This window comes from Planctomycetaceae bacterium, assembly GCA_041398825.1.
Classification (GTDB): domain Bacteria; phylum Planctomycetota; class Planctomycetia; order Planctomycetales; family Planctomycetaceae; genus F1-80-MAGs062.
The window spans coordinates 403699-461369 of the sequence record JAWKTX010000001.1 but is presented as its reverse complement, the minus strand read 5'-3'; the positions used below and the strand labels follow the sequence as shown (position 1 = coordinate 461369).

Below are 57671 nucleotides of genomic sequence, written 5' to 3'. Positions count from 1 at the left end.
TCTTCCTGCGAAGCAATTCTTGCGACAGATGTCAGTGATGATAGTCAACTGTCTGTTTTCGACAGTCTTGGCGAAATGAAAGCCATCAGTGTCATCTGTGCACCGATTCATTCGGCAACGCGGACCTATGGCCTGGTGCACCTGTATTCCACGAATCCTGATAACCCTCTGGATAAACATGACCTGGAATTCACGCTCGCTGTTGCGAATCAACTGGCTGTTGCACTGGAACAACTTAAAGAAAGAGACTCACTGCAGTCCGGCCTCGCTCAGGCAAGAAACGAAAATCGCTCACTCCGGGAACAGCTCTCCAGCGAATACCAGCTCGTAGGCGAAACGCCCTCGATGAAGGAAATGAAGGATCGAATCACGCTCATCGCTGAAACAGACGCGAGTGTTCTGATTCGGGGCGAGAGTGGCTGCGGAAAAGAGCTGATCGCGCGCAGCATTCACAATATGAGCCCACGGCGAGACGGTCCATTCGTGTGCCTCAACTGCGCAGCGCTGAATGAGAGCCTGCTGGAGAGCGAATTGTTTGGCCACGAAAAAGGCGCCTTCACTGGCGCTACGGATCGAAAAGTGGGCCGATTCGAGCAAGCCGACAAGGGCACGCTGTTTCTGGATGAAGTCGGCGAAATGAGCCCGGCCATTCAGGCGAAATTCCTGCGTGTGCTGGAAGGGCACCCCTTTGAACGAATTGGGGGGCGCAAACCAATACAAGTGGATGTCAGACTTCTGGCCGCTACCAACAGAGACCTCGAAGAAGCCGTCGAGGATGGCGACTTCCGAAAAGACCTCTATTTCCGACTGCATGTTGCTGAGATTATTGCTCCGCCGCTGCGTGAACGAAAAGATGATATCGTTCTGCTGGCAAACACTTTTTTGGCCAGGTTTGTTCAAAAGACAGGACGAGTCATAACGGGATTCACTGATGAAGCGACAGAACTGCTTCGCGAATACAATTGGCCGGGGAATGTTCGGGAACTGCAAAACACCATCGAACGTACGGTAATCCTTTGTCGAAACGAAGTTGTGAAGGCGTCTGACGTTCAACTTTCGACGTTGTCCAGTCGATTCTCGGTAACCGAACCGGGAACTCAGCGCGATGGAGAGTATCGCGAACTTTCGCTCGCAGATATTGAGCAGCAGCACATCCTGGCGACACTGGACCACACCGAATGGAACAAATCGCGCGCAGCACAGATTCTTGGCATAGAGCGATCCACACTGGACCGAAAGCTCAAGCGTTACCACGTATCGCGTAAGACAAGCTGATGGTCTGAATTGGATCCGATTCCCGGAGAATGGCTTTCGGGAAAGTCGCTTCAAATCCAGGTTCCGACTGGCGGCCAGGTCACTTCTCTCGTTGTCATGATCGAACCGCATTGAGGCATCCGGATCACTGGAATTGATTTTACGTTTTGTGAAATTTTGTTGACATTTCACACCCTGAGTTCAACAATCGTGACTCGCAGGGACGCGTTCAATATTCAGTCAAACTGGGCCTTCAAAACAATCTCCCGATAACAGGCAACCTCGCGAATTTGCGATGTCTGGCGGCGAGCAGGATGGTAGCAGGACTGATGTTTCCAGGGACGGAAACGACGGAGCGGAATTAACTGTTGTCGCAACTGGTTGCAGCCCATTGGAGCCCCTGAATGTCGTCGTATTTTCTCGATGCAGACTCTGGTCTTGAGTCACTGGTAGACATCGAAGGCTATGAATTTCTCAGCGATCTGGACGCTGGCTTCGAAGAAGAACTGAAAGCACTGGGAGTTGATCCGTCAGCTCCTACTGCCGCGAAGCCCGGGTCAGAAGAAAAAGTCATGATGCTTGCGGCGAGATACGCCGCCGGATTGCCTCTCTGGCACCAGGACGATTGCTACGATCACGGCCCGGGAAGTGTCGGAAACCTGATTGTCGAAGACGAACTCGCTGAAGAGAGTGCCGAAGTGGAAAGCTTCGATATCGCCTGATACAGATGTCCGGACACTCGCCTGAACCATCATGCCGCAGGATCAACCCTGCGGCTTTTTTTGTCCGTACCTCCCAACACGTCCTGAGATTTGCAGTTTGCTGCGGCTTCTGCAGAATTCAGGCGAACGCCACACTCTGCTTTTCCGTCACACAGAACGCCCAACGAAAAACGTCCCATTAAGTCGCACCTCGCATGAATCATCAGAATCCCGTGAGCATCAACAATTTCGGTTCCCTACCAGCCGAATTCAGGACTTCAGGTTCAACCGCCGGCATCAAGGCGAGTGGGAAGAGTGACCTGGCACTCTTTGTTTCAGATCGCCCGGCTGCGGCAGCCGGTGTGTTTACTCAGAACCGGGTTTGCGGGGCACCGGTCACGGTATCACGTTCCCGGGTCCCCGCCCCGAACGTTCGAGCTGTGATCATAAACTCCGGAAATTCAAACGCAGCGACAGGTTTGCCAGGCATCGAGAATGCTAAACGAATGACCGCTGAAGTCGCGGGATGCCTGGGCTGTTCGGAAGAGCAGGTGCTGGTCTGTTCGACCGGCGTCATTGGCGTACCTCTGCCGATGGAGGTGATCCTTGATGGCATCCCGAATGGAATCAGGAGCCTGGAATGCAGTGACGAAGCGTTCAAAGCCGCCGCCACCGCGATGATGACCACAGACACTTTTGCCAAACTTGTGTCCGTCGACATGGAGATCGACGGTGTTTCAGTGCGGGTTTCAGGAGCCGCAAAAGGCGCGGCCATGATCGCCCCCAATATGGCAACGATGCTCTCCGTCCTGATGACCGATGCCGCTTTGAGTCAGGAGCAATGTGACTGTATCCTGAGATCTGCCGTCGATCAGACATTTAACTGCATCAGCGTCGATGGGCATACCAGCACCAGCGACACAGTACTGCTGATGGCCAATGGCGCAAGTGGCGCGACCATCACGAATAAATCCCTGGACGCAATTGAATCCGCAGTCGTCAGTGTCTGCCAGAAACTGGCGACAGATATTATCCGCGACGCCGAGGGAGCCGACCATTTTGTGACAATTGATGTCTGTGGGCTTGAATCCCGAGACGACGCGTACCGGATGGCCAAAGAGATTGCAGACAGCCCACTGGTCAAGACGGCCATTGTCGGTGCAGATCCGAACTGGGGCCGTATTGTGTCAGCGGCCGGATATGCGGGTGTGCCAATCGAAACTGAATACCTGTCCCTGAAGATCAATGGAGTGACAGTTTACGAGGCTGGAACGCCGGTCCCGTTCGATGAAACACAGGTTTCCGACGGGCTTCGCAACAATCGTGACGTTCACCTTGAACTTCGCGTGGCTGGTGGCCCACGATCCGGTTCGGCATGCGTGCGTTTCTGGACGTCCGATCTGACGGCGGAATACGTCCGCCTGAATTCAGAATACACCACGTGACGCTATGAATTTTGGCAAACTGACAGAAGCGCCTTTTAGATCAGGTTCTAACGCGTAAACTACCGCCGGAGTCCTCTTCATCTATTTCTGTTGGTATTCGAAACAGCATCGTTGCGGGTTATGGCCAAGAAGGCAGCATCGTCGAAAAAGAAAACTCTTTCGGGCAGCGATGCCACTGAGCAACGAACACAGCAGATCGGCCAGGAACTGTTCGATCGTTTGAATTACCGGTCACCGTCGATCTTTCATGGTCGCTGGTGGGAAGATCGCCTGATGTCGTGGGCGATGGGCGATGAAGCGGTCAAAGTGCAGATGTTCCGGTTTGTCGACGTGCTTCCGATGCTGAAGGACCACGTTTCAATCGCCCGTCACCTTGACGAGTACTTCGAGGACGTAAAACAGAATCTGCCCTGGGCGGCCCGCCTTGGCCTGCAGGTGTCAACGTCGAATTCCATCCTCAGTCGGGCGCTCGCGTACAATGCCCGCTCGAATGCATCAAGGATGGCTCGCAGATTCATTGCCGGCAGCAGTGTCGACGAAGTCATCCAGTCCGTTGCTCGTATCCGGAAATCCGGTTATGCATTCACACTGGATCTGCTCGGCGAGGCCGTTATCAGTGAAGACGAAGCTGACCGTTATCAACAGTCTTACTTCGACCTGATTTCCGGCATGGCGACTCAGGTGAATGAATGGCCGGAAGATGTTGCACTGGACTGGGACCACGAACGAGCAATTCCGCGAATCAACGTCAGTCTGAAACTGTCAGCCCTCGACAGTCAGTTCAGCCCGATCGACGCCAGCGGAACTTTTGAACGCGTCGCTGGCCGCCTTCGCCCGTTGCTGCAACTGGCTCGCGAAAAGAATGCTTACGTGCATGTGGACATGGAGCAGAATGACTACCGTCCACTCACATTGGAAATATTCCAGCGAGTCCTGATGGAGCCGGAGTTTCGCGACTGGGCCGACTGTGGCATCGTCATCCAGGCCTACCTGTCTGATGCGGAATCCGATTTGAACTCGATGCTGGCATGGGCGAAGAACCGCGGCACACCCGTGACCATTCGACTTGTTAAGGGTGCCTACTGGGACTACGAAAACATCGTTTCGGAGTACCGCGGCTGGAGCACGCCGGTGTTTCGCCGGAAGTGGCAGTCGGACGACAATTTCGAACGCCTTTCACGTATCCTGATGGAAAACTATCAGTACCTGAGACCGGCTCTTGCAAGCCATAACCTCCGAAGCCTTGCCCACGGACTCGCCCTTGCAGAGGAGCTGAGGATTCCGGACAGAGCTATCGAAATTCAAATGCTGTACGGGATGAGCGATGAACAGGCTCAACTGTTTCTGGAACGCAATCAGCGCGTCCGAATTTACACGCCATTCGGTGAATTGATTCCGGGAATGGCGTACCTGGTACGTCGGCTGCTCGAGAACACATCAAACGATTCATTCCTTCGACAAAGTTTTACTGAACACCAGTCAGTCGAGAAGTTGCTCATGAAGCCATCCATGCACGCTGCCAGCGAACCGCCGATTCAGGACGAAAAGCCTGCTGGCTTCCGCAACGAACCACTCACCGATTTTTCAAAGGCGTCCAGTCGGGAAGCCATGCAGCAGGCGATCTCAGCTGTACGGGAAGAATTCGGGCAGGAGTATCCTCTGGTCATCGATGGCAAGTCGTGCGATAGTCGCGCGACACTGGTTTCGCGGAATCCATCGAAGACATCGGAGATTCTGGGACGCGTGGCGTCCGCGAGCCCGGAACAGGCCATCGATGCCATCGATGCCGCTCGACGCGCGTGGCCGCAATGGGCGGCAACCGATGTCGAAACACGTGCTGAATATCTTGAACTTATCGCTGCTGAAATGCGCGAACGCCGATTCGAACTCTGCGCCTGGATCATTCTGGAATGCGGAAAACCCTGGGCCGAAGCGGATGCCGATGTCGCCGAAGCCATCGATTTCTGCATGTACTATGCGCTGGAAATGCGGCGACTTGGTGTGCCACGCCAATGTGATTTTATGGGCGAGGAAAACAGCTATACGTATCGATCGCGTGGCGTATGCGTGGTGATCGCTCCGTGGAACTTTCCTCTCGCTATTCTGACAGGGATGACCGCAGCTGCGATGGTCGCTGGCAACACCGTGATCATGAAGCCCGCGGAGCAGTCGTCCATTGTCGCAGCAAAGCTGATGGAACTTGTCAGAAATGCGCACATCCCCGATGGAGTCATCAACTATCTGCCCGGAATTGGAGAAGACATCGGGCCAACACTGGTCAGCAGCCCGGATGTCGATCTGATCGCATTCACCGGATCTCAGTCTGTTGGACTGGAGATCAATCGAGCGGCGGCCGACACCGACGATCGGCAACCGGGCGTGCGACGAGTCATCGCGGAAATGGGTGGCAAGAATGCAATCATCATCGATGACGACGCTGACCTGGACGAAGCCGTCCTGGGTGTCGTTCGCAGCGCCTTCGGTTACGCAGGCCAGAAATGTTCTGCATGTTCAAGAGCCATTGTGCTCGACAGCATCTACGAACAATTCGTGGAACGGTTAACATCCGCGACACAAAGCCTGCATGTTGGAATCGCTGAAGATCCAGCCACCAAAGTCGGACCGGTCATTGACGAAGACGCCCGTGAACGAATTCAGCAACTCGTCCGGAAAGCCGACCCGGAAGTTGATGGCACGCTGGCGCTCGCTGTCGACGTAGAATCACTCGCAAAGCAGGGCACGTTTGTAGGGCCTCACATTTTCATCAATGTGGAGCCAACCTCAACACTGGCTCAGAATGAAATCTTTGGGCCCGTGCTGGCGGTAATTCGGGCAAAGAATCTGGATCAGGCATTCGATATTGCAAACGGCACCCGATTTGCGCTGACGGGAGGCGTCTACAGTCGCAGCCCGGTCACACTGCGCCGAGCAAGGAACGAATTTGAAGTTGGCAATCTTTACCTGAATCGTGATATCACCGGGGCGATGGTGAATCGACACCCATTTGGCGGCTATCGCATGTCGGGCATTGGCAGCAAAGCGGGTGGGCCGGACTATCTGTTGCAGTTTCTGGTGCCCGTAAATATCACCGAGAACACAATGCGGCGCGGGTTTGCACCCGCCGTAGATGATTCCAAATAAGTCGGCAGTTTCCCAGGACCAACCTTGAAAAAAGGAAGCGTGCGGTGATTCACCACACGCTTCCCATGCTGGTCGCGAATTCAAAGCATCAGGCGATTTAGCTTCCCTGACGCACCGATATCTTTGCAGGCTGCTTTTCGGCAGCTCTGGGCAGCCGAACGGTAAGCACACCGTCTTTGATCTCAGCATCGATCTGATCTCGATTCACGGCTTCACGAAGTCGCAGGGTTCGCTTGAACTCGGAGACATTCCGATCGCCGAAGACTTCGGTGTAACCTTCCGGCACACTCATCTCGCGTTTGCCTTCGATCGTGAGGATATCGTCATGCAGCGTGATTTCGATATCCTCAACTTTGACCCCGGGAACGTCCAGCACAACCAGGAATTCTGAAGGGCTTTCGTATCCCGACATCCCTGCATCGCTGCGACGATTGCTTCCGACAGCTCGCTCAAAATCCCGCCGAATTGAATTCAATGCCTCGGCGGCCGGCAACAGATTCGAGTTCCAGTGCATGGCGAATTTCCTCTTTCGTACAGTCAACGGGACATTATCGCTGATCGTGCCCAGTGCACGATTGCTTGCTTTTCGACGAAACGACAGAAGCAAGGCACGTGCCAAACAAGAACAATTCGCCATAAACAATTACTAAATAGAGACTTACAACACAGACTGCCAAAACAAAGCGTCAAAGACACGCCGAGGAAACCGCCAATTTGGCACCAACACTAAGGCAAACTGCCAGACAAATTGGTGCCTCCGGTGCTGCCGAGCGGAATCGCAACATCTGCCGTTTACCAGAAATCCAGCCTGACAGTAGATTCCGTTCCCGTCATCGCCCCTGTGAAATCGGATAGCGCCATGCTGTACAGAATTCTGACCCTGTGGACCCGGAACACCAACTTCCTGGCTTTTCAGGCTCCCGATCTGCCTTCCCCCGAAGCTCAGTCATCTGATGCAACTCAAGCGTCTTTTACCGACACGCTCCTTTTCGAAATCCAGCAATACCTGACGGTCGACACGCTGATTAGCCGCGCCAAAGTTTATGGCCCGAAAATTCTGGCTGCGATGGCTGTGTTCATCCTGGGGCGGATGGCTGCCCGATTCGTCACCAGCATGATTGTCCGGGGAGCCTCACGTGCGAGGATGGATGAAACGCTGAGCCGTTTCGGGGGAAATGTTGCTTACATCATTCTGTTAACAGCCGTCTGCATCGCCTCGCTCGGCTGCCTTGGGATAGACACATCATCGTTAACAGCAGTGCTGGCCGCCGCCGGATTTGCTGTTGGGATGGCACTTCAGGGATCACTGTCGAACTTCGCTTCCGGCGTGCTGCTGGTCTTCTTCAAACCATTTCGTGTGGGCGACACGGTCGAAGTGAATGGAATACGCGGCAGAGTCGTGGACATTCAAATCTTCAGCACGATGATGCTGACACCTGACAATGTCAGAATCTTTGTCCCCAACAGTTCAGTCACCAGTGGCACCATTCAGAATTTTTCTGCCGAGCCACGACGCCGAATCGATCTGGTCATCGGTTGCAGCTACAACGACGACATCAAAGCGGTGAAAACGCTGCTTCAATCCGTTGTGACCTCGGACCCACGAATCCTGAAAGACCCCGCGCCGGTTGTGGCAGTCGCGGAACTGTCGGATAGTTCGGTCAATTTTGTCGTTCGCCCCTGGGTCACCGGAAAAGAATACTGGGACGTCAGATTTTCTCTTATCGAGGCCATCAAGATCGGATTTGACGAGCAGGGTTTCACGATTCCGTTTCCGTCACGTGATATTTTCGTACACCAGTCATCCTCATTTGAGCAGGAAAACGTCTCGCCGGCAGCCATTAAGATTGCCGCCTAGCCTGCCACAGAATGCCTCTTCCGATCCCACGCACCACAGCAGTGACGCGACCAGACATTGGTCTTGAGGTGAATCATCGTTTTCTGCAATCCTACGACACCCTTCGTTGGGCTACTCTGGCTCAACCATCTCTCAATCCACGATCCTTTCCCATCACTCAACTGATGTGGCAAGCATCGATCGACGTCAGAGTCTGATCATGCGTCTGCAACTTCAAGACTGCCAGAACAACCAGACCGCAGAAAAACCACGCCGATTCCTTTGCAGGAGTTTGGGCGGGCTGTTCCTGACGATGTGCGTATGCGCTGTGATCGAGATTCGCTTACCCCTTTCCCATGCACAGGACCTGAGTGTTCCCGGGGCAGATGCTTCGCAGACCGTCATCGACATTCGAATTCGCGGGAACGAGACCATCCCTGAATCCGTCATCCTGCAGAAGATTCAGATTCAGCCGCGGCGGGTGTTTACGGAACGCATGCTGCTTGAAGACCATCGGTCTCTGATGGGTACCCGCTGGTTCTTCAGTGTTTCAGTCGACTTCGAGGACACCCCGGAAGGCAAGGTGCTCTTCTTTACCGTCCATGAACGTCCGATCGTGCAGAGCGTCACATTCATCGGCAATGATCACGTCAAGACAAAGATGCTGGAAGCCTGGACCGGGCTCAAGTCCGGTAGTCCGTTTGACCATGTTGCGAATGCCGACGCCGTTAGTCGAATCGAACAGGAATACAAAGAAAAAGGCTACTACTTTGTGAAGGTCGTCCTGGAGAAGGGCGCGAATCCGAGCGACCGGCAAGTTGTGTTTCGAATCAATGAAGGCCCGAAAGTTCGGGTACAGCATCGTACATTTGAAGGCAATCGATTCTGGGGGGCCGGTGACCTTCGCAAGAATCTGGCTTCCAAGGAGGCCCTGTTGGGATTCTTCGGGGGATTCTATCACCCGGAGACTCTGCCACAGGATGTCGAAGCACTCAAGCAGTTCTATCACAACGTCGGTTTCTTTGATGTGGAGGTGGATGTTCAGCCCCGCTTCTCCCCCGACAAGTCCGACGTCAACCTGCACTTCACTATCAAAGAAGGCACTCGCTACCGGATCCGCAGTATCCGATACCAGGGCAATCAGGTCATTCCAACGCAGCAACTTCAGCAGGATACGCAACTTCGCGAAGGACAGGACTTCAACTCTGTTCCGATGGCCAAAGACGTCCGAAAAATGCTGAAGCAGTACGGTGAACTCGGACATTATTTCGCATCGGTTGTGCCCTCGCCCCATTTCACCGAAACGACCGGCATCGTGGATATCGTGTACGAGATCGACGAAGACCGCCCACGGTATATCCGAAATATCGATGTTGCCTATGACGGTGACTATCCTCACACGAAGCAAACTGTTGTCTGGGATCGAATGCAGGTATTTCCAGGTGATCTGGCGAATCCTGATTTGATCCGCCGAAGCCGATCGAGGCTCGGCGGCAGCGGATTATTCGAACCCAACATCATGTTTGATGTCGTCCCGGTTGAACCGGAAAACAGCTCTTTTGCTTCGCGCTCTCGAACCTATCGGGCACAGAGCCCGGACGAGTACGACACGGAAGCGTGGACCAACGAGTTCGCGGAATTCACCCGGCAGGCGGCTCGTTTATCAACAATTGGTTCCTACCCATGGTTACCCGAGGAATCTGCAGATTCATCAAAAGGCACCAGCCCGGAAAGCAATCAGCAACCGACAAAGTCTAAGTTGAATAACGCGATTGACAGCAAGCCAATTCCTCCATCCATCTCGCCAACGGCTGCCAACGAAGCTCCACGTCAATGGAGTTACGCGACGGTAAGCTCTTCTGCGATTGACCAAAGAACCATGGGAGGACACAGCCGTCTTTTTGCGAGCAATCCCGCTGCATCAAAGGAGATCACAAAACCATCAGCAGATTCCAGCGCATGGGACAGTCACGGGACTGCAATCAATCAGTCTGCTTCAAAGCCCCCTGTCGAATCGTTAGTGACGGGCTTTCGATCGGTTCACCCCGGTGACGTTTTTCAGGCGGAATCATCCGAATTCCTGACGTCCAATCTGCCGAATACCAACAGTCCTATTATTCGAGCACAAAGCCCGGATGCCGGTTATGGTTCACCTTATTACGATCCCGCTCCCGGCCCCCGGGATTCAGTCCTGGAAGGTAGTCCCTATCGCAACCAGTTTCAGGCGATGCCACCCGGCTGGGTCGACATCAACGTGCGTGCGACCGAAGGACGCACAGGGCGACTGATGTTCGGAGCCGGCGTGAACAGTGACGCGGGACTTGTCGGCTCCTTCGTCTGGGACGAGAGCAATTTTGACTTGTTTCGTCCACCTCAGACCTTTGCCGACATCATTGAAGGTCGTGCATGGCGAGGTGGCGGCCAAAGATTCCGACTCGAAGCTGCACCGGGTAATCAGGTCAGCCGCTATACACTGAGCTGGACGGATCCGTATTTCATGTACAGCGACTACAGCCTGACGCTCAGTGGGTTCTACTTCAATCGCTTCTATCCCGACTGGCAGGAAGACCGACTCGGAGGCCGGATCGGTCTTGGTCGACAGCTGACACCAGAATGGTCGGTGAACGCGGCCCTGCGTCTGGAAGATGTTGAGCTGAAGCACCCCGCTTCACCGACTCCGGCAGTGGTTGCGAAGGAAATCGGTCACAATTTCCTCTCCACAATTCGAACATCCGTGACGCATGATACTCGCGACATGTCCATCATGCCCGGGGAAGGGCATTATGGTGATCTCGCATGGGAGCAGGCCTTTAACGACTACAATTACTCTCGGGTTGAGGGTGAGTTTCGGCAGTACTATACGCTGCATAGTCGACCAGACGGATCCGGGCGACATGTATTGACTCTCGCTGGCTTGCTGGGCTGGAGCGACCGCGATACGCCTGTCTTCGAACGCTACTTTGCGGGTGGATTTCAGTCCTTCCGCGGATTCTCCTATCGTGGAGTGACTCCTCGTTCCAATGGAGTTGCAACCGGGGGAACATTCCAGATGCTGGGCACGGTGGAATACAGAATTCCAGTCACCGCAGATGACATGATCAACTTCGCGGCTTTCACCGACTTCGGTTCGGTCGAAGAAGAAGTCACACTGAACAACTTCCGTGCAAGTGCGGGCGTTGGGCTTCGCGTTGTTGTGCCAGCGATGGGTCCTGTCCCGCTGGCATTCGACTTCGCATTTCCGATCGCGTCTCAGGACTACGACGACCAGAGAATCTTCAGCTTCTATGTCGGTGTCAATCGTTAGAAGGTGGACGCAAGAGGCTCGGTCGCTTCCCAACGATTGCTGATGGCAGACGACCCTTTGGCGGCGCTCCATCCCGTCACTTACGGCCTGGTTTCGCGAAGAGCTGTAAACACATCTGCTGGCAAACGCCGCGTTCGCAGAGTACCCTTCAACCATAGTTCAATTCAGGAATGGCTGGTTTGACGGGTACGCTGGTTCGACGGATACAAGGGCATGATAGTTGAAGGTCTGCTGACCACAGTCGATTCTGCTGGAAAAATCAACGTGGCACCTATGGGGCCCATCGTCAGCGATGACTTTCAGAAATTGCTGCTGCGCCCGTTTCAGCCATCGACATCCTTCACAAACCTGAGTGAGACTCGAGTCGGCGTTTTTCATGTTGTTGATCGGGTTGATATCATCGCTCGGGCAGCCATTGGTCAATTGACGAACCTGCCGCCGGTGGTAGCGGCCAATACCGTCACCGGCTACGTACTGCAGGATTGTTGTCGATGGTTTGAACTCGAAGTCGACTCGGTGGATGCAACTGAAGCCCGGTCACTGATACCTTCGACGGTGGTATTCACCGGTGAACGCAGACCCTTTTTCGGATTCAACCGAGCTCGCCACGCTGTCCTGGAAGCTGCAATCATCGCAACGCGAATCCACCTGCTCGACTGGACCACCATCAACCAGGCCTTCGAATTTCTGGCGCCAGCAGTATCCAAAACGGGTGGCCCAATCGAAAAAGATTCTTTCGAGATGTTGCGAGAATATGTTCAGACCCGCCGGGATGCCTCTTCATGAAGTCCGCTTGCGATGACAAAGGAATCCTGCCAGCGGGGCCATTCAGTGCCACGATCCAAACCGGAGCCCGGATGCATTTTGGGCTAATCTGCGGAACAAGAGAAAGTGGATGGCGTTTTGGTGGAATCGGCCTGATGCTTAGTCAGCCGGGTTGGCACATTCGCGCATCCATATCTGCAACCAATGGTCATCAAATCGAATCCAGCGGAATCGACGATGCCATCATTCGCCGTGTCAGGCAGGCATGGACGTCCATTTGCGATCTGGTTTCACCACTTCCGGATGCACAGAGGTTTCTATCGAACATCCGGCTCCAGATTCTCGAATCGCCACCTCTGCATTGCGGCTTTGGAGCCGGCACGCAGCTCACTTTGGGTATTGCAGGAGTGGTGGAATTGTTGTGGAAGGTATGCTCGTCTCCGAACGAATTTCTCTGGCGGGAGGAAATGGATTCGAAGACCTCAGCCGGCCGATACAGCACGGCGCGGAGATTCGGTCGGGCAGAGCGGTCGGTCGTTGGAACGGAAGGGTTTGAAAACGGCGGATTCATCGTGGACTACGGATGTAACGACAGTCCATTGAATCAAGGGGATCATACGCAGCAGACCGTTTCCCCTCGGAACCTGAAGCGACTCCGGATTCCTGATGAATGGAGGTTTGTGATTGCGAGGCCAGAGCAGGGCAGAGGAATCTCAGGTGAAAAGGAGCAGGCCTTTTTTCGACAACGTCAAACAATGTCCGTTCAGGAAGTTCGTCGCCTCTCTGAAATCATTGAGCAGCGGATTGTCCCTTCCATTGAACAACAGGATGCACCAGCGTTTGCACGTTCAATTGGTGCATACGGAAAAATTGCAGGCCAATTTTATGCTCCGGCTCAGGGCGATATTTTTTCTGATCCCGTCATGAACAGTCTCGTCAACTGGCTGGAACGACATAACATTCACGGTGCCGCACAATCCTCCTGGGGACCAGGAGTTTGTATTCCTGCGGGTTCAGAAACAGAAGCATCCGAGATTCGCGATGCCGTCGACGCGTTTTCGAGGGAGAACCCGGACATCATGCCCGTCAACATTACGATCACATCCCCGATGAACCATGGAGCAGCGCTTCAGACGGCGGCACCAGCAGACCGTTCGGGAGTGATCGCGTAATCGTGCCCACAGAGCACTCATCAGTACCGTCCACATTTCGATTTCACTGTCACCAAGGGAGTCAAGAATGAAAACGTATCGAAAATCAATCGAAATCCCGAGGACTTCGAGAGTCAGCGATTTCATCCTGGTGAAGTTGATAATCACAGCAATCTGCACCGCACTGGCGATCCCCACCCCGCAAGCCACGGCACAGGAGCGAAATGATGCTGGCAAAGAAATTGTGAAAGGACTGCTGCGAGCTCTGGTCGAATCACAGCTTGATCGGGATGGACAACGTCGCAACGAAGCCGGCGATCGTCCTGGCCAGGGATTGCGTCCCGATGAACGTCGCCCCAACCTGCCAAACCAAAGCACCGCCCAAATCCAGCAGCTTCGTCCAGTTATCGCAACTCTCTCTCAGGAAGTCACAACGCTGACAGCGTTAATGAATACTGACGCTCGACGCAGCTTCGAAGTACGCCGTCTCCTTGGTGATGGGCTTCGACTACAGGCAACAGTGGCTTCAATGAAGCAACGCCTGGAACGAGAAAAGGAACTGAATTCTCTGATGCCAGCCTTCCTGACACTGAATGCCACGTGGAAAACACTTTTTCACCAACTCAACCAATCCGCATCCATCAGCCCACAAACCATCCAATGCGCGGAAAGAATCAACCGACTGGACGCTCAATATTGCGGTATCCTCGGAATTCAGGAGCAGTTTGAGAGTCGGGATCTTGTCCGGGCGGCGGACACACTTGCTGCGAATCTCAGAAGCCTGTCAGATGAGTTGACGTATTCCGGATCAACACCCGATCGCTTTCAGCTGCTGGCACAGCTGCGTCGACTTGAAGAACGAAGCCATCTGCTGGCAAACCTGGCTTCAAACGGTGCGACCTTTCAAAGTGTTGTTCAGGAGTATCAATCGAACTTCACAGCATGGCAGCCGTTGAGAATTCAGTTAGCGACCTTTCCGAATCGGACAATCACCCGTGCCGTATCCAGAATCGAAGAATCCCACCGAACCATTCACCAGCTTCTGCGTCTGGATATCGGCCTGAACACAAGCCTTACACTTCAGATCGCACAACAAATACAGAAGGATGTCGGAGTACTCTACCGTTCGATAACCCTGGAACAGATGATGATGCTGCGAGATCATCGTGGGATTGCCCTGTCGGCGGATATTGTGGCTGGTTCTGTCGAGAACCTCGTGGACCTGGTAAACCGCAATGAATCGAGACAGGCCGTCGCAGAAGGCTGGTTTCTGCTTGATGAATCCTGGCGAGTCTTACACCACTATCTGTCTCCAATTTCTGCCCCGGAAGTACGACGGCAGATTGCCGTTATCTCGCAGTCGACAGAGGCACTTCGGCAATCCATAGACGTACATGTGGAATTCGACCAGAGCCTGATCACAACACAGGCCGCATCACTCAGTGGAAATGCGGACGCGATTCACGCATCGTTCAAGCGGTGGTTAAGAGTGTCACCATCAGGGCTGGAAAAACTACACAGGGACGTTGACCTTCTGGAAGAGAAGTGCCACGAACTGGAGCCACTCTGCGCGAAACGTGAGGACGCCCGCAAAGCAACCCAGCGCATCGACGAAATCATAGTTATCTGGCAGCAGATTCGCCCGGAATTGCTGCGGTGTCCGACCCCGGAACGAAGCTCCCTGGAACAACTATCCGATGTGTTCACGCAGGAGATTGTGCGACTCCGCACGATGATAGCCGAATGACAACATTTCCCTCGCCTGCTGATTCCCCACAGGGAGTCCATCGGATCGTCGTTCTGACATTCGACTCATTGCCAACAGTAGAATGGATTCACAGCCCGCGGCTGAGACGCCTGGAATTGCAAAGCCTCTTCTTTGAACGGCATTACTCCCAGATACAGAGCGCCGATCACCTGGGTCAACTCCTGCACGAGTGGCAGATTCAGATTCCACTGAAATTCGTTATGTTCAGGCCCGATGAAATCATCGAAAACTCAACATGGCTGGAGTCGAACGAAATCTGCGGCCAGTCAGTTCTCTGGATCCACATTCTCAATGCTCCATCACCTGATGAGACGAACGAACAATTCTGTCGTCGCACGATGGAAACGATGGAAGCGGCATTGGCAGGACTGGAATTCACTTCCCGGTACCTGATGGTTTCTGCAATCCAAACTCTGGTCGCGGCAGACAACTCGGGAATGGCTGTCGACAGCCAACAATGGCCAAAAGTCCCCTTGTGGTGTCGACTCCCGAACCACAGGATGCAACGAGTGCAAAGACTGTCGGGAAGCAATGACCTGAATCCAACCCTGCGAGCCATGGCATCTGGTAGCCTCAAGCCGGCAACGAATGACCTACAAGCTCAGAGCAGCCCTGATCGCGAGGTTACGGATTCCTCCAGATGGTCCACTCATCCGCAGGAACTGCTGAAGCTCAGCGAATCACAGGGGGACGAAGACAACCGAGCAATCTGCATCGAAACCGGGGCGCGGCGCCTGGTGTGCACTGCTGATTTTGTTTTTGCCCAAAATCGCCCCGCAGAGTCGTCTGACGATCTCCAACAGGAATGGCATGATCACCAGCTGTTTGTGCTCCCGGAAGACTTCTGGCACCAGAACGATCAGTCCCGGGTGTATGAATCCGTCATCGAAGATCTGAGCCGACAACTGAACGATCAGCAGCCCTGAAAACCGTACTGCAGTCCTTCAAAGCGAAATGGCCCGACGGAAAGCAGAACGTCAACACAGGCGAGGCGAGGATTCCCCAGGAGTATTCGCACTCGGACTCAATGGATCTCTCAGTCGTTTCGTCAGGAAAATCAGAACTCTTCCCAAAGCCTTGAAACATTGCGTGGATTTCTTTCCCTGGGGGGGACCATTATCTGGAAGTTTGATATGACCCTCAGGATTCCACCCGGACAAAGCACGACATTGAGAACCGTGCTGTATCCCAACGCTGCCGCTTGACCACAACTGTCAGAATCCTTAGAACACCCACCTCGCGAGAGTGGCGAAATTGGCAGACGCGCTGGATTTAGGATCCTGTGCCTTAAACGGCGTGGGGGTTCGACTCCCCCCTCTCGCAAATTGAAACAGCCGAAGCAGGTTTCACTGCTTCGGCTGTTTTCGTGGCTGTGTCCTGCTGTTGCGATTGTTGAAGATGCGGTCCTTACGCAACGGGATCATCAAACCGACGTCTCAGGCAACAGATCAAGCTCTTTTGCAATGGTTCGCATCGCGGTGATAACGAACGCAATGTGTTCGTCCAGGTCAATTTCAAGATCAGCAGCCCCTCGAAGGATATCGTCCCGATTCACAGCGGCTGCGAAAGAGACCTGCTTCATCTTCTTTCGAACACTTTTCGGGGTCAGACCTTCAAGCCGACCAGGCCTCACCAGAGCACAGGCTGTGATAAAGCCGCAAAGTTCGTCGCACGCGTAAAGTGTTTTGTCCATGCGTGACACGCGAGGGTAGTCGGTCAGGTAGTCCGCATGCGACTTGATCGCGTAAATCACATCATCCGGATAACCGCATTCTTCCAGGATCGCCGCTCCCTTCAGCGGATGGTCTGGAGGATCAGGCCATCGCTCATAATCAAAGTCGTGCAATAAACCGACCGTTGCCCACTTTTCCGCATCTTCGCCGAACCGGACCGCATAGGCGCGAACAGCAGCCTCTACAGCAAGCATATGCCGAATGAGGCTCTCACTTTGCGTGTACTGGTGTAACAGTTTCAGATCATCTTCTCTTGCCATGACTTCTCTCAGAAATTCTTGCTCTGGCTGGTACAGACGAATCGTTATAGAGACTCAGGTACCATAATCGTTTCCGACGAATTTCGCCTGTTCGGAGAGTTTGAATATCCATCGATCGTGTATTCGCCAGCCGTCGGGTTCGACATCCATCCCGGAAGCATTCACCGGATGAACAGGCAAATCGACGGTCTCTTCTTCAGGATACACCAGTAAAGTGTGGGAAAGAGGCCGGAACAAACGGTGTCGGTTGCCGAGCTGGTTGAGCTTTTGTAGCTTGCCCGGCACTCTGTTGATATCCAACTTCGGCCTTGCCCTGCGGCTTGTTTGCGGGTTCTGAAATGGCCACGTTTGAAGGGGGATAGAAAAACTGCTTACCATCAGAAAGGACGATTGCCATGGCAACCGCCAGCGCGCGACACATTCTCGTAAAAACCGAAGCTGACTGCCTGACACTGAAACAACAGATTCAGGAAGGTGCTGATTTTGCCGCAGTGGCCCGGGAACACAGCCAATGCCCTTCAGGCCGTAACGGGGGAGACCTGGGCACTTTCGGGCAGGGACAAATGGTCCCGGAATTCGACAAAGTTGTATTCAACGACGAACTCAACACCGTACATGGGCCGGTGAAGACTCAGTTTGGCTTCCACCTGCTGGAAATCACATCTCGCAGTGCATAAGTCAATCGCAACGCGCCCGAACTGCACTCAGAACTCGGGCCGCGTTGCTGTCCAGATGACCTGTTGGCTACCGCTGACCTGAAACTTACCAATTGTCCGTGAGCGTATTTATGGTTCTCATTCGCACTGCCCTGGCCCTGATTTTTGCAACGACTCTGAATATCGCCACCGCGATCCATTGCGCCCAGGCAGACGACTGGAAGCCTTTGTGGCCCACGGCAGCCCCTTTCGCCACGGGGGAATCAGAAAGTGATATCCCGGCATTGCTGGCATTCCCGGCTGCAGCCGACAAAGCAAATGGCTGCGGTGTCGTGGTTTGCCCGGGTGGTGGCTACGGCGGGCTGGCCATGGACCACGAGGGACATCAAATTGCAGCCTGGCTGAATGAACGTGGCATCAGCGCATGGATTCTGCGTTACCGTCTGGGATCAAAGGGTTATCACCACCCGGTTCAAAAGGGCGACGTGTTACGAGCCATTCGGACAGTTCGGTCTCAGGCAACCGAAGCGAACGTCGATCCAGGCCGTATCGGCGTTTGGGGATTTTCGGCCGGAGGCCATCTGGCGTCGACCGCAGCGACGCACTTTGATTCCGGAAATCCGGACGATGATGATGCCGTTGAACGATTCAGCAGTCGACCGGATTTTGCAGTTCTTTGCTATCCAGTCATCACAATGGAGGAGCAGTTTACTCACAAAGGTTCTCGTCGAAACCTGTTCGGGCCAGACCGGTATGACGACCCGGAACTGATTGAGTTGCTTTCCAATGAACGACAAGTCACCGCAAATACGCCGCCAACGTTTATTTTTCACACCACCGAGGATCAGGCTGTACCGGTGGAAAACGCCATCCGTTTTTTCACGGCTCTGCGAGCCAACGGCGTTCATAAATCTGAGCTGCATATCTACCAGAATGGACGGCACGGAGTTGGACTGGCCCAGTCAGATTCCATCCTGAAGTCATGGCCCGATCGACTCAACGACTGGCTGAACGCGAACAGTTTTACAGGAAGAAAACCGCAGTAGCTTTGCTAAAAGTTTCCTGAGAATCGTGTTTGCACGTCATCCGACGTGTCAGCGAGGGAAGATTACCAACCTGCTCGCAACATCGTTCCCTCACAGTCGCTTCGGGTTCCTTCTTCAACAGGCTGTTCCACTTGCTCACCTGGAGTCTCCTCAGCGTCTTTTCTGCCGTCTTCCTGGGTTTTTACGATGTTGCCAAGAAGTCGGCCGTCCGAGGAAATGCTGTTCCGCCAGTTTTACTACTGAACGTCCTGACCGCAGCATTGTTGTGGCTTATTCCGCTCTGCATATCACTCTCCAGTCCATCATGGATTCCATTCCCGGCAATGATCGTTGAGTCCATTTCGTGGAAGACTCACTTGTTGCTGGCCCTGAAATCTCTGCTGGTCGGTGCATCCTGGATTCTGGCTCTGTATGCGTTAAAGCATCTGCCCATGTCCATCGCTGCTCCCATTCGGGCAACCAGTCCGTTCTTCACTATTCTGATTTCAGTCACCCTGATGGATGAACGCCCATCAGCAGGACAGTGGACCGGGATCATCATTATCCTGACTGCATTTTACGCTTTCTCGGTGGTTGGTCGGGCAGAGGGAATACATTTTCATCGAAACCGGTGGGTGGGACTCATGATCGCAGCCACAATACTCGGCGCCGCCAGTGCTTTGTACGACAAACATCTGCTCCAGAATCTTGCCCTGAAGCCAGCTACAGTTCAGGCATGGTTCTCTGTTTACCTGGTCCCTGTCATGATTCCGCTCGCAGCCCATTGGTTCAGGAACGAGCGTCAGAACGCTCCTTTTGAATGGCGATGGTCAATCCCTATGATTGCAGTGCTTCTGCTGTTGTCGGACTTCCTCTATTTCACCGCGATTGGACAACCAGATGCCCTTATCTCCGTCATCTCTCCCCTTCGACGGACATCGCTGGTCATTGCTTTCGTCGCCGGAATTCGGATGTATGGTGAGACGAACTGGCGGCCAAAACTGCTTTGCGTTCTGGGCATCCTGGCTGGCGTCTATGTGTTAAGTCTTTCACGATAACACAGGAGTTTTTTCGCCGAAAATTCAGCAGAACACGGCACACCACCACCCATTTCTGTTTGATGTGCAGAATTGATCCCTGCATAATTGAACTTCCCTTCTGATTCCTGTCACCAAATTGAATGCAAGCGAGTCGACTATGCGTTTCGTAACTCTTGCTCTTTCATGCGCTGCTGTGTGCTGGCACGCAAATGCCGCTCTGGCTGAACTCAAACTGCCTGCCGTCTTCAGTGATGCGATGGTCCTGCAACGCAATCAACCGGTGCATGTCTGGGGATGGGCAAACGCCGGAAGTCAGATTCGTGTCAGGATCGCCAATCAGTCTCACGACGCAACAACCAACGGTGACGGGCGATGGGATGTGATGCTGACTTCACTGGACGCTGGCGGCCCGCTGAAGATGGAAGTATCCGGTGATGGTGGAATGATCAGCCTGAGCAATATACTTGTCGGTGAAGTCTGGTTGTGTTCCGGACAGTCAAATATGGCAATGACCGTTGCGGGCGTACAAAACGCAGAAGACGAAATTGCTGGTGCCGACATTCCGACGCTGCGCATGTTCACTGTAAGATCCGGGCATTCAACACAACCCCAGGCGGACTGCCAGGGAAAATGGATCAACAGCCATCCCAACTCGGTTGGAAGTTTTTCGGCAACAGCCTACTTCTTTGGCAAACGATTGCACGAAGAATTGCAGGTCCCAATCGGCCTGATCAACTCGTCCGTCGGTGGCACATCGATTGAATCATGGACGAGCTTGTCGGCTCAGCAGGCCGTTCCTGAAATCTCTCCTCGTCTGGCAGCATGGGAAAATGATGACCGGACTTATGAACCGGCTTCCGCAAAGGTGCGATACGAAAAACAACTGGAAGCCTGGGTCGAACAGAAGACGGCCGCTGAACAGGCTGGACGCAAGCCGCCTCGTCGCCCCCAGCTTGCTGTTCAGCCCAGCAAGGATCGCAACTATCCATCCAATTTGTTTAACGGAAAAATTCATCCGCTGGTGGGTTACACCATCAAAGGCGCTATCTGGTATCAGGGTGAAAACAGTGCCGGACGCGGATTTGCAAATCTGTATGGCGTGCAGCTTCGAACACTAATTGATGACTGGCGAACGCGATGGGGGCAGGGCGAATTTCCTTTTGCCTGGGTGCAGCTGCCAAATTTTCGTGCGGAACAGAAGCAGCCAAGTGAATCCAGCGGATGGGTTGAGGTCCAGGAAGGAATGCTGAGAACTCTGGCAGTTCCGAACACGGGCATGGCCATTACTGTCGACGTCGGAGAAGCCAATGACATACACCCGCGAAACAAACAAGCCGTCGGTTCACGATTAGCACAGTGGGCTCTTGCTACTCAATATGGAAAGAACCTTGTCCCGATGGGGCCAACATACCGTTCGGCTTCCGTGAAAGACAACAGAATGATTATCAGCTTCGATCACGTCGGCGATGGATTAAGGGCTGATAAAGAACTGCTGGACGGCTTTGCCATTGCCGGGCCTGATCACAGATTTGTGTGGGCAGATGCCAGGATCGATGGTGACAAAGTCGTCGTTTGGCACGATGACATCGCTAAGCCGCAAAGTGTCCGCTACGCCTGGGCATCCAATCCAAAGATCAGCCTCTACAATTCAGCTAATCTTCCCGCAAGCCCGTTCCGAACCGATGACTGGGAAGTTGCGGACGCTGAATGAACACTGGGGCAGATCACATCACAGGCAACACGCCGCAGAAAGCCAGGCGCACTCTCCTGATATCGGATCGTTCAGTAGACTACGCCTGGAACTGCATCATTCGTGCAACCAGCGTGGCAAGCACACCGGAGTTACAGGAGGGAGCTTGCAAGTTCAGACAGTTCTGAACGAACGCCGCGTTCAAGAGTAATGTGGGCAAAGAGCTTCTGACCCTTCATTCGGTTAATCACATATGTGAGCCCATTGGAAAGGGAATCAAGGTAGGGATGGTCGATCTGCTGGATATCACCAGTCAGAACAATCTTGGTTCCCTGGCCAGCCCGAGTGATAATCGTCTTGACTTCATGCGGTGTCAGATTCTGCGCTTCATCGACAATAAAGTACGTTTGCTGAAGACTACGACCACGAATATAGGCGAGCGGAGTAATCTCAAGCCGATCATCTTTCAGCATGTCATTGATCATGTCGACAGAGCCAGCATTTTCTCTCTTGATGACCGACAGGTTGTCGAACAGTGGTTGCATATAAGGCTCAATTTTCGCCTGAACATCCCCCGGAAGAAAACCCAGGTCACGATTACTGAGAGGCACAATTGGACGGGCGAGAAGGACTTGCCGACAGGCACCTGCCGAAGCACGCTCCAGAGCAGCAGCCAGTGACAGAAGAGTCTTGCCTGAACCTGCGCGGCCAACCAGCGTAATCAATTGCACGCGATCATCAGTCAGCGACTGCAATGCAAACGATTGTTCGGCGTTGCGAGGACGAATTCCGAAACAGGCTGCCTTGTTAATTCGGACAAAGGTCTGCTCGTCCGCGTGGTAGGTGGCCAGAACAGATCGCGTACCGTTGCGCAGGATAAAATTCTCATTGCTAACGGGATTCTCTGCCTCAGCGATTTCAACAGCTGCCACCGTCCCGTCGCCATCGTAGAATTTTTCAAGCACCGAATTCGGAACGTCATTCAGAAGGCGGCGACCTGTATAAACGTCATCGATGTTAATCAGCTTGTCAGTAAAGTAATCCTGCGAAACAAGTCCAAACGCCTTGGCCTTTAACCGAAGATTTGTGTCTTTGGTGACCAGTATGACCTGAGTTTCGGGCTTCAATTCCCGCAGCGCCAACGCGGTATTGAGAATACGATGATCGGCACTGTCTGAAAGTAAAGCCGTGCGAGTTCGAACGGACTCCAGGTTCAATACCACACGAATCCGTCCCAGCCCCTCTCCCAGCTCAGCTCCTTCACCCGACATGACGTCGCCCGTGATTTCATCCAGCGTACGAAGAAACCGTCGCGCCTGAAAGTTGATATCACTGTCGCCTTTTTTGAATCGATCCAGTTCTTCAAGAACGGTGATGGGCAGAACCACATCGTTATCCTTGAATGCGAAAATGCAGGCGGCATCGTGCAGAATCACGTTGGTGTCCAGCACAAACATCTTGGGCCCTGACAGAGGATCAGGCGTTGTTGCCCTGCCAGGGGTGGCCAACTTTGAAACTGGTTCAGCTTCAGATTTCCGAGTCGCTCGCTTCCGTGCCGCCATCTTCCGATTCCCTGAATTCATCGGTCGTTGTTTGAGGCTATCGCTTTAATGAACGCGCCCAGTCAGGGTTTTAGCACTCTTGCCCGTTCAATCAACTGCTGCAGATGAAGATTTCGTTCAGGCAGCCAGGCAAGCCCCGATCCTGCATCCCGATGCGAACTACGATTGACGAATCCCAGTGACATTCACACCGCTGCCAATCAGCAAGTTTTTCTGATAAGCCCATGAATAAAGCGATCCCGATTTTTCCGGAGGCAGGACTTTCAGGTCAACGAATCCAGCATCATGAAACCAGGCTGTCAGCTCTTCAATGGTATGATGGTATTGATACTGCGGTGCCCACCAGTCGAACGTATCGCAGACTCGGTTTTCATAGCTTGGGTGAGCACTGAAGTTAACGATCTTATTCAGCGTCCGGTTGATTACCGGCGTCCCTCCCAATACAGCCCCCAGGTGACACAAGGGTTTTAATGCTGAATTCGGTAATCGCGTGGTCAGGCACCTGAGTCCGCTGTTCAGCGCTTCCTGCCACCACTGATTTCGTCGATACAGCCACACCGAATACCGACCGCCGGGCTTCACAAACCTTGCCACGGCGTCAAACACTTTTCGAGTGTCAGCATCGTGGTGCATGACACCAATCGAAAATACAAAATCAAATGACGCGGGCGGAAGCGGAAGATGCTTCAAGTCCGCCTGAACGAAATGAACCCTCGGCAGGTGAGCGCACAGCCGGGCAGCTTTCTCCACTGCGCGCGTGTGATCAGCTCCAACCACGGTGGCACCGGCTTCCCCGCAGATTTTTGAATAACGACCGCCACCACATCCCGCGTCCAGAACACGCAGCCCAGCCAACTGATCCAGCGCTATGCCTGTCTTTGCACCGAAAGTTGCGCGGTCTTCGTCTTCATGAGCCACTTCGTAGGTTGTCCATTGATCCCCAAAGCTTTTGAGGTGATCATCCGAAACGAACCTTGGAATCCCGTTCACAACCTTCCACGTTTCGCCGTTATTTCCCTCCGGAGAAAGTGTTTGATTTTCTGAATTCCACACAAGACGCGCGTGGGTATCAGGATGTCGCAGACTTTCGACCAGGCCAGAGGAAAGCGATGGAGCAGTGATCGACATGGCAGAATTCAAAACTCGATTTCCTGAAGGTCTTCAGCAAGAAAGGCTTCCGGGAAGATGGCACGAATTCCCTCAATTCCAATGGGATCATCTTCCGGATGCTGCGGATCGGCGTGAACCAGATAAAGGGCTTTGACGCCCGCTTCCCGCGCGACTTCCGCAACCGCTGACGAGCAACTATGCCCCGTCTTTTCGGCCCAGTCTGACATCGCATCCGGGAAGTAACATTCATGAATCAGCACATCAACTCCCCGGACGAACTGACTGTAATCTCCCGGAGCGGTGGTATCAGTGATGTAGGCCAATGACTGTTCGGGCCAGTCGATCCGATATCCAATGGATCCACCGGGATGTTCAAGAGACTGCCAGGTAACGACGGCATCGCCAATCGCCACGCCGGATGACGCCGAATCACTTTCCGGCAGCGGACACCACTCAAAATCCGGCTCTACCGGAAACAGCTCCCTGCAGAACAAATGCGTTTTGACAGCAGATAATGTGCTTGCGCTGCCATGAATCCGAAGCGAAGTGATCTGCTTTGTAATCATTGCCACCAGGGGAAACGTCAATCCGCAAATGTGATCCAGGTGCGCGTGAGTCAGAAACACATCCAGGGTGTTTGTCGCCAGTCTGGCTGGCATGCGAAAAAAACCTGTTCCTGCATCCAGTGCAATTCCAGCGTCGGGCAACAGCAGACTGGCGGTTTGCCGTCGCTCGTTCGGGTGGTAACCACCAGTTCCCAGAAAGATTAATCGCATGAAATCTCAACAAGCACAGACGTTTTTAAGGAGCAGTCAATTGCAATGCCCGACTGACAGGCTGCATGTTGTAACGAAATTATCTTCAAAAGTTCAGCGATGTTCTCCGGGCGATAAAAACTGGAACGTTGAAATCTCTGTCTTTGGTAGCTCACCTTCGCCGAAGCTTTGCATCGAACCTACACCATCAACACCGTTCATACGAGCAGACCGTTTTCGGATAATTCCATTGACCATCGATTTCACTGTCCTGATATCAGCGTTGTGCCGGGTTACGCCGTTCACTGTTCGTTGAAAAACCGGGACAGGCCTTAAGTTAAACGCTTCTTCGAAAATCTTCCGTCAGCAATGGCTCCGGCAATTTCAACGGCCCGCCTCTTGCCATGTTTATGCAATGATGTCATCGATAGGCAGACCATAATCCATTTCGGTACGTTTTTGTCCGGGGACTTCCAACAGGCGTGCATTCAGACCAAGCTGTTTCATGATGGTCGCATGAACGTCGGTGACGTAATGCGGTTGATCCACGGCGTGGAAACCCAGTTCGTCGGTGGCTCCATGGGCGACACCTCCTTTAAGCCCACCCCCTGCCATCCACACGCTAAATCCATATGGATGATGATCACGACCGTTACTTCCCTGAGTTCCCGGTGTCCGTCCAAACTCCGTCGCAAAAACAACCATCGTGTCTTCGAGCATTCCTCGACGCTTCAGGTCGGTGATCAGACCAGCAATTGGTCGATCCACCTGAGCAGACAAATTCGTGTGGTTCGTCTGCAGATTGGAATGTGCATCCCACGCACCAGCCGCACCATCACCGTGCATGATCTGAATGAAGCGGCACCCCTTTTCAGCGAATCTTCGCGCTGCCAGCAACTGCATACCAAAAGGCCTGGTCTTCGGGTCGTCAAGGCCATAAAGATTGTGTGTATCCTGAGTTTCGTCCTCAAACCGAATCACATCAGGAACCGCGGTCTGCATTCGAAACGCCAGCTCATACGATTTCATACGAGCTCGCAGAGTTGCATCAAGTGGATGTTGTCTGGCACTGATGCCGTTCAGCCGATTGACCAGGGAAAACTCAATCTGTTGTTCGTCACGACTGAGATCCAGTTGTGGCTTTGCGTAAGGCAGGGGATTGGCCGGATCCACTTTTAACGGGATGGAATCGTATGCCGGGCCAAGGTAATGCCCATCCCTGACGTCAAAAAATCGTGGCCCCATTTGTATAAACTGGGGCAGGCTTTCGTTCAGTGAACCCAGTCCGTAGTTGATCCAGGCGCCAATTGTCGGCACGCGTGCATCCAGCATGTGACGGCCGGAGTGAAACTGCACCTGCGCACCATGATTGTCATCGGTCGTCCACATCGAACGCACCACAGAGATATCATCGATCACCTGACCGATGTGAGGGAACCAGTCGCTCACTTCAATTCCGGACTGGCCGTACTTTTTGAAACCCACCTGAAGCGGATAGATGACTTTTCGCTGCTGGCCATTGGCATCGTTGACAACAACAACCCGGACCCTCTTCAGCTTTTCGGGATCCTGCACATCTTTCCATGGCGTTTCATCAATCGATTTCCCGGCAAATTTCGTCAGCATGGGCTTTGGATCAAAGCTTTCCATGTGGCTGACACCGCCCCGCATAAACAGCCAGATCACTCGCTTCGCTTTTGGCTGAAAATGCGGCTGGCCATCGGGTGTCTGGTGGGCGTTTTCGGCCTGGACATCATTCTGCAGCAGGGACGCCAGCGCAACGGCACTCAGCCCATCACGCAGATTGCCAAAGAGATTTCGGCGCGATGTCTTCTTTTGCAGGTCACGTGAAACTTCGCTCATCAACAGCCTCGCGATGCGAAGAAGGTTACTTCAGGACAAACTTCCAAAGGTTCTTACGACCCTCGATTGTCGCGTTTCGTCGTGAAGACATCAAATAAGTTATTCGCGACAGCCTGAATTGTACGCTAATCTTTCGCTTCGGCATTCATGTAACAACACGTCGAAGGCGTCCAGATGAAACTCAGGCAAATTGCTCTCCGCACGGCATCCGGGATCTGTTTTCTGGTACTGACACACCACCAGCACTCTGCAAAGAGCATGGCGGCTCCCCCCATTGCAGCCGATAGTCACGAGCAGCCCACAGACATGCGTCACTGGATCGAGCAGTTCACGGCAGATCGGAATGACCTGAATTACAAGTACCGAAGTGAACTGGATTCTGAACGTTTCACTCGTTTTCAGTCGGAGTACGCTGGCTGGCTGGCGGCCATGGATCAGGTTGACTTCGATCCGATGTCGATTGAGAACCAGGTCGACTACCTTTTGCTCCGGAACCATATCCGCCACGAACTTCAGTTGCTGCAGGCGGACGAAAAACGAGACAGCGAAGCCATCAGACTTATCCCGTTCTGGACGGAAATCATCGATTTCATCCGCACACGTGACCAGATGAAGAAGGCGGAAGGAGCGGACGCGGCAACAACACTTCACAACGTATCGACGCAGTCCGATTCACTGAAGAAAGCGATCGAAAACGGCGAATACAAGGAATTCGATCCGATTGTGGCGCTTCGAGCCGCAGAACGAATCAACCATCTTCGCGAGCGCATGGCGGAGACGCACCGCTTTTACGATGGATACGATCCCGTCTATTCCTGGTGGTGTAAGGAACCCTTCGCAAACGCAGACCAGTCCCTCACCCAGCTGGCAAAGATTGTCCGCAGCTCTGTCGCAGGCATCCCGGAAAACGATAAGGACAGGATTGTCGGGCTGCCCATTGGCGAACAGGCGCTACTGGATGAACTTGCGTTCGAACACATTCCATATTCACCATCTGAACTCGTCCGGATCGCAGAGCGAGAGTTCGCATGGTGCGATACGGAAATGGAAAAAGCTGCAACAGAAATGGGATTCGACGACTGGCGAGATGCTCAGGAAAAGGTCAAGACGCTGCATGTTGATCCCGGCGATCAGCCGGAAATGATCCGCAAACTTGCGTGGGAAGCCATTCAGTTTCTTCAGCAAAACGACCTGGTCACAGTACCCCCACTTGCTGCAGACACATGGCGCATGGACATGATGTCGCCTGAGCGGCAGCGACTCAATCCCTTCTTTCTGGGCGGTCCATCCATCATTGTTTCTTTCCCGACGGATTCCATGACGCATCCGGAGAAGCTGATGAGCATGCGCGGTAACAATATTCACTTTGCCCGTGCAACCGTACATCACGAGTTAATTCCGGGGCACCGGCTTCAATACTTCATGAAAGAGCGTTACCGCCCTTATCGCAAAGTATTCAGTACGCCCTTCTGGATCGAAGGCTGGGCGCTGTACTGGGAAATGCGTCTCTACGACATGGACTTCGCAAAGTCGGCAGAAGATCGCGTTGGTATGCTGTTTTGGCGCAAACATCGATGTGCACGAATCATTTTTTCTCTCAACTATCAACTTGGTCGATGGAGCCCGGAGCAGTGCATTGAATTCCTGATCAGTCGTGTGGGTCATGAGCCAGCCAACGCTGCGGCCGAAGTTCGGCGTTCGGTAATGGGCGGCTATGGACCGCTGTATCAGGCGGCCTACATGCTCGGCGGTCTGCAGATTCGCGAACTTCGGCAACAACTCGTCGGCACGGGTAAAATGACCGATCGCCAGTTCCACGATGCCGTCCTGCAACAGAACTCAATTCCCATTGAACTGCTGCGAGCTCAACTGACACGACAGCCATTGACAAAGGACTTCCGTACGATTTGGCGGTTTGCAGGCGAACCACAGGCCACCGAACAACCAGCCGCCAAATAGCAGACAGAATCCCGTTGCATGCGGCCTGAACCGTGAAAACCATGCCACCTGAACAGTGAAAACCGAAGCTCAGCACAACGTCATTCGCGATCGCGAATGCGTCGCCAACGCACAACTGGTACATCATCTGATGGTAATAAAATCGTTGTGGTTAATCAGTGCATGCGTCAGATTCTCCCGCACCCGCTGAGTGGTTTGATCAGCAGCGATACCAGTCAGGATTCCGCGGGTCTCCGACATGGCCTCGATGCACGCAGCCTGTTCTTCCTCAGATGGTTCACGGCACAGAATTCGGCGAAATACAGCTCTGACAAATTCCTCATCCGTTTCAATTTGACCATCACGAGCCATATTTGCGGCAATGGTTCTGGCCATCCTCAGAGACAGCTCACTGTTTGCCAGTGCCAATGCCTGTTGCGGTACTACGCTTTCGGACCTTCGGTAACATCGCAGAATATCCGCGTCGTCAAACATGGCGAGGAATTCGTTTTGATCGTCCCGGGAATGTTTGAAGTAAAGACTTCGGCGATACACATTTGACTTTGAATTCGCATCCAGCGACGGCCCCCCCATGGTCAGGTCGAGAGCACCGGCGAGTTGCAGCAGACTGTCGCGGATCACCTGCGATTCCATTCGAACGGGATTGCGTCGCCAGTAGTACGCATTCTCCCGATCCGTCGACATGGTCGCATCATCGCTGCCCAGCGTCGATGTGCTGAGCTGCCAGGTGCGCGAGGTTACAATCAGCCGATGGATGTGCTTCATGCTCCAGTGATTCTCCATCAACTCAGCGGCCAGCCAGTCCAGTAGTTCGTGCTGCACGGGCTGCCTTGCTCGCAATCCGAAATCGGTTTCGGTTTCGACCAGTGGCTGCCCGAAATGGCGCAGCCAGATGTGGTTGACTGCGACCCGGGCCGTTAGAGGATTCCTTCGATCAATCATCCATCGTGCCAAAGCCGTGCGGCGCCCCGTACTGGTTGACGGATACGGTTGTCGGCGGGATTCTTCCTTTTCATCGGGCCCTTCCAACGCCTTCTTCGAGGCTGTCAGCGACGTGTAGTCTTCGCCCGGCTCATCGACCGCTTTCCTGGCTCTTGCGAGATGATCCCTTGCGGCCGTCATTGCTTTGCTGTCGTCTGGTTTCTGCTCCGCCTGAGCCATACTGAGCTCCGCCTGAGCCAGTTCGTATCGTCGCGCGGCAACAGCCGCTCTCGCAATCGCCGCCTTTGATTCTTCCACATCCATGGAAGCTGCCGGCGGCAAACCAGATTTGGCACGATCTGCATCAAATGCAGTGCGAACTGCGTCCGGACGCAGTTCAGCGGCAGCAAGGGAAAGCCGGGCCACCTGAAGTGACTTTTCTGCAGCTTCGATCGTCAATGGCAAATCCGGCTGAGCATCATTGCTTGCAGGAATCAGTGAGTAGTCCATGGGAAGTCTGCGGACACTGATCGAATCAAAAGCCACGGCGGCATCGAAGGCCACAAGGTCCATGACACCGTCTTCACGCGGGACAGGTAACTGATACGCAATCCTGTGTTCGCCATTCAAAAGCACATTGACCAGGCCTCCGCGGATCGCAATCGTCATTTCGTAGGGCGTGTTCAGGCTGACAGGCAGGGCTTTCGCTGCCTTTGGGGGATAAACCTGCTGACCATCTTTCTTGTAAGAGACCTGTAATTTTGAACCTCCCTCCACGGCGCTCAGGTAGATCATTTTCTCGTTGGCGTTTTCGGTCGTTCCGCCCGGTGTCGTACCGGTCACATCAAACGCCAGCCCGACAGACTTCCACTTGTCTCCTCCAGTTGTCGTGAATCTGATTGACGCGATGAAATCAGCGGGATGATGATGCCGAGTCCGAAGGAAGGCCCGCGAAGCACCGGTTTGAGTTTGAATCAGCTTGCCGCCGGCAACGGACCACGATCCGGCGCCCAGCTGCCAGTCGTCTTCGCGAATAGAATCGAAATCATCGACAATGAAGTCATCTGATTCTTCATCTGCGCCAGCATTGGCAGGCGTTGTCTTCAACTGCTGCAGCGTTGCCAGTTGTTTCTGTGCCCTTACAACTGCCTCCCTGGCTTTGGCAATCGCCTGCTGTGCATCCTCCAGACTATCTTCCAGTACAAATTCCTGCAGTGCAGGGTTGACTGCAACCGGAGGAAGTTCGACGGGTTCGATGTGCAAGGGCGCGGATGTCAGAATAGCCGGCAGACCAGGCTGAATCACCTGAGACTTATCGATGTTCTTCTCGTCGCCGCGCAGGTGGAGAAACGTCTGGGCCTCTGGATGAGCATCAAAGATTCGCGGCAGTCCATCCGCTTCCAGGTTGGTTTGACCGGGCACGGCATCCAGTCGCACCTGATACGGTTCAAAAAACGCACGCAGTGCGTAGTAATCTTCGTGAGCAATAGGATCGTATTTATGGGCGTGACATTTCACGCAGTTCATGGTCAACCCGAGAAACGCCTTGCTGGTGTGCTCAATGGTGTCGTCCAGCCAGGTCGTTCGATTGAACAGATAGTAATGCCGAGCCAGAAATCCGGTGCCTCGAAGCTTATCGGCATCCGTCGGATAGAGTTCATCCGCAGCCAGCATCTCAAGCACCATCTGATCGTAACCTTTATCAGCGTTCAACGATTCAACGATCCAGTCACGCCAGTGCCAGATATGCTTCTGACTGTTACGCAACTGTGCGCCCAGTCCGTACCAGTCAGTGTATCGCCAGATGTCCATCCAGTGCCGTCCCCAGCGTTCGCCATACTGGGGACTCGCTAGTAGCTGGTCCACAAGCCGCTCGTAGGCACCGGGAGATTTATCATTCACAAAATCCTTCTGCTGCTCGTAAGTCGGCGGCAGACCAGTCAGGTCCAGGTAGACTCTGCGCATCAGCATTGACTGGTCAGCTCGCTCCACAGGCCGCAAACCATGTTTTGCGTATCCCGCTGCGATAAAGGCATCAATGGGATTTGCTTCTGAAGACAGTCCGGGCGGATCGACGGCAGGTGGAGATTCCGCAACGGCCACGGTCGGAAGAGCAGGGCGGACAACAGGCTGAAATGCCCAGTGCTGATTCGGACTGGCCGGAATCTCTTCGTGCGGCGCCACAGCCCCATCGCTGATCCACCGACTCAACAACTCAACCTGCGATTTTGTCAGGGGCGAACCTTCTCCCTCAGGAGGCATCCGCAGGTCCGAATCATCGGTTGTCACACGTTCAAGGATCAGACTGTCCGCAGGCATCTCTATGGTGAAAACAGCCCCCGAATCTCCTCCCTTCAGCATCAAGTCACGCGTTTCCAGTCGCAGACCGCCCTCCTGCCGAATCGCTCCGTGGCAGGAATAACACTTTTCCTGCAGAATCGGCTTGATCCGGGTAACATAGTCGGAACGATCTTCGCCGACCGCGGTTGAACCAGACAGAAGCACGATCAGCGCAGAACAAAGCAGCGATGAAAGCTGCTTACTGCGGTGGCGGGATCGGACAATCCGGAACGATGAGCAATTCGTTGCGTGAACGACGATAGCATTTGTCATGATTCACGTCTCAATCGGCATATTGACAGCATTATGTTGGCGGGAGAGTTTCACCTGGAGGGAAGGAAACAGTCTACGATTGTTAGCGTCGAGTTTCCACATGCTTTAGATTCTCGTGAAGAATGACAGGGGCAAATCGACAGTCCGCTGCATGAAGAAATCCATAGCTGTCCGTTGAAAAACCGGGACAGTCATGCAGGACGACTGAAAACCATCGTGTTTTAAGGTCTCCTGCTCGATCCAGTCCCGTTGTTCAACGGGCTGATAGACCGGATCACCTGTCACGGACGAAATCGAATGCGCGACCCACTGATTGAATCACCTGTTGAATGACCCAGGAACGTCCGCCAGCTGTTTCAGTTTTTTATCGAACCTCCACCGGGGCCAATGTCTTGATTCCCTGCAAGAACAACAAATCGACCAGCAACAGGATGTTTGCAAGTCCCGCCGCAGTTCTGGTCTGGATTGGCATCGTACTTTGCCCTGGCGGGCAGGCAGTTGTTTCGGCAAGCCCCGTCATTGCTGACGATTATCAGGCACAAATCCGGCCGCTTCTTCAGAAATACTGTTTTGAATGCCACGGAAATGACGCAGCAGAAGGCAATCTGTCACTGGAAGAATTCTCTTCAGATTCAGAAGCCGCGTCTCAACCGGAAGCGTGGTGGAATGTCCTTAGAAATGTTCGCGCTCAGGTCATGCCACCTGTTGGAAGTGAGAAGCCGACGACCGATGAAATTCGGTTGTTGACGGACTGGATTAAGCAAACGGCATTTCAAATTGATTTGGCGAATCCGGATCCTGGCAGGCGAACGGTTCGACGACTTAACCGAGAAGAATATGGCAACACAGTTTCAGATTTGATGGGAATTCGCTTCAACGCGGCCATTCTTTTTCCGCCCGATGATTCGGGGTTTGGGTTCGATAATGTCGGCGACGCGCTCAGCTTCTCACCACTGCTGATGGAAAAATATCTCAAGGCCGCTCAGCAGATCGTGGCAGAAGCGGTTCCAACCCAAACGTGGGTCCTGCCCTCAAAAAAACTGAATGGACGCGAATTTCGGGACAAGGATCGCAATTTCGACGGACACGGATTGTCCGGTAAACAACCCGCTCACGTGGAACGTACAATCACGATCACCGAACCCGGTCGCTACATCATCGACACGGCAGTCAGACTCAACGGCACATTTGAATTCGATTCCGCACGTTACCAGGTCGTTTTCCGCGTCGACGATCGGGAACTGAGCCGACGCGAATATGCCTGGGATGAAAACAAACTGCATACCGATCATTTTGAGGAAACGTGGGACGAAGGAGACCGCGTGCTCAGTTATGAAATCATTCCGCTGAAAGCAGAAGAATCTCCTGACGACGTCGAACAAAATCGATCAGGCAACGTTTGGTTTGACGTCGAAACGGTGCGAATCGAGGGGCCGCAGGATACGCCTGAGCGCGTTCACCCGGAGAACTACCTGCGGTTCTTCACCCGAGATCAGCCGCCCGCGGCAGTCTACCCGGGAGCCCGCCGTGAGTATGCCCGTGAGATCATTGGTCGTTTCACTCAACGTGCATTCCGGAGTCGAATTGAATCAGAAACCGTGGATCGGCTTGTGGGTATTGCCGAAGAATCGTGGTTGCAACCGGAATCCACGTTTGAGTCGGGAATTGCACAGGCCATGGTCGCAGCACTTGCATCGCCTCGCTTCCTGTTCCGTCTGGAGAACCCCATGGAAGAACAGAAAGATCAACCGGTGGCGATGATCGATGAACCGGGACTTGCCTCCCGGCTATCCTATTTCCTCTGGTCGACAATGCCTGATCGCGAGCTTGTGGAGTTGGCGGAACAGCAACAACTCCGAAGTGCACTTCGCCCGCAGGTCGAAAGGATGATGAGCGATTCGCGGGCTCGCGAATTTATCCGCAATTTCGTCGGTCAGTGGCTTCGAATGCGCGATGTCCGCCAGACAACTGTCGATCCGGTTGTCGTCCTTGGGTTTCAGGAAGAATACGAACAGCTGCTGTCGGAGTTCCGCAGCCGACGTTCAAGGGGATTCAATCGAGAACTCACTCCCGAAGAAGAAAAAGCCAGGAGTCGCTTCCGAGAGATTCGAAATGCTGTGGATCAGTTCGATGATGAACTAAGACGCGCCATGCAGCAGGAAACGGAAATGTGCGTCGAATACATCGCGAAGAATGACGGCAGCCTGCCGGATCTGCTTGACAGCAACTACACATTCGTAAACGAAAAACTGGCTCGACACTACGGCCTTCCGGATGTCCAGGGCAACGAGATGCGAAGGGTTCTTTTGCCTGAAGACAGCCCTCGAGGCGGGATTGTCAGTCACGCGTCAATGCTTCTGCTCACATCGAACCCAACGCGTACGTCACCAGTCAAACGCGGGTTGTACGTGCTGGACAATTTGCTGGGAACACCATCTCCCCCCGCGCCACCCAACGTGCCGGCGCTGGAATCAGCAGCCGATCGATTTGGCGATCACAAACCCAGTTTAAGGGAACTACTGTCGGCTCATCGAGAAGACGCGTTGTGTTCTTCGTGCCATTCGCGAATGGACCCTCTGGGACTTGCCCTTGAGAATTTTGATGCACTCGGGCGATGGCGAGAGGAAGAAAGCACAGGTGAAATTGACGCTTCAGGACGATTGATTACTGGTGAAGAATTTCAGGATGTGCGAGAACTGAAACGTATTCTCCGGGAGTTTCACGCAGAAGATTTCTACCGTTGTGTCAGCCAGAAAATGCTGACATTCGCAATTGGCCGCGGTCTGGACTACACCGATGAAGAGACAGTCGACCAGATTGTTGCACGTCTGAAGGCGAACAATGGCAGATTCAGCGAACTGGTCTTTGGCGTCATCGAATCGGCCCCCTTTCAAAAAATGCGAAACAGTCGTCCGGAAAAAGTGAGCAGACTATGACCAGGTTTCGAACCCATCGTCAGGATCGTCGCAGTTTCCTGGGAGGCATTGGCGTCTCCATCGCCTTGCCCGCTCTGGTGTCATTAAAGACCAGGTCGTTGCTGGCAGCGCCCACACATGAAAACCCGCTTGCAGTTACGTCCACCGGCGCCCCTTTGCGCATGGCTTTCATGTCGATTCCTAACGGTGTTCAGCAGGACCATTGGTTTCCAACGGATGACTTTCAGCTGAACACTACCATGATGCCGCTGGAATCGCTCAAGTCGCACTTTCAGGTCATCAGTGGACTCGATCATGAAAACGCGACCCCCGGGCGAGACGGCGCTGGTGATCATGCGCGTGCCAGCGCCACTTTTCTCACGGGCGCCCGCGCACGAAAGACGGCGGGAAGCGACATACACGTTGGAGTCAGTGTCGATCAGTTTGCCGCGCAAAGGGCAGGGCAGCTGACTCGATTTCCATCACTTGAATTGTCGTCTGACGTTATCCGCAATTCAGGTGGCTGTGATTCCGGCTATGCCTGCGCCTACCAATACAATCTGGCCTGGAGTTCGCCCACGACACCCGTGACACCCGAGGCAAATCCGCGTTTTGTCTTCGAACGCCTTTTTGGTGCCGGTGAAGGGGAAGAACGACGACGCAATTTCGAGCTCCGACAAAAGACGCAGCGAAGCATACTGGATTTTGTTCTGGACGAAGCGGCTGATGTCCAGCAGACACTTGGCGTAAATGATCGACAAAAGTTTGATGAATACCTGACGGTCGTGCGAGAGCTGGAAAAGCGTCTCCAGGCTGCAGAAATGCACGGCAGCATTCCGATGGTGCAGCAGGCGACACCGAATGGCATCCCCGCCGACTTCGCGGCCTACATCGATCTGATGTTCGACATGATGGTGCTGGCGTTCCAGACGGATACAACCCGAATTTCCACCCTGCTGCTGGCGTATGATGGAAGTAACCGCACTTTTCCGCAACTGGGGATCCCGGAAGGCCATCATCACCTCACACATAACCAACGGGATCCACAGCTGGCGCAGAAAGTGGCGACAATCGATCAGTTTTACATCAGTCGATTCGCACGGTTTCTTCAGCGAATGAATGAAACAAGTGACGTCGACGGAAATTCACTGCTGCACAACTCAATGGTTGTGTACGGCGGAGCGATTGCAGACGGCAATCGACATTCGCATGACAATCTGCCTGTTATCCTGGCAGGCCACGGTGGCGGTGCCATCCAGACAGGCCGCTACCTGAACGCAGATTCTCAGCCGATGGCGAATCTGTATGTGCATATGCTGAATCGCTTTGGTATCCCGACAACGGAATTCGGGGATTCCAGCGGTGAATTGAAACTCGCGTAGCGGATCACATTCGGCAAACAAGATCCGGAATTGAGCGTTGTCGGCCAGACATCGTGACGCTATTCACGCCGCAGAGGTTCAAGCCATCCGCATGACCGTCTGACTGACAGAGAGACCTTCTGAGGTTTCTCACCGTGGATGATGTCAAAGGTCCTGCGAGCCTTCACCGGGCGGTATTGTAAACGGAAGTGTCTCTGCTGGTTTGCCGGCAATACTCAAGTCCACCTGATAGGAACCTGAGGGCATCGGCCCATCGTTTGAAAAATCAAAATTCATCCGGTTGAGCGTTCCATCGAATTTTTGTGTGAACGCGCCGATTTCGGTGTCTCGCGGGACATCAGGGTGATCGACCTTTACGGCGATCAACGAAGCTGTGACTTCCGTGCCAGCCGGGGCACCGACCAGATCCGCTTTTACAAAAACGGTGTCCGTCGGCTGATAAGTCGTAACACGGCTTTCTCCTTCCTTATCCGAAGAAAGCCATGCATCCTGAAAGGACGGCCCGGTTGCAGAAGAAACAGCAGCGGTGTCCCCTGAGTCACCACAACCGGCGCAGACGACCAGAAATCCGATCCACAGCAGCGACCGCATCGCATTCTCCACATACTTGAAAAGACGTCGGAACACACTCTGAACAGGCTTGGAATCCAATGCAGCACTGGTCCTGCATGGTGCCTGTCATGGAAATAACTCACTGAAACCAATACTGCGGTCTTCGGCGCGGTTCGTACAAGTCATTCAGGTGTTATCTCCATTTCAATTCCGAGCAGGACAACGTTTACCGCAGGGGAATCGAAAGGCATTCTGGAATTCCTGACGTTTATTTGGTTCTGGAGACGATCTCCGCCGTTCCGAATCGTTCACGAATCGTCGCCGCTCGTTCGTTCACAATCTGAACCGCGATTCTGGTTTCTCTCAGGAGAAGTGCTGAACCAGATACCAGCGACGCCACCGCGACGACACCCGCGGTCACCCCCGCCAACTCCAGGGGCACAACCAGCACCTGTAATTGCAGTGGCACCGATACCGCTCCGACCAGAGAAACCAGAGCGGCAAATGCGAATGCCCCCAATGCCACATAGAAGCTTCGGAGCGAACGCAACAGCAGCAGGGTACGGCGTTCGGCCGCTGTCAATTCCCGTAGTCGCCTCTGGGCTTCGTTTGTACTGAGGTCATCTGTCGCTTCGAGCTGCCTGGACAATTCTCTTGCGCGGTCGACCCCGCGTGCCAGACGATTGCTGGTACTCATGATCAATACGGACGATGCATTGGTCAGAATGGCCGGAGCCACGATCAATGACAACACTGCAAAGGGATTGGATTCCATTGGACCAGCAGGGCCTGCGAAGAATTACGATTCAATGTGGATCAGAACTGCAAATCCGATGTTAGACATCAATGCCGGATCTGCAGCAGAAGTCCCACGACTTCCTGAAAAGTCACAAACTTCCCGGATTGGCAGCAGAGGACGGGGCCAGTGGAGAACCAGTGGTCAGACTTCAGTCGGCAATGCCTGGTTGGATTCTATCGGTTGCACGGGTTACTTCGATCAGGGAAGCAATTCGCACGAAAGGGTATTGGGAATGCGTAGGAAATTTCGTGGCTTCGCGTATTCCCCGAACAACAATTGATTCGTTTGAGAATCGCCACGGGATGGACGAAGTCTGCGACAGGTCTCGCAGGTCAGCCAGCCACGTACCTGCGACCACTTATCTCATCCGGCTGCCAAATGCAGTCTCCGGTCACTGGATATTCGCCCATGTTTGAATTGTCGACATCTCAATCAGTCTTCCTGGCAGCCGTTGTGATCTACACCACAATCGCAGCGATCAGCGACTACCGGTTCCGGAAGATTCCTAACAAGCTGACAGTGCCCATGTGCGTCGCAGGGTTAGTCTACCAGATTGGCTTCTTTGGGCTGGCTGGCCTGCAAACAGCTTTGCTGGGATTTCTTGTAGGTTTCGGGATTCTCTTCGCATTGTGGATGATTGGATCCGCCGGAGGTGGCGACGTTAAGCTGATGGGCGGTCTGAGTGTGTGGCTGGGCGCGAGCCTTTCATTGAAAGTCCTCTTCACAAGTCTGCTGTTTGTGGCGATTGGCACGATGGTGATGATGCTCGGCAGTATTGCCCAACAGGGGTTCCGAAAAACCAGGACTCAATACCTGAAGAACACGAACGAAAAGAAGTCGGGAGAGACGCTGGAGCAAAAATCGAAGCGTCGGGTCATGGCATTTGCAATGCCTGTGGCGTTTGCGACGTGGAGCGTGTTAGCGTTGTTTCGGAATCAATGGTGATGCGGGCAGTCGCCAAAACACTGATCCTCCGGCACACAATCAGCCGAAGCGATATGAAGCCGCCGATTCTGCCGAAACGCGAATCCGGGCGGCTTCATGGCATTTCGGTGGAGCAGGAAATGAAGATCGTGGATCGACAACGCAGGAGCAGTGCATTTGCCCGACAGCAAGCGCGCAAAGAGGTGCAGATGTCGCCCGGTCCGTACATTTCTCCGGAACGGGGAGCCAATCGACGGGGCGCGATTCTGTCGATGGAACTCGTCCTGGTGCTGCCAATCTTCCTTCTGCTCGTGTTTGCAATTGTTGAATTCTCAATGCTGATGTCGGCACGCACTCGCATCGGTGATGCGGCTCGTCAGGGTTCACGCATGCTGTGCCTCACTGGCCAGCAGCCCGATCACATCAGGGATCATGTCACAAGAATGCTGGGCCCGAAACTGGCCTCGGGCTGCCAGATTGAGGTTATTCCTGCACCGTACGCTGGGGGCATTGGGAACGTTCACATCAGGCTTCCTATGAATAACGCTGCGCCGGACTTGTTATGGTTAACAGGATTTAGTGTCAAAGGCCGCTTCATCGAAGCTGATGCTCCAATGGTTATGGAACAACAGGTTGCTTCAGAGCAAATAGAACGGTTCTGAGACGACCTCATAAAATCATGAAGAATGAAACATCGTTGAACCGTTAACAGAGACATTGCGGTCCAGGAAGAAACGACCGCAGCAACAGGATTACAAATCGCTGCCGGGCCGTGGCGTAAAAATGCGATGACACTGACGTCGCAGCGCAGGGATGGTGAACGCAAAGTCAGACTGACAGGTCATTTGACCAACCAGGAACTCGCTGAATATTTCCCCTCTGCGTTGAATAGAATCGTCTGGAGATAAACGTCGTGAAACTTACGCCGTGGATGCTGACTGTTGCCGCTTTTCTGATGATCGCCCTTCTGGCTGTGGGCTTCATCTTCAAGAAACTGACGGCCCGAGAAGTAATCGCTGAAGCCAAAGAAGATCGCCGCACTCTTCCGATGGCGACCACTGACATTGCGCCCGGGACGCTGATCACCCGACAACACCTCGCAAACGGCCCCTGGCAGACGGGCGATCTGGCTCCCGATACCTTCCTGAACCAGGATTCGATTGTCGGCCGAATTGCGAAAGAGGCAATCACAGCAGCAACGCCGCTGCGAGGTTCTCAGTTCTATGCTCCCGGCGATCATCCGGATCTGGATATCGCGGACGGCATGCGGGCTGTAACCGTCAATGTCGGCGACGACACCGCAATGGTCAACGGGCTGATTAAGCCGGGCCAGTACGTCGACGTTCACATGACAGTCGATTCCACCGGTTTCCAGCGATCATCGGATCCCCGAAGAAATGGTGCCGATCAGAATGCAATGACAATGACGTTGTTCGAGGGCGTTCGGGTGGTTGCGATCAACCGCAGCTACACGCAGAGCGCTGTTGAGCGCGGTCATAACGTCACCCTGGAACTGGATAAGAAGCAGTCACAGATCATGCTGCTGGCGAGCCAGAAAGGACAAATCGATCTGACATTCAACCCGCACGGTCCTGGTCACAATGGCGTCGACGTCCAGTCGGATGAAGATCGAGTGACACTGAAACAGTTGCTGGGCATGGTCGAAGAAGAAGAGCAGGAAAAGCCTTTTGTTACCGAGCATTACCGCGGTGGCGGGCGTGGGGCTTACTACTGGGATAAGGATGGAAAAAGGCTTGGCCAGAACGGAAATACCGATGACATGGATCTGGATGTTACGCCGCTGCACAATAACAACAATGGAAGTGACTGGACGACTGGCGTCGACCGCAAATCCACTGGCTCCGTTCAAACAGCATCCAGTTCTTCGCTCTGATACATCTCTATTCCGGCCAGGTTCGCCCGGCCTGTTGTCCATCGAATGCAAGCCTGGCCTGACACTCAGGTCAGGCTTTCTTTCTGCAAACAACGTCTGAGCGACAGGACACAGTTGTTGACGAAAAAGGATTCTCGCCGATGCAGGCATGCGTATATCAAAAACTGGATCATCGCGAACAGCGCTTACACAGTCGGCGAGGTGTGATTTCGGCCTGGAGCGTATTTGCCTTGATGCTGGCGGGACTCTGTACGTCACTCGTCATCAATCAACTGTGGCTCAGCCAGATGCGAGCAGAGGCCATTCGCTGCGCTGAAGCAGCCGCATTGGCAGCGGGCAGCGAGCTCCTGTCCGACGATCTGCTGAAAGTTCACCCAGCCGACCTCGAAAATCAGTGGCGACTGGATCGCGCAAAACTTTCCGCCATCGACATGTCTCGAAAATACCACGCCTCAGCCGGTGTTCCTGAACTCGATGAGTCCGATATTCTCTTCAACGGCACAGACTCCGTTGTCGCGTCGTCCACATCGACAATTCCAGCCTCTGTCACTGTGACATACGGCGGACTCCGTTCTGATGGCGGGCCAAAACACAGCGTCCGAATGTTCTTTCCGGGACTGAGCGGAGTGCAACAAGCAGCCATCGGCATGCACGCGACGGCAAAGATTGAGAACCAGCCGGTTGCATTTCAGGCAGGCCCCGGGATTAACATTCCGATGGCCCCTCTGGCCATTCCCGATGACAGCACCGGCAGGAATTCTCGCTCGTGGACGTGGCTCATCGAACAGGGGCACGGGAAGGACCAGTACGCATGGAGCAACGACAGTCATACCATTCAACCGGGGCCGGACGGGTTGCCTGAAATCCAGCTGACGTTTCAGCCCAACAGTGTTGCTAATCAGTGCGGAAACATCATCCCATTGAACCTTTGTAATCAGCCGAATTTGGATCCGTCTCTGCTGACAGACTGGATGGCCGGAGGAATTGATGCAGATTCGCTGCATGGAGGAGTTGCCGCTGGAGGTCCAACTGATCGCACTGCAGCGACCAGTATTGTGTTCCCTCATCGCTGTACAGGCGTTGCACTGACAAAGACCAGCCTGAATCCATTTGCAGATGCGATTGCATCTGCGCTGGGTCGCCCCGTCCTGTTCCCAATCACGCAATCGGAAACGGAATCAGACGACGCCGAGCCCGAACATGACGGCTCTTCGAACAGCACACAGGCTCTGACGCTGGACCGAACGGTTGCGGCACGAGTGATGTCAGTCCGTATGTCAAAGTCCGGGCAGGTCGACATCGTCCTCCAGCCGTGTGTGATGACCACCGCGACCGCAATCATGGATTCGACCGGCACAGCCCCGTCAAACAGATACGTCTACAGGATGCGATTGGCGTATTAGTTTCGCAGCGAACTGTCCGTTGAAAATCGGCACAGGCACGCTGGACGGCTGTAAACCGTCGTGTCATAGGGCCTCCGGCTCGAGCCATTCCGCTCTTCAACAGGCGATCCAACAATCAGCTTTGCTGGTCCGCTGTCAACCCAATCCTGCCGACTGTCATAAACCTGAAACTCGGTCGGGACAGAGATCCGAAGTCGATCATTCAGGAATCGCACCTGAGGTCCGATCGCGAAGTCCTGCCAGACAGTTGGAACGTTCACCCGACAAAGATGGTCCGACTGTTGACGTCGCGCGGATTCTGCCGTTTTCGCATGATCTTCGGGACACTCTGCCTGCAACGTGACATTCGACAATTGTGTACTTTGCACGGGTGGGGATCGATAACAGACGGGAAGCATTAGTTTTTGACGTTACGACTCCGTCATGCACTGACATGGCGGGCTGTTTGAGATTCGCCGTGAGTCATTTGTTAACGGCAGGGATAATCAATGGTGAGTTCTACAGATTCCTCGGTCGCCGCGAGTCGTGATTTCCAGCGACTGAAAACGTCAATCCATCGACAAATCGTTGACGTCATCGACTTCAGCAAGGCAGAAACACTGACGGAGGCTGAGCTGCGGACTCAGTTGCAGTCTCTGGCCCAGCATCTTTGCTCACGTCAGGATGTACACCTCGATGGCCAACAGCGCGAAGCGATGGTCACCGAGATTATGGATGAGATTTACGGATTCGGGCCAATCGAATCGCTGATGGTTGATCCCACCGTCACCGATATCATGATCAATGGACCCGATCGCGTCCTCGTTGAACGAGGTGGTGTTCTTCAGCCCACGAACGTGCGATTTGCTGACAGCGGTCATCTGATGCACTTCATCCATCGGCTGGTCGGGCGAGCCGGTCGTCGAATCGATGAATCGAATCCGATTGTTGACGCACGCCTGCCGGATGGATCTCGCTTCAATGCAGTCATTCCGCCGCTCGCACTGTGTGGTCCCACTGTTTCCATTCGACGATTTGGGAATCGTCGTTTGCAGATCGAAGACATGATCAAGTTCGGTTCACTCGCACCTGCGATCGCCGACTTTCTGATTCTGGCGGTTCGGGGGAGAATGAACATCATCGTTGCTGGCGGTACCGGTGCCGGCAAGACAACTCTGCTGAACTGTATGAGCCGCTTCATCCCGGAAACGCAGCGTATTGTCACCATTGAAGAAACAGCGGAGCTTTCTCTGCAGCAGCCCGACGTGGTGCCCCTTGAAACCCGCATGCCGAACATGGAAGGCAAGGGCGCTGTGACCCAGCGAGATCTGCTTCGAAACTCGCTGCGAATGCGACCAGACCGAATCATCGTCGGCGAGGCACGCGGTGGCGAAGTGCTGGACATGCTGCAGGCCATGAATACAGGTCATGATGGCTCCATGAGCACTGTGCATGCGAATGATACGCGGGAGACTCTGGATCGACTGGAACTGATGATCGCCCTGTCAGGTGCAGAACTTCCCTCACGCATTGCACGTCAGTATATCGCAAATGCCATCGACATCATCATTCATGTCACTCGCCTGAGTTCGGGTGAACGACGCGTCACGCGTGTCTCAGAGGTCTCCGGCGTACGCGATGGCGAATACAAGGTCGAAGACATCTTCGTTTATCGCATCACCGGCCATGATGAAAAAGGTCGAATCCGGGGCAGTTTCTTCGCGACCGGCTACCAGCCTGTTGCGCTTCGACGACTGGCACTGACCGGAACAGATGTTGAACAGTACAAGCCACTGTTCGAACCTCGCGAACTGCACTTTGACGAATCGAAATCAATATGATCGCAAGTGACACATCATTTCCACAGCCAAAACAGCGCGTAGCCGATTTTTCCGGACTGCTGAAGGAAGATCATCGCTTCTCCACCGGAAGCAGTGACTCAACCGGTGACTCTGTCAATGGCTGGTTCGATCAACTGATGCTTCAGTCGGGCATCCGAACGGCTCCCTCCGTATGGCTGGGACTTTGTCTGCTTTGCGGCCTGACGCTGGGCGGGCTCGCATTCGTGATGTTTGAAGACCCCATTCGGTCGGGCATCGCTATGATTGTGGGAATGCTGTTGCCCATCGCGACTGCCATGCTTCTGCGTTCGCGTCGCCAGAAGAAAATTATGGAACAGATGCCAGCGATGGTGGAAGAAATGGCAAGGGCTGCGAGGAGTGGACGCAATATCGAAAACAGCTTTCAAATGGTGGCCGCAGATACACAATCGCCTCTGGGTGACGAACTTCGACTTTCAGCCCGTCGGACAGAGATGGGTCTGGATCTTGCCAGTGCGGTAAAAGATCTTCCTTATCGAACCGGCGTTACCACGCTAACCATGCTGAGCTCTGCCATTGCCGTTCATCAGGACACCGGGGGCGACCTCATTTCGGTCCTCGAACGTATGGCGACGTCAGTGCGGGACCGACTGCACTACGCATCTCGGCTTCGCGCAGCCACAATCGCCAGTCGTGCCGGTGCGACTATGATGGTGCTGGTGCCCATCCTGATTATTGGATTCTACCTTTTCCGAGACCCGGACTACCTGGATAAGCTGTTGAGCTCATTCTGGGGCCGACTTTCACTCTGGTCGGCCGTCGTCCTGCAGATTGTCGGCGCCCTGATCGTTTTCCGCGTTCTGCAGCGAACGGCTCGCTTCTGATTCCTGCTGTTCAGCCTGTGCCCGGCGGTTCTGGAGAATAGATAATGTCGTCCTACATAATTATTGGCTGTTTGATTGCTGTCATCGGCATCGCACTGAAGCAGATGTTCGGCAGCACATCAGCAGAGCGGCCGCGTCTGGATCTCAATCAGAGTCCACACCCATCGCAGCCGCCTGCCGCCGAAAACCGAGAGCACCAGCAACGGCTCGAAGCACTTGCGCACGGTCCTGCAAACAGTACCAATCCGGACAGGAAGAGTCAGAATACGGCTGGTCAAAACAGTGAAAGTTCACTCGATCGCTTCACAAGTCCGATCAGTGGCGCGATTCACGCAGCAACATCACAGCTGTCTGATTTTGGTGATGCCCTTCGATCCGGTGCCGCCAATGTGTCGGGATCAGCTCCGGTGGCGTCGTTTGCTGTTCCACAAAGCGAATTACAGACATCGACATGGCGTGATCGGAAGCTGTTTTCCTCCTTCAGCGGAATCCTGACCGATAACGATCTGCAGCTTCGCGCGCTTCAACCGGAAGAACTACCGATCCCTGAAGACGATTACATTTTTGGTTCCGTCACCCCTTCACTGGCAGCGTTGCTGCCGGAATCCGAAGAACGGCGAGAACATCAACGAATGAACCTTAGCGCAGCGGGTTATCGTTCGCGTGCTTCGTGGCTGAACCTCAGCGCAATTCGTTTTGTGCTCGCATTCCTGGCACTCGTCTTTTTCGGTGTCCTGCTAATCATGGCTCCCCCGGCACTGGAACTCTGGATTCTGGGTGCCGTCGTATTGGCTCCGTTGCTGATGTGGGCTTTGCCGCCACTCCTCGTGGCATTCAAGGCGAGCGATCGAAAGGCTGACATTGACCGGGGTCTTCCGGACGTTCTTGATATGCTGAACATGGGTGTCAGCCAGGGATTAACAGTCCCACAGTCATTGAAGCGAATTGCCGGCGAACTCAGCGGCGTTCATCCCGCACTGGCTGAAGAACTATCCATCGTCAATCGACAAACAGAGGTTGGTTCGCTGGTTCAGGGGCTGAAGAATTTTTCCCACCGAATCGATACACCAGACGTCCATTCATTCACATCACTGTTGATGCAGTCAGAAAGCACAGGAACCAGTATCTCGCGTTCGCTGACCGAGTACAGTGACAGCATTCGCAGTTCATTGAAAGAACGAGCGGATGCACGAGCCAACGCGGCGTCTTTTGTGTTGCTGTTCCCGGTCGCGCTGTGCCTGATGCCATCCGTCTTCATGTTCCTGCTGGGTCCTGCCATTGTGGAATTGAGTGACTTCTGGAATAACCGAGCGGAGCAACTCAACGAGGAACGCGATAACGCACTGGATACACTCGACCAACAGCCCACGCTGGATCTGCGGCGGTTTTCACAGAACGGTCAGGGCGGTATCTGAGTCTTCGCAATTGCCAACACGGCTTTCGCCAACACAGGATTCGGCAAGACAGGATTCGCAGACAAGTCAACCAGGGCCGGGACGAAATTCGTCCCGGCCTTTCTTGTTTCATGCCGCTCGGAACCCGACATTCAGCTGACAGCGGAGCATGGCTGGCTTGACCAAAGAACCGGCATTCATCCTCCGCATCGCCCAAACACTTTGACGTTTGGTTTGAAACCGCCAGAATGTCGAGCACACGTTCCTTTCTGTCTGGCTACACGAATTACAACGAATCCATTCCATGTCGGTAAAATTTCGCTGCCAGTACTGCGACCAGATGCTGGGAATTGCTGCGTCGAAGATCGGCGAAATTATCGACTGCCCCGGCTGCGGCCGATCGATCTGCGTTCCGGAGAATCAGGGAACCGCCATAGCAACCGCCAGGGGTGTGCAGTCGCGTTCGGATTCGAAACCCCTCCATCAGGACCAAACACTCATCGATGCTCTCAATTGCCTGAAGGATCTGGACTCTGTCGCGCACGCCTGCGACAGGGAGATGGAGGGGATCGATGAAGTCCAGCTGGTGCCTGGCGGATCCGGGATCGACAGGGAATCCGGACGCACACCTCCGGCAGTCGCAAAGGATTCACGGAACGCAATCCTCCGAAATCGAGGGCTTCCTGTCGGAATACTCATTGGCGTCGTCCTTGGCTGCATCTGCACTCTGACGATTTCGGGTTTGTGGGTTTCCACACCCGACTCTCCATCCAGCGAATCGCCTGACAACAAGTTAACATCCAATCAGGAAGGTCGTCCGGTATCTGCAACGAATACAGAAAGGCCGGCCGAAAAGTCGGAGCCCCAATCAGTCGACGACGAGCTAACGGGGAAAGTTACCTTCCTGGATACGGACGGGAGCACAAAGCCTGATTCTGGTGCGTTGGTGATTGCCCTGCCGGAAACACGCGACGGGCGACTTCGACTGGATGGAATGAGTCTGCGAGAGCTGGCATCCGATTCAGACCAGCAATCCGTTCGAGCGGCGCTGGAATCCATGGGAGTGTACTTCACGCGCTGCAGTGACAGCGGCACATTTCAACTGGGCGTTCACCGGGCGAAAAATTACACCGTTGTCGCGATCTCTCGCCATAAAGCAAGGCCCGAAGAAGGTGTGATCGATGCCCTTGTTGATGAATCCATGAAACTCTATTTTCAGTCTTCCGAAGCCATCATTGGTCGACTTGCATGTAGTGCCGTGCGCGTGCAGCGCGAGACCAGCGATGCAGAAGACCCGAAGATCGAAATTCAATTCTGATAAGCTCTCAGCCGAATTCTACTCACCGAAAGGTCCCCGACATGCAATCACAATTCCGTGCGACGCTGTGTCAGAACATTGTCGGGCTTATTTCTGTCCTGTTCATGTCCGGGCAGGCAACAATCAGTATTCAGGCTGAAGACCGCATTACCGGGCAGCCGTTTGCCACACGTTCAGAGGTTTATGCCAGGCACGGAATGGCGTGTACAAGTCAGCCACTGGCGACTCAAACCGCATTACAAATTCTGCAGCGTGGTGGAAATGCCATCGATGCAGCTATCGCAGCCAATGCCGTCCTTGGACTGATGGAACCCACAGGTTGTGGTATCGGAGGAGACATCTTCGCCATCGTCTGGGATGCAAAAACCGGGAAGCTTTATGGACTGAATGGAAGCGGCCGGTCTCCCCAAAGCTTAACGCCTGAAGAATTCGAGAAGCGATCGCTGAAGACAATTCCACCTTACGGACCGTTGCCGGTATCCGTTCCCGGGTGTGTTGACGGCTGGTTCTCGCTGCATGAACGATTCGGGAAACTGCCTGTGCAGCAGATCCTTCAGCCGGCCATTACGTATGCGAAGGAAGGCTTTCCCGTCTCCGAAGTGATCTCATACTACTGGCAAAACAGCGTGCCTGTTCTGGGTAAGTATCCAGGATTCATGGACACATTTGCCCCGGAAGGAACCGGGCCGGGGAAGGGCGACATTTTCAGAAACCCCGGACTTGCGTCCACACTGTCACGGATTGCCGCCAACGGGCGTGATGAGTTTTACAAAGGTGAAACAGCCAACCGGATCGCGTCCTTCATGAAGCAGCACGGAGGGTTTCTGACGCTGGAGGATCTTGCATCGCACCATTCTGAGTGGATAGAACCTGTTTCCACAAACTACCGTGGCTATGACGTTTGGGAATTGCCACCAAACGGGCAGGGCATCGCAGCACTGCAGATGCTGAATACTCTGGAAATGTTTGATCTGCGATCTGCTGGATTTGGGAGTGCAGACCACGTTCACTATTTTGTGGAATCCAAAAAGCTTGCTTTCGAAGATCGCGCGCGTCTTTATGCGGACATGCAGTTTGCCGCCGTGCCGGTAAAAGAACTGATCTCCAAAGAGTATGCAGGAAAGAGGTTTGATCTCATCACCCCATCAAAGGCTGCCGTCGCCTATTCTCCCGGCCTTCCTTACGCGCTGGAAGAAGGTGACACAATCTACCTGACGGTCGCCGACAAGGATCGAAATATGGTCTCCCTGATCCAAAGTAATTATCGCGGCTTTGGCTCCGGAATGTGTCCCGATGGACTTGGGTTCTGTCTACAGGACCGTGGCCAGTTGTTCGATCTGACTCCCGGACGATTCAACTCTTACGCCCCGGGGAAACGCCCCTTCCACACGATCATCCCCGCTTTTGTGACAAAAGACGGTAAGCCGTTTCTGAGCTTCGGAGTGATGGGTGGTGCGACGCAACCGCAGGGACACGTTCAGATCATTTCAAATATCATCGACTTCGGAATGAATCTGCAGGAGGCCGGTGATGCCCCCCGAATTCTGCATTCCGGATCATCGCAGCCGACGGGTGAATCCATGACCGACGGAGGCACTCTGGCGCTGGAATCCGGCTTCCCTCAGAAGACGCTGGACGACCTGCGACGTCGCGGCCACAACTTCAAACCGCAGCCAGGCGCTTTTGGCGGGTACCAGGGAATTGGATACGATCTTCAGCGGGATCTGTATATCGGAGCTTCAGAAAGTCGTAAAGACGGAATGGCAGCCGGATACTGAATCTGCCGATGCCAATTCGCATCCGCGAGTTGCAGACTGCGCCATGTCATCGAGTAGCCGATCCTGTGCCAACGTACCGGGATCGCTGTTTCCAATGCTGTCAGTTCAGTACGTCAGATCAATGCTGCAAACGCCAGCGGCCAATCTCCGTCACGGAACTTCCAGGGTCAGCGAACAGGTCTGTCGAATTGTTGTGTTGCCTGTGAATCGAACAAGGCCAAACGAATACAAGCGTGCAGGCACTTCAATGGTCACGGTTGCTTTCGTTGCATCTTTGTTCGCAATGACGTTCACTCCGTTCGAATACCCCAGTTGATTCATCAATCGAGTGGATTCATCGATGGCATCCTGAGTCGCTCCGCCCGGCAGCATCAATGCCCGGCATCCTTCGTAGGCAGCGTTACCCGCGGTGTGCCGAACGAAGTTCACAGCTGCCAGCTCAAGTCCTCCAAAGAAAAGCAGGAAGATCAGTGGAGCGACAATGGCAAACTCAATCGTTAATGCGCCAGACCGTCCTTTTGAAGAACGGTCGACACAGTCCCGCTGATTCTTCTTTAACTTACGCATCCTGTTTGTCCAGCAAGTGTATTCGACTAAGTTACTCGGTCATCACAACAGGAAGCGTTCGGGCAAGTTCTCGAAACGCTGCACTCAGTTCCGCTTCATTCTGTGTGACGTAGTATTTACCACCGGTAGCGTTCGCAATATCCCGAAGGATCGGCTGATCCGTGGTCAGCATGCTCACGGTGTGAATCGTGATATTCTGGCTCGCCGCGGCCTGAGCAGCAAAAATCGGATCATTTCCGGCATTCCACTGACCGTCGGTCAGCAGAATAATGACTTTGTTTGACAGAGGGCGACTATTGCCTCCTGTCAATGAACTTGTGGCGGCTCTGATCCCGGCCTCCATATTGGTCCCACCCATCATCGGCAGCAACTGACGATGCTTAAGGTCCTGCTTCATGTCGCGGACACTGTCTTTCCAGTCGAATCCCGCCTTCGCCGGCAGCGGGTAATCCGTCTCGGAGGCGTAGTACCACGTGTAAGGCGAAATGGGCATCTGATAGTCCGATCCCCAGGTGACCAGTCCGGTCCGTGGAGGCGTCGACTGGTCGCTGGCCTCATCGAAGAATACGTCGACAGCCCGTCGCAACACAGCCCAGCGACTGAACACGGGATGGGGTGGGGACAAGTGATACTGCCAGATCGTTCCCCAGGCGGTGAAATTGCTCAGCAACCCATTCCCCGTCGGATACGAATAGTCGATTCCGGACATGTCGAACAACATCGAACCTGATCGGTCCAGGCAAAGCATCACTTCGACTTCCTGCTGCCCGGCCACAGCCTGAGTGTGCGTGGAAAAGCCGGCGTGACCGAATGCGGGACCGAAGAAAGTTGGAATTGATTTTGTCGTCGCTGCGTCGTTGATGTTCGCATTGATACGGACCGAATTAAACGGAGACTCGCCAGCTTCGAAACTCCATCGCCCGTTTGGCTGACGCGCAACGCGCCCGAGTTCGACATCGGTGGCAGCAATTCGGAATGGCCGACCTGCAACATTGTTGAGCGCGGCGTAGTCGACAGCCGCCTGAATTGCTGCCGCTGGATCCTGCGTCCTGTTCAGTGCTTCAGCCCCAGCGCGCGCGGCTGCGTCGGTTGCGGTTCGAAGTTCAGTTCTGATCAACTGCATGTAAGCAAAATCAATCGTCATCGCTGCCGTCACGAGAAACGAAAACAGCATGACAGCAATCAGAATGTGTGCTGCACCTGACCGTTCAGCTGTATCCCGGGCGCCCTCGACTCGTCTTGAGATTCGCATTGCTTTACCCTGTGTCAAAGTTTGACCATCGTGACAGTGGCGTGACTTGACTTACCGGCCATGAACCGAAGAGGCCCGTAGCTTAAATTTGAAGAAGGTGCAGTAATTGTCACCTTGACAGCATCCCCCGCGCCTCTCTGCGAGGCGTTCGATGGATCGAAAGTGATCGTGTAGGTCCCGACCTTGCGGGCGGCCAGGATTTCCTGAGCTCGAACGCGTGCCTGGGCTTCGTTGTCACCCGGACGCGTTACGATCCGCGCCGCTTCGTAAGCAGCAATATTGATTGACTGCTTCAGAAAAACAGCGTTGGCCAGTTCGATTGATCCAAACACCAGCAAAACCAGTAACGGTAAGGTAACAGCCGCTTCCACAGCAGCAGCTCCTTTCCGTTTGGTCGACCGGCGCGCAGTCAATTCGTTTGGAATTCCGGATCGCATGGGTCGTATATCAATGGCAAAATAGATTGGTGGCCCGAATCGTCGTCGAAACACTAGATTTTTCCCGACGTGCGTGTTGTCAGCCGTATGATATTTCTCCACTGCGCACTGGCAGAAATATCTCAGTTGATCCGATTTTTCGTATTGCACCTTCCGTGAATCTCCCCAGTGTTGATATTCTGCAACACGCCCAACGAAATTTGATGCATCCACGCAACACCCGGAATGTGGGTCTCACACGAGCCAGAATTGCCTCCAACGCCGACGAATCCCCTCCTGAATCCCTCCTGAGCCTGAACTGGCGGTGATCGCATGCCAATCCCAGTTGTCTGCCATTCCTGCACCGCGAAGTTTGCGGTGAATGACAGTCTGATGGGGAAGAAGATTCGTTGCGTAAAATGCAGGTCGGTTCTTGAAGTCAACAGCCACAGCGTCTCACCGTCTCAGTTGCCCGGCAAGGACGGCAGGAGCGAAACCGGCAGAACAGCCACTCGAACCAAAGCTGCAGTCACTGATGACGCTCCCAGGAAAGCACGCGTGGTTCGGCCGGAGAATTTAGATTCGCCTGCTCGGCCAGCCGCACCTGAAGTGGCCACCCCCAGAGTCGTCAAAGCCAGACGAGTAGAAAGCCCTCCGGCTGAAGCAGCGACACGCGGATCAGCAAGGCCACCCGTTAGAGCCAGACGCGTGGAAATCGATTCGACGCGACCAGCTCCGGCGAATGATTCCAGAACTCGACGCGGCAGGGAGACCAAAGAGAAAGGCCAATTGGTTAAGGCCGCGATTCCTGCGAATGCTTTCGATCCGCCTCCGCGTGATTTTGAAAAGTTCCATCGACAGGTACTGACTTCGTTTCAGGCGGACACCATTGACCACGTCCCGGTGGAATGGTCATATCGAATCGGGATCGTACTGGTATCGATTTTCATGATTGCTCTGCCAATCGTCTACATGGCAATGATCGGAGGCGTCGGCTGGGCCGTGTGGTACCATTTCACCAATCACACCGGCATCATGAAATCCGCAGGATCCAGCGGCAGCGGTCGCGCGGTTGTTTTCGCGGGACTGATCTACCTTGCCCCGGCAGCCATGGGCATCGTCCTGATTCTGTTCATGCTGAAACCGCTGTTTTCTAAACCCGGTAACAACAGTGGTCGACGAAGTCTGCAGCCCGGGGACGAACCCCTGCTGTTTGAATTTGTCGATCGCATCTGCAGTATTGTTGGTGCTCCGCCCCCCCAGCGCATAGACATCGACTGCAACATCAACGCCAGCGCGGGATTCAATCGCGGCATTCTCAGCATGTTCGGCAATGATCTTGTGCTGACAATCGGTATGCCGCTGGTGGCCGGCCTGGACATGCGTCAATTTGCCGGGGTACTGGCACATGAATTCGGGCATTTCGCGCAGGGCACGGGCATGCGAGTTTCGTACATCATTCGTTCGATCAGTTACTGGTTCACGCGTGTGGTTTACGAACGTGACGCATGGGACGAAAAGCTGGAAGAATGGTCGAAAGAGATGGACCTGCGGATAGGCTGGATTTTTCATCTGACACGGCTTGCAGTCTGGCTGAGCCGTCGCGTGCTATGGCTGCTGATGGTGACGGGACATGCCGTCAGTGGATTTCTCCTGCGACAAATGGAATATGACGCGGACCGACACGAAGCGCGTCTGGCAGGCAGCGATATTTTTGCATCTACTGCCCGGCAGCTCAGTGTGCTGGGAATCGCACACCACGGAGCACTTGCGGACCTCGGTCAGTTCTACGACGAAGGACGACTCGGTGACAATCTGCCGAAACTCATCGTTCTGAACGTTGAACAAATCCCCGAAAAGCTGCTGAAGAAAATTCAGGAACATGAAACGACCGCAAAGACCGGTCTCTTTGACACACATCCCGCCGACCGAGATCGTATTGCCAGTGCAGCAAGAGAAAATACCGACGGTATTTTCGCTGTCTCCAGCCCCGCGTCCCATCTTTTCAGGCGATTCGACTTCCATGCCCGTGCTGTCACCTGGGATTTTTACAAGGAGGTCTTCGGTAAGGAACTCAGGAAGAGCAGCATCCATCCGGTCGATGACCTGATTGAACGACAGAAGCTGCAACAGGAATCTTACAAAGCACTTCGGCGATTTTTTCAGGGGCATTTCTCATGGTACCGGGCCATGCCGTCACCAACAGATGTCTGGGATGCACCTGCGAACTCCAACGAAGCGGCCAAAGACCTGAAGGCTTGTCGAGCCGAAATGCTGGAAGCAGCTCCCGGCTATGCAAAGGCATGGAAGCGATACGATAAGGCCGACACTCAGCTGATCGAAATCAAGCTGGCCCGTGCGCTCATCGCTGCAGGCGTAAACGTCAAGGCCAAAGATTTCAGTATTCCGCTGACAACACGAGGTCAGGCGAAGCAGGCGGAAGATACCGCAGGACTTCGACAGGGAAAGATGGAACCCAAGCTGCAGGCATTTGAAGACCCGGCAGCAGATCGACTTTACACCGCGCTGAAACTCGCGCGTGTCGGCAAGATTGCGGCAAGACTTGAAGCCGACAATTTCTTCCCACACGAACTGGATCAGCTGTTGCAGATGTTCCTTCACATCAACGAGCGGCTGTACCAGCTGCTTGAGATCAGGGATGGACAAATTGTGCTCGGCAAACTTCTGACCATATTATCCAATGGAAATGATGCTCAGGGCGTGCTGGAGAATATTCACAGTCAAATGGCAGTACTCAACGATCTGATTGTCGACCTGCATTCGTCGTTTCGACAGACTCGATATCCCTTCGATCACGCGAAGGCCGACATTTCCATGGCCGAATACATGCTGAAAAAGCTGCCGGACCCCGACAATCCGGTGGAACTTTACGAAGCTGCAGACACCATCGGTCATTCACTGCCCCCGCTACAGGCTCGGGTGCTTGGGAGACTTTGCCAGTTCGCCGAGAAAGTCGAAGCGCTGATCGGCATGCCGGCATTGTCTGATCCACCAGACGATGATGACGACGATGATGAAGAGACATAACTTGCAGGACTCAGGCGATATGATATCCCGGCAGAGAATCCCACAGCAGCAATCAATCCGACGACGTGATACGCTTTGCGCGGGCGCTGCCGGACTGCTTGGAATTTCGCTGCCGGAACTACTGAACGCTCAATCCGTTGCTGCCGCAATTGCCACGCAGCAACGAACAGAACTTCAGCACGTCGAACGTCAGGCAAAGCAACTGGCCGCGCAGGCCAGAGCAAAAGCATGTATCCTGCTTTTTATGTGGGGAGGCCCAGCGCATCAGGATACCTGGGATTTGAAACCGGATGCACCGGCGGAAGTTCGAGGAGAATTCAAACCCATCGACACGCGTGTCCCGGGAATTCAGATCTGTGAACATTTCCCGCTGCTGGCGGAACGTACAGATAAACTGGCCATCATTCGATCGATGACCCACAACAATGTCGATCACACGACCGCGACGCACTTCCTGCTGACAGGCAAACCACCGCTTCCATCCAGCGATTTGCGCAAGGACTGGCCACACATGGGTTCTGTCCTGGCACGACTCGGGCGTGGTCGTGATCCACTTCCGCCGTTTGTATCGATGCGACCGAAGCTGGAAAATGATGTTCCGCGATTTGTCGAACAGAGCCATGGACAGTTTGCCGGATGGCTTGGCCCCACCTGGGATCCGCTGACCATCGATGCCGACCCATCCCGGCCTGACTATCGTGTCGGTGAGATTGAACCGCTGGATGCCGTTCCGTCTTCGCGAATGAATCATCGAAAGTCGCTTCTGCATTCTCTGGAACTGACAGCCACGGAGTTACAGCAGCTCGATCCGCTGAAATCCATGCAGCGTCATTATTCAAGAGCCTTTGACCTGCTGGCATCTGCTGTTGGCAGGTCCGCCTTTGATCTGACCGAAGAACCAGACAATGTTCGAGACTGGTACGGACGCAATCCTCACGGGCAATCCGTCCTGCAGGCGCGTCGGCTTGTTGAGCGCGGGGTTCCCCTGGTCACGGTGTACTGGCCCAATGACGGAATCAAGAATGTCAGCGTGTACTGGGATACCCACAGCAAGAACTTCATTGATCATCGTGATCGACTCATGCCGGTGGCTGATAAAGCCTTTTCTGCTTTGCTGGACGATCTTCAGCAACGCGGGATGCTGGACGAAACACTGGTGATCTGGACTGGTGAATTCGGGCGAACGCCCAAAATCGGACAACGCAACAGCGATGCTGGCGCAGGACGCGACGGGCGTGATCACTGGCCGAATTGTTTTACCAGCGTACTGGCCGGTGGCGGTATTCAGGGCGGCCAGGTGTACGGAGCCAGCGACCGTCATGCCGCGTACCCTGCCGACAAACCGGTGAATCCAATCGATCTGGTAGCCACGGTTTATGAATTGATGGGCGTTCCTGCCAGTCTGGAACTGACCGACATCGAGGGCCGTCCATTCGTAATCTGCCCGGGAAATGCCATCCGTGAACTGATGGTATAGTCGGCCGCTCCCACACACTGTCAGTTGTCAGTCAGGCTTCTCGGTCGCCGGTGAACTTTCCTCTACCTGCGTTGCCGATTCCGAAATCGCGCAGATCCGGCTAAAGTCACCCCGTCAGACAATAACCTTACAGCATCGACCGTCCGGAAAAACCGCTCGCCAATTCTCGGGATAAAATGAATCAGGAGTAAATCACCTATGACCACCGTTGCAGATTTTGGAGCGACCGGAGACGGCGTCACTGATGACACGGACGCGATACAGCATGCGATCGACGAATCCATTGGACAACTCTCGTTCACTCGCGGTACGTATCGTATTACCAAGTCAATTATGGTGGATCTGGCGTCGGTCGGCTGGACTTCGCTGGACGGGCAGGCAGGGACCGCTCGTATCGTCATGGACGGACAAGGTCCGGCAATCGTTCTGAAAGGTAACCACAAAGGCAGCGCAGATCCAAAGAGCTACACGGTGGAAACCTGGAACCACGAACGTATGCCGATGATCAAAGACATCGAGATCACCGGTCAGCATCCTGAAGCCGATGGAATTCTTGTCACCGGTGCGACTCAGCCAACAATCACCGGAGTCATGTTGCGCAACCTGCGTAACGGAATTCAGATCACCGGTCGGGCTCGCAATGTTCTGATCGATCATTGCCACATCTATTACAACACTGGTATTGGCATTCATCTCCACGATCTGAATCTGCATCAGACAATCATCAGCAGTTCCCACATCAGTTATTGTCGGCTGGGCGGCATTCGCATTGAACGCAGCGAAATCCGCAATCTGCAGATCACGGGAAACGACATCGAATACAACAATAATCGTGCTCATGGTATCGAAGGTGCTGATGCCGAACCCACCGCCGAGATTTACCTGGACGCGACTGTTGGCAGCATTCGTGAAGGCACTATCTGCAGCAATACCATTCAGGCAACCTACAGTCCCAACGGGTCCAATATTCGATTCATCGGTCAGGGTCCCGATAAAAACCCACAGGTCGGCATGTGGACAATCAGCGGCAACCTGATCGGAAGTCAGTGGAATAACATCCATCTGACGGCTGCTCAGGGAGTCACCATCACCGGCAACTACATCTATTCGGGACACAACCGTAATGTGCTGGTAGAAGACAGTGTTCAGATTCTTCTGGGCGACAACTGCTTCGGGCACAATGCTGACTATGGTGTAGAAAGGGAACTCTGTACCGGTGTCACGTTTCGGAACAGCAACGACTGCATCATCAATGGCAACCTGCTGCAGGATTGTCAGACTGGTCGTCACAGATTCCCGGAGGCCCCGGAACTGCA

General features: G+C 54.0%; 43 protein-coding genes and 1 tRNA gene (2 of these 44 only partly in view). 30 read left to right on the top strand and 14 right to left on the bottom strand.

The annotated features are described in order from the left end of the window. From R3C20_01655 to pruA, 4 genes are all read left to right on the top strand, one after another. Positions 1–1275 carry the 3' portion of a sigma 54-interacting transcriptional regulator gene (locus R3C20_01655; protein ID MEZ6039181.1) on the top strand. Its footprint begins 741 nt before the window's first position, so the window shows 1275 of its 2016 coding nt (coding positions 742–2016); the start codon falls outside the window, past its left edge; its stop codon occupies positions 1273–1275. Positions 1276–1658: 383 nt separating this feature from the next. After that, positions 1659–1976 (top strand): hypothetical protein, encoded by a 318-nt coding sequence (locus tag R3C20_01650; GenBank protein ID MEZ6039180.1) that lies wholly within the window; start codon positions 1659–1661, stop codon positions 1974–1976. 194 nt (positions 1977–2170) lie between these two features. Further along, positions 2171–3400: a bifunctional glutamate N-acetyltransferase/amino-acid acetyltransferase ArgJ gene (gene argJ / locus R3C20_01645; GenBank protein MEZ6039179.1), complete on the top strand. Its 1230-nt coding sequence runs from the start codon at positions 2171–2173 to the stop codon at positions 3398–3400. A gap of 120 nt (positions 3401–3520) precedes the next feature. Further along, positions 3521–6541: an L-glutamate gamma-semialdehyde dehydrogenase gene (gene pruA / locus R3C20_01640; GenBank protein ID MEZ6039178.1), complete on the top strand. Its 3021-nt coding sequence runs from the start codon at positions 3521–3523 to the stop codon at positions 6539–6541. A 97-nt stretch (positions 6542–6638) separates the two neighbouring features. Here the strand turns inward: pruA and R3C20_01635 are convergent, their stop codons facing one another. After that, on the bottom strand, positions 6639–7055 hold the full coding sequence (locus R3C20_01635; GenBank protein MEZ6039177.1) for an Hsp20/alpha crystallin family protein: 417 nt from the start codon (positions 7053–7055) through the stop codon (positions 6639–6641). A 345-nt stretch (positions 7056–7400) separates the two neighbouring features. Here R3C20_01635 and R3C20_01630 point away from each other — a divergent pair, with 345 nt between their 5' ends. The 7 genes from R3C20_01630 (at position 7401) to R3C20_01600 (ending at position 16689) form a co-directional block, all read left to right on the top strand. Continuing rightward, positions 7401–8399: a mechanosensitive ion channel gene (locus R3C20_01630; GenBank protein MEZ6039176.1), complete on the top strand. Its 999-nt coding sequence runs from the start codon at positions 7401–7403 to the stop codon at positions 8397–8399. Positions 8400–8598: 199 nt separating this feature from the next. Then, positions 8599–11682: a BamA/TamA family outer membrane protein gene (locus R3C20_01625; GenBank protein ID MEZ6039175.1), complete on the top strand. Its 3084-nt coding sequence runs from the start codon at positions 8599–8601 to the stop codon at positions 11680–11682. A gap of 213 nt (positions 11683–11895) precedes the next feature. Further along, positions 11896–12468, top strand: coding sequence for a DUF447 family protein (locus R3C20_01620; GenBank protein ID MEZ6039174.1), 573 nt, complete (start codon positions 11896–11898; stop codon positions 12466–12468). Next, the gene (locus R3C20_01615) at positions 12465–13619 is read left to right on the top strand and encodes a hypothetical protein (protein ID MEZ6039173.1); all 1155 of its coding nucleotides are present in this window, start codon (positions 12465–12467) and stop codon (positions 13617–13619) included. Before R3C20_01620 ends, R3C20_01615 begins: the two co-directional genes overlap by 4 nt. Before the next feature lie 67 nt (positions 13620–13686). After that, entirely contained in the window at positions 13687–15345 is a 1659-nt protein-coding gene (locus R3C20_01610) for a hypothetical protein (GenBank protein MEZ6039172.1), read from the top strand. Beyond that, on the top strand, positions 15342–16292 hold the full coding sequence (locus R3C20_01605) for a hypothetical protein (GenBank protein MEZ6039171.1): 951 nt from the start codon (positions 15342–15344) through the stop codon (positions 16290–16292). The genes R3C20_01610 and R3C20_01605 overlap by 4 nt, the downstream gene beginning before the upstream one ends. A 313-nt stretch (positions 16293–16605) precedes the next feature. Further along, positions 16606–16689: transfer RNA gene (locus R3C20_01600), tRNA-Leu, on the top strand. A gap of 100 nt (positions 16690–16789) precedes the next feature. On the opposite strand, the gene R3C20_01595 is transcribed toward R3C20_01600, so the two are convergent. Both R3C20_01595 and R3C20_01590 read right to left on the bottom strand, forming a co-directional pair. Further along, positions 16790–17359: an HDIG domain-containing protein gene (locus R3C20_01595; GenBank protein ID MEZ6039170.1), complete on the bottom strand. Its 570-nt coding sequence runs from the start codon at positions 17357–17359 to the stop codon at positions 16790–16792. Positions 17360–17413: 54 nt separating this feature from the next. Continuing rightward, entirely contained in the window at positions 17414–17644 is a 231-nt protein-coding gene (locus tag R3C20_01590) for a hypothetical protein (GenBank protein MEZ6039169.1), read from the bottom strand. Between the two features lie 110 nt (positions 17645–17754). Here R3C20_01590 and R3C20_01585 point away from each other — a divergent pair, with 110 nt between their 5' ends. From R3C20_01585 to R3C20_01570, 4 genes are all read left to right on the top strand, one after another. Next, on the top strand, positions 17755–18036 hold the full coding sequence (locus tag R3C20_01585; protein ID MEZ6039168.1) for a peptidylprolyl isomerase: 282 nt from the start codon (positions 17755–17757) through the stop codon (positions 18034–18036). 110 nt (positions 18037–18146) lie between these two features. Beyond that, complete coding sequence (locus R3C20_01580; protein ID MEZ6039167.1) at positions 18147–19061, top strand: alpha/beta hydrolase; 915 nt, start codon at positions 18147–18149, stop codon at positions 19059–19061. 131 nt (positions 19062–19192) lie between these two features. Continuing rightward, positions 19193–20098, top strand: coding sequence for an EamA family transporter (locus tag R3C20_01575; GenBank protein MEZ6039166.1), 906 nt, complete (start codon positions 19193–19195; stop codon positions 20096–20098). Positions 20099–20237: 139 nt separating this feature from the next. Further along, positions 20238–21791, top strand: coding sequence for a sialate O-acetylesterase (locus tag R3C20_01570; protein ID MEZ6039165.1), 1554 nt, complete (start codon positions 20238–20240; stop codon positions 21789–21791). Between the two features lie 131 nt (positions 21792–21922). On the opposite strand, the gene R3C20_01565 is transcribed toward R3C20_01570, so the two are convergent. The 4 genes from R3C20_01565 to R3C20_01550 form a co-directional block, all read right to left on the bottom strand. After that, on the bottom strand, positions 21923–23227 hold the full coding sequence (locus tag R3C20_01565; protein ID MEZ6039164.1) for a PhoH family protein: 1305 nt from the start codon (positions 23225–23227) through the stop codon (positions 21923–21925). A 264-nt stretch (positions 23228–23491) separates the two neighbouring features. Next, positions 23492–24460 (bottom strand): class I SAM-dependent methyltransferase, encoded by a 969-nt coding sequence (locus tag R3C20_01560; protein MEZ6039163.1) that lies wholly within the window; start codon positions 24458–24460, stop codon positions 23492–23494. Positions 24461–24468: 8 nt separating this feature from the next. After that, complete coding sequence (locus R3C20_01555; protein ID MEZ6039162.1) at positions 24469–25218, bottom strand: MBL fold metallo-hydrolase; 750 nt, start codon at positions 25216–25218, stop codon at positions 24469–24471. Positions 25219–25605: 387 nt separating this feature from the next. Further along, positions 25606–27060, bottom strand: a complete 1455-nt coding sequence (locus tag R3C20_01550) for a DUF1501 domain-containing protein (protein ID MEZ6039161.1) — start codon at positions 27058–27060, stop codon at positions 25606–25608. Between the two features lie 174 nt (positions 27061–27234). Here R3C20_01550 and R3C20_01545 point away from each other — a divergent pair, with 174 nt between their 5' ends. After that, a complete protein-coding gene (locus tag R3C20_01545; protein MEZ6039160.1) occupies positions 27235–29019 on the top strand; it encodes a DUF885 family protein in 1785 nt (594 codons plus the stop codon). Positions 29020–29142: 123 nt separating this feature from the next. On the opposite strand, the gene R3C20_01540 is transcribed toward R3C20_01545, so the two are convergent. Then, positions 29143–32553, bottom strand: coding sequence for a PSD1 and planctomycete cytochrome C domain-containing protein (locus tag R3C20_01540; GenBank protein MEZ6039159.1), 3411 nt, complete (start codon positions 32551–32553; stop codon positions 29143–29145). A 329-nt stretch (positions 32554–32882) separates the two neighbouring features. On the opposite strand from R3C20_01540, the gene R3C20_01535 reads away from it, so the two are divergent. Together R3C20_01535 and R3C20_01530 are read left to right on the top strand one after the other, a co-directional pair. Then, positions 32883–35489, top strand: coding sequence for a DUF1592 domain-containing protein (locus tag R3C20_01535; GenBank protein MEZ6039158.1), 2607 nt, complete (start codon positions 32883–32885; stop codon positions 35487–35489). Continuing rightward, complete coding sequence (locus tag R3C20_01530; protein ID MEZ6039157.1) at positions 35486–36850, top strand: DUF1552 domain-containing protein; 1365 nt, start codon at positions 35486–35488, stop codon at positions 36848–36850. Before R3C20_01535 ends, R3C20_01530 begins: the two co-directional genes overlap by 4 nt. Before the next feature lie 144 nt (positions 36851–36994). Here R3C20_01530 and R3C20_01525 read toward each other — a convergent pair whose 3' ends face one another. Both R3C20_01525 and R3C20_01520 read right to left on the bottom strand, forming a co-directional pair. Beyond that, positions 36995–37441: a hypothetical protein gene (locus tag R3C20_01525; GenBank protein ID MEZ6039156.1), complete on the bottom strand. Its 447-nt coding sequence runs from the start codon at positions 37439–37441 to the stop codon at positions 36995–36997. Between the two features lie 229 nt (positions 37442–37670). Further along, positions 37671–38177, bottom strand: coding sequence for a DUF2721 domain-containing protein (locus tag R3C20_01520; GenBank protein ID MEZ6039155.1), 507 nt, complete (start codon positions 38175–38177; stop codon positions 37671–37673). Between the two features lie 432 nt (positions 38178–38609). Between R3C20_01520 and R3C20_01515 the strand changes: the two genes are divergently transcribed. The 4 genes from R3C20_01515 to R3C20_01500 all read left to right on the top strand — a co-directional run bounded on the left by R3C20_01515 (position 38610) and on the right by R3C20_01500 (position 42422). Further along, positions 38610–39146: an A24 family peptidase gene (locus R3C20_01515; protein MEZ6039154.1), complete on the top strand. Its 537-nt coding sequence runs from the start codon at positions 38610–38612 to the stop codon at positions 39144–39146. Beyond that, positions 39146–39787: a pilus assembly protein gene (locus R3C20_01510; protein ID MEZ6039153.1), complete on the top strand. Its 642-nt coding sequence runs from the start codon at positions 39146–39148 to the stop codon at positions 39785–39787. Before R3C20_01515 ends, R3C20_01510 begins: the two co-directional genes overlap by 1 nt. 251 nt (positions 39788–40038) lie before the next feature. Beyond that, the gene (cpaB, locus tag R3C20_01505) at positions 40039–41019 is read left to right on the top strand and encodes a Flp pilus assembly protein CpaB (protein MEZ6039152.1); all 981 of its coding nucleotides are present in this window, start codon (positions 40039–40041) and stop codon (positions 41017–41019) included. 140 nt (positions 41020–41159) lie between these two features. Continuing rightward, a complete protein-coding gene (locus tag R3C20_01500; protein MEZ6039151.1) occupies positions 41160–42422 on the top strand; it encodes a hypothetical protein in 1263 nt (420 codons plus the stop codon). Here the strand turns inward: R3C20_01500 and R3C20_01495 are convergent. After that, entirely contained in the window at positions 42419–42790 is a 372-nt protein-coding gene (locus tag R3C20_01495) for a hypothetical protein (protein ID MEZ6039150.1), read from the bottom strand. The two genes, R3C20_01500 and R3C20_01495, sit on opposite strands and share 4 nt — an antisense overlap. A 120-nt stretch (positions 42791–42910) precedes the next feature. Here R3C20_01495 and R3C20_01490 point away from each other — a divergent pair, with 120 nt between their 5' ends. The 5 genes from R3C20_01490 to ggt all read left to right on the top strand — a co-directional run bounded on the left by R3C20_01490 (position 42911) and on the right by ggt (position 49595). Beyond that, positions 42911–44242 carry a CpaF family protein gene (locus tag R3C20_01490; protein MEZ6039149.1) on the top strand — a complete coding sequence of 444 codons (1332 nt, stop codon included), beginning with the start codon at positions 42911–42913 and terminating at the stop codon, positions 44240–44242. Next, positions 44239–45105 carry a type II secretion system F family protein gene (locus tag R3C20_01485; GenBank protein MEZ6039148.1) on the top strand — a complete coding sequence of 289 codons (867 nt, stop codon included), beginning with the start codon at positions 44239–44241 and terminating at the stop codon, positions 45103–45105. Before R3C20_01490 ends, R3C20_01485 begins: the two co-directional genes overlap by 4 nt. Before the next feature lie 44 nt (positions 45106–45149). Further along, positions 45150–46520, top strand: coding sequence for a type II secretion system F family protein (locus R3C20_01480; GenBank protein MEZ6039147.1), 1371 nt, complete (start codon positions 45150–45152; stop codon positions 46518–46520). A gap of 283 nt (positions 46521–46803) precedes the next feature. After that, positions 46804–47817, top strand: a complete 1014-nt coding sequence (locus R3C20_01475; GenBank protein ID MEZ6039146.1) for a hypothetical protein — start codon at positions 46804–46806, stop codon at positions 47815–47817. Between the two features lie 41 nt (positions 47818–47858). Then, positions 47859–49595 carry a gamma-glutamyltransferase gene (gene ggt / locus R3C20_01470; GenBank protein MEZ6039145.1) on the top strand — a complete coding sequence of 579 codons (1737 nt, stop codon included), beginning with the start codon at positions 47859–47861 and terminating at the stop codon, positions 49593–49595. Between the two features lie 150 nt (positions 49596–49745). Here the strand turns inward: ggt and R3C20_01465 are convergent, their stop codons facing one another. Genes R3C20_01465 through R3C20_01455 form a run of 3 tightly spaced genes read right to left on the bottom strand, consistent with a single transcriptional unit; the run spans position 49746 to position 51905 of the window. After that, positions 49746–50162, bottom strand: coding sequence for a TadE/TadG family type IV pilus assembly protein (locus R3C20_01465; protein ID MEZ6039144.1), 417 nt, complete (start codon positions 50160–50162; stop codon positions 49746–49748). 31 nt (positions 50163–50193) lie between these two features. Beyond that, complete coding sequence (locus R3C20_01460; protein MEZ6039143.1) at positions 50194–51414, bottom strand: VWA domain-containing protein; 1221 nt, start codon at positions 51412–51414, stop codon at positions 50194–50196. 14 nt (positions 51415–51428) lie between these two features. Further along, on the bottom strand, positions 51429–51905 hold the full coding sequence (locus R3C20_01455) for a TadE/TadG family type IV pilus assembly protein (GenBank protein ID MEZ6039142.1): 477 nt from the start codon (positions 51903–51905) through the stop codon (positions 51429–51431). A gap of 258 nt (positions 51906–52163) precedes the next feature. On the opposite strand from R3C20_01455, the gene R3C20_01450 reads away from it, so the two are divergent. The 3 genes from R3C20_01450 to R3C20_01440 all read left to right on the top strand — a co-directional run. Beyond that, positions 52164–54878 carry a M48 family metalloprotease gene (locus R3C20_01450; protein ID MEZ6039141.1) on the top strand — a complete coding sequence of 905 codons (2715 nt, stop codon included), beginning with the start codon at positions 52164–52166 and terminating at the stop codon, positions 54876–54878. After that, positions 54865–56355, top strand: coding sequence for a DUF1501 domain-containing protein (locus R3C20_01445; GenBank protein MEZ6039140.1), 1491 nt, complete (start codon positions 54865–54867; stop codon positions 56353–56355). Before R3C20_01450 ends, R3C20_01445 begins: the two co-directional genes overlap by 14 nt. Before the next feature lie 198 nt (positions 56356–56553). After that, positions 56554–57671, top strand: partial view of a right-handed parallel beta-helix repeat-containing protein gene (locus R3C20_01440; protein ID MEZ6039139.1) — the 5' portion only. 286 nt of this gene lie beyond the right edge of the window; the window shows 1118 of its 1404 coding nt (coding positions 1–1118); the start codon lies at positions 56554–56556; its stop codon lies off the right edge, out of view.

Bases quoted from the DNA above. Each gene is read 5' to 3' on its own strand.
- R3C20_01630 (MEZ6039176.1), top strand. From the start codon at position 7,401: ATGCTGTACAGAATTCTGACCCTGTGGACCCGGAACACCAACTTCCTG.
- R3C20_01535 (MEZ6039158.1), top strand. From the start codon at position 32,883: ATGACCCAGGAACGTCCGCCAGCTGTTTCAGTTTTTTATCGAACCTCC.
- R3C20_01485 (MEZ6039148.1), top strand. From the start codon at position 44,239: ATGATCGCAAGTGACACATCATTTCCACAGCCAAAACAGCGCGTAGCC.
- R3C20_01475 (MEZ6039146.1), top strand. From the start codon at position 46,804: ATGTCGGTAAAATTTCGCTGCCAGTACTGCGACCAGATGCTGGGAATT.
- pruA (MEZ6039178.1), top strand. From the start codon at position 3,521: ATGGCCAAGAAGGCAGCATCGTCGAAAAAGAAAACTCTTTCGGGCAGC.
- R3C20_01545 (MEZ6039160.1), top strand. From the start codon at position 27,235: ATGAAACTCAGGCAAATTGCTCTCCGCACGGCATCCGGGATCTGTTTT.
- R3C20_01555 (MEZ6039162.1), bottom strand. From the start codon at position 25,218: ATGCGATTAATCTTTCTGGGAACTGGTGGTTACCACCCGAACGAGCGA.
- R3C20_01650 (MEZ6039180.1), top strand. From the start codon at position 1,659: ATGTCGTCGTATTTTCTCGATGCAGACTCTGGTCTTGAGTCACTGGTA.
- R3C20_01635 (MEZ6039177.1), bottom strand. From the start codon at position 7,055: ATGCACTGGAACTCGAATCTGTTGCCGGCCGCCGAGGCATTGAATTCA.
- argJ (MEZ6039179.1), top strand. From the start codon at position 2,171: ATGAATCATCAGAATCCCGTGAGCATCAACAATTTCGGTTCCCTACCA.
- R3C20_01490 (MEZ6039149.1), top strand. From the start codon at position 42,911: ATGGTGAGTTCTACAGATTCCTCGGTCGCCGCGAGTCGTGATTTCCAG.
- R3C20_01465 (MEZ6039144.1), bottom strand. From the start codon at position 50,162: ATGCGTAAGTTAAAGAAGAATCAGCGGGACTGTGTCGACCGTTCTTCA.
- R3C20_01580 (MEZ6039167.1), top strand. From the start codon at position 18,147: ATGGTTCTCATTCGCACTGCCCTGGCCCTGATTTTTGCAACGACTCTG.
- R3C20_01615 (MEZ6039173.1), top strand. From the start codon at position 12,465: ATGAAGTCCGCTTGCGATGACAAAGGAATCCTGCCAGCGGGGCCATTC.
- R3C20_01595 (MEZ6039170.1), bottom strand. From the start codon at position 17,359: ATGGCAAGAGAAGATGATCTGAAACTGTTACACCAGTACACGCAAAGT.
- R3C20_01565 (MEZ6039164.1), bottom strand. From the start codon at position 23,227: ATGTTTGTGCTGGACACCAACGTGATTCTGCACGATGCCGCCTGCATT.
- ggt (MEZ6039145.1), top strand. From the start codon at position 47,859: ATGCAATCACAATTCCGTGCGACGCTGTGTCAGAACATTGTCGGGCTT.
- R3C20_01605 (MEZ6039171.1), top strand. From the start codon at position 15,342: ATGACAACATTTCCCTCGCCTGCTGATTCCCCACAGGGAGTCCATCGG.
- R3C20_01625 (MEZ6039175.1), top strand. From the start codon at position 8,599: ATGCGTCTGCAACTTCAAGACTGCCAGAACAACCAGACCGCAGAAAAA.
- R3C20_01540 (MEZ6039159.1), bottom strand. From the start codon at position 32,553: ATGACAAATGCTATCGTCGTTCACGCAACGAATTGCTCATCGTTCCGG.
- R3C20_01520 (MEZ6039155.1), bottom strand. From the start codon at position 38,177: ATGGAATCCAATCCCTTTGCAGTGTTGTCATTGATCGTGGCTCCGGCC.
- R3C20_01445 (MEZ6039140.1), top strand. From the start codon at position 54,865: ATGAAGAGACATAACTTGCAGGACTCAGGCGATATGATATCCCGGCAG.
- R3C20_01450 (MEZ6039141.1), top strand. From the start codon at position 52,164: ATGCCAATCCCAGTTGTCTGCCATTCCTGCACCGCGAAGTTTGCGGTG.
- R3C20_01460 (MEZ6039143.1), bottom strand. From the start codon at position 51,414: ATGCGAATCTCAAGACGAGTCGAGGGCGCCCGGGATACAGCTGAACGG.
- R3C20_01510 (MEZ6039153.1), top strand. From the start codon at position 39,146: ATGCGGGCAGTCGCCAAAACACTGATCCTCCGGCACACAATCAGCCGA.
- R3C20_01585 (MEZ6039168.1), top strand. From the start codon at position 17,755: ATGGCAACCGCCAGCGCGCGACACATTCTCGTAAAAACCGAAGCTGAC.
- R3C20_01515 (MEZ6039154.1), top strand. From the start codon at position 38,610: ATGTTTGAATTGTCGACATCTCAATCAGTCTTCCTGGCAGCCGTTGTG.
- R3C20_01480 (MEZ6039147.1), top strand. From the start codon at position 45,150: ATGTCGTCCTACATAATTATTGGCTGTTTGATTGCTGTCATCGGCATC.
- R3C20_01560 (MEZ6039163.1), bottom strand. From the start codon at position 24,460: ATGTCGATCACTGCTCCATCGCTTTCCTCTGGCCTGGTCGAAAGTCTG.
- R3C20_01530 (MEZ6039157.1), top strand. From the start codon at position 35,486: ATGACCAGGTTTCGAACCCATCGTCAGGATCGTCGCAGTTTCCTGGGA.
- R3C20_01500 (MEZ6039151.1), top strand. From the start codon at position 41,160: ATGCAGGCATGCGTATATCAAAAACTGGATCATCGCGAACAGCGCTTA.
- R3C20_01620 (MEZ6039174.1), top strand. From the start codon at position 11,896: ATGATAGTTGAAGGTCTGCTGACCACAGTCGATTCTGCTGGAAAAATC.
- R3C20_01570 (MEZ6039165.1), top strand. From the start codon at position 20,238: ATGCGTTTCGTAACTCTTGCTCTTTCATGCGCTGCTGTGTGCTGGCAC.
- R3C20_01550 (MEZ6039161.1), bottom strand. From the start codon at position 27,060: ATGAGCGAAGTTTCACGTGACCTGCAAAAGAAGACATCGCGCCGAAAT.
- R3C20_01610 (MEZ6039172.1), top strand. From the start codon at position 13,687: ATGAAAACGTATCGAAAATCAATCGAAATCCCGAGGACTTCGAGAGTC.
- R3C20_01525 (MEZ6039156.1), bottom strand. From the start codon at position 37,441: ATGCGGTCGCTGCTGTGGATCGGATTTCTGGTCGTCTGCGCCGGTTGT.